The organism is Adlercreutzia sp. CNCM I-6216 (genome assembly GCF_977113345.1).
Map to the genome: position 1 here is coordinate 1 of NZ_CDSBIE010000012.1, position 57,671 is coordinate 57,671.

Genomic DNA, 57,671 nt, shown 5'->3' on the forward strand with positions numbered 1-57,671 from the left:
AAAGGGATGGTTGGGGAATGGGACGATCGAGGCAACAGGCAGTAGCTGGATGACGCTGCTTCCCTTCGAGTCCCGCTCGACCTGCGAGGTGAAGAGCTCGTCCACTGACGGAAGGCTTATGTTCACTTTCTTCTTAGCCATTGCAGATCACCTCATCGGCAAGGCCGGTGAAGACTGATGCGACTTTGCCGCGTTTGTCGTATGCGAAGATGCTTACGCCGACGGCAGGCGTCTCTGCGGCCGATACGGCTCGGGGGATGATGGACTCGAATACGCGATAAGTATTGCCGTATTGGCTGCGAATGGTCGCCTCCACCTCGCGGGCAAGATTCCCAGCGTCGGCGCACAGTCTATGAGGACATAATCGTAGTTATCCTTGATGCCGGAAAGCCAGGTGTTGAGAATCTGCTCCCGCGACATCGCCATGAAGATGCCCATCTCCATGCTCGCAAGGTCGATGTTCGCAGGCATGAGGTCGACGCCTTCTTTATGGCTGAGGATTCCCTCATCTGCCTGCAGGTCTATACCCTCGATCACCGCCTGGATATGGTTCGCGACGGTGACCTCTAAAGAGTCGGGATTTGCCCAGCCGAGCGATTTGGTCAGATCGCCTTGGGGATCCGTGTCCACCAACAATACGCGCTTATTGAGCTTTGCCAAGGCGATGCCGAGACTGAGCGTTGTGGCGGTCTTCCCTGTTCCTCCTTTTTGGTTTGCCACCGCTATCGTTTTACACGTCATGGTGCACCTCCATTCCTGTGGCCAAGCCACGTCGTGGAGGTCAGACAGCCCATTCGAGAAGAAACACACATTTCGGCTCGTTTCGGCACACGGAAGGCCGCAGTGCGGGGCTTCTCGCTGATGAGGCATAACGGCTGCTGCAGTTGTGTCAGTTTGATAATTATTTGATATAACTATTTGCACCCATGGTAAGGTGTCTTCCAAACAACCAAGGAGGCATCTATGAGCAATTTCTTCCAGAATCTGCCGTACAAGCTGGCGAACTTCATGGTGGGACGCAACGGGCCCGACGCCTTGGCGCGCGCATCGCTGTGGGCGGGCGTGCTGTTCACGTTCTTGGAAATCTTTACAGGCCTGGGCATCTGCTCGCTTCTCGGCATGGCGCTCTTGCTGTACTTCATGTTCCGCTGCTTCTCGCGCAACATCGCCGCTCGCGCCCGGGAGAACGCCCGCTACATCGCCCTTACGGCCAAGCCGCGCGCTGCCTGGGCCCGCTTCAACACGCGATGGGACCAGCGCAAAACGACCAAGTTCCTGAAGTGCCCGCAGTGCGGCCAGTCGCTTTCCGTACCGAAGGGCAAGGGCACGCTGAAAATCACCTGCCCGAAGTGCCGCAACCAGTTCACGACGAAGTCCTAAGGAGCGCGCCATGGGAGAGAAGAACGTGGAGGCGAGGCGCGAGGCGGCCAGCGAAACGGTGAATACCTCTGCACCGACGAACCGCGAAGACACCGCCCCCGAAGAGAGCGGCTCCGTGACTCTGGAGGCCACCCCGCTCGCGCCCCCCTTCGAAGAGCTCATCGAGCTGTCCCGCGATTTGCAGGCTATTGGCAACGCCACGCTCGATCCCGTCGGACGCAAATACGGGTTGAACCGGCTCGCCCTGTTCACGCTGCTGAACCTCGATCGGCTGCCCGATCAGACGCCCTCGCACCTCAGCACCGTGCTGCACGCCAAACGCACGAACATCGCGAGTGCCCTGCGCAATTTGGAGTGCAAGGGGCTCGTCACCATCGGCGCCAGCGAGGCTGACAAGCGGCATCGGCTCGTGAACCTCACCGAGAAGGGGCGCGAAGTGGCTCTTGCCGCCGACGCCGATCTGAGCGAGGCGCGCGCCAGCCTGCTCGACCATGTGCCCACCGAGAGCGTCGAGCAACTCATGGAAGCCTGGCACACCTTCCGCGCCTGCGCCCGCGACGTCGCTACCTTTGCAGAGGGGCAAATCGTGCGCTAGCGCTCCGGCTGCAGCGAGCCGTAATAGTTAGCCGTGGTGTCGCCTCTTTCACGGCGGATTCCGCCACGCTGCAGGGCAACAAGTTTTCGTCGCATGTTGCCTTGCGGGCTGTGAACAGGTTCTGGATTGGCAGACGCGACGCCGATGCGGACGGATATGTTTCCTAAAATGCCAGCGAACTCAAATCTTGGCGAACGCTTGAGAAAGGAACCTCATGGACGGAAAAGCCATTCATCGCTGCCTGCATGTGCTGGATCTAGAGAAATCGATCGCCTTCTACGAGAAGGCCCTGGGAATGTCGGTGATTCGCCGCGTGGGGCCCGAGGACGGCTCGTGGACCAACGTGTTCATGGGCGACGACGCCTCGGGCTTCCAGCTGGAGCTCACGTGGAACCGCGGGCGTACCGAGCCCTACGACAACGGCGGTCGCGACTCGCATCTGGCCTTCACTGTAGACGATTACGAGGCCGCCCGTGCGGTACACGAGGAGATGGGCTGCATCTGCCACGTGAATGAGGCCATGGGCTTGTACTTCATCGAAGACCCCGACGGCTGCTGGCTGGAAATTCTGCCGAACAAGACCGAGTTCGCGCCTCAAAGCGGCGTGGACGTGCTGGACGCCCTGGCGCGCCGTCGCAGTCTGCGTCGCTATTCCGGCGAATCGGTTCCGCAGGCGCTGCTCGATCGCATTTTGGAAGCGGGGCTGCGCTCGGCGTCGGGTCGCGGACGCCGCCCGTGGGAGCTCATCGTCGTGCGCGACCGCGCTACGCTGGATGCGCTGGCCGAGTGCCGCGAGCAGGGAGCGGCCATGCTCACCGGGGCCGACGCCGCCATCGTCGTGGTGGCCGATCCGACGCTGGCCGATACCTGGGTGGAAGACTGCTCCATCGTCATGGCGAACATGCAGCTGGAGGCGTCGGCCTCCGGGGTGGGCAACTGCTGGATTCAGGGGCGGATGCGCCAGGCAGCCGACGGGCGCTCGACTCACGAGTTCGTCGCCGATCTTTTGAAGGTACCGGCTCCTTACCAGCTCGAGGCCATCCTCTCCCTCGGCATGCCCGAAGCCGAAGCCCCGCGCCGCCCCTTCGACAAAACGCTGCTGGAGAAGGTGCACGAGGGGCAGTTTTAGGCCCTCGCGCACCTGCGGACGCCCGGGAAGCCGGCGGCATTCGTGATGCCCGCCAAGGTCGATTTCCCCGAGCCGCTCTCGCCCACGATGCCCGAAAACGATCCGGCCGGCGCCTCGAAGTTGACATCTTGCAGCACGGCACGCTTGCCATCGTAGGTGTAGCCCACCCCGCGGCAGACCAAGGCCACCTCGTCGGCTTGGAAGATTTTCAGAGTAGTGAGACCCTGCAGGTTCTCCAGAAACGTCGCGCCCAGATCGGTGTAGGCGCCCCAATACTCGCCCATGACGCGCTTGACGATCTTTTGCACTGCCGCGATGGATGCCGGAATGAGCGGCACGCACAAAAGCAGTGCCACAGCCGCCGGCAGGCACAGCGGCGCCAAACAGGCGAACAGGGTGAGCGGAGCCAACACGGCGTAGAACAACTGGGGCACGTAGGCGCCGAAATAGCCCTCCAGCTGCTCGGTGCCCTCCACGCACACCTGAACGGCCTCGGCCGTGGATGCCGATTCCGTATAGGCCGTCCCCAGGCGCACCAGCTTGTCGTACACCTGGGTGCGCACTTCGCGCTAGCTGGCCGACCTTCATCGCCAGCCGCGTAGCCCGCGAAATAGCGGCCGGCGCCCTCCATTGCGAGCCTCGCCTCCTGCTGGATCCCGTGCCCTTGCGCTACGAGTACGCCGTGGTGAAGCTGCCCTAAGCGGAGCACTTCTACACGTAAGCCGAAATAATGGTTGCACGCGGACCGGTTCGTGGAAAAATGGAAGAGCAGATTAGTCAACGAACGCAACGCCATCGACGAAGCGCTTTCAACCGAGCGGAGGCAACAACCATGACCAACGAGACCATCGCGACCGAAACCACCGAGACCGTCGGGGAATTCCCCATCGACGAGCTTCTGTCTGACGGCATCACCAACACGCCGCCGTCGTTCGTGCGCGCCATTCTGGCCGCCGCGTCCGATCCTGCGGTGACCTCCTTCGCCGGCGGCCTGCCGAACCCCATTTCCTTCCCACAGGAAAAGCTGCTGGAATCGATGCAGCGCGTGGTGGCCGAGCGCGGCCCGGAGGCCTTCCAGTACTCCGTCACCGCCGGCGTGCCCGAGCTGCGCGCCTGGATCGCCGAGCGCTACAACCACCGCTTCGGCACCGACTACACCGAAGAGGACGTGCTCGTGACCACCGGCTCGCAGCAGGTGCTCGACCTGCTCGGCAAGGTGCTGCTGGACAAGGGCGACGGTGTCATCGTGGAAAAGCCCACGTACCTGGCTGCCATTCAGGCGTTCGCGCTGCAGCAGCCCGTCTTCCGCGAGGTGGAACTGACCGAAGAGGGCCTGAACATCGACGAGCTGAACGCGGCACTCGATGCCGGCGCGAAGATGATCTACCTCATCCCGAACTTCCAGAATCCCACGGGCCTCACCTACACCGCCGAGAATCGCGAGCAGGTGCGCGAGGTGCTGGCCGGCCGCAACATCGTGGTAGTGGAAGACGACCCCTACGGCGAGCTGCGCTTCGAGGGCGACTCGCTGCCCTACATCGGCGGCACCGCGCTGCCCCACGGCGTGATCATGGGTTCGTTCTCGAAGACAGTCACCCCCGGCTTCCGCATGGGGTACCTCCTCACGAAGGATCACGACCTGCTGAAGGCGCTCAACACCGCCAAGGAAGCCGCCGACCTGCACACCAACGTGTTCGCTCAGTTCGTGGTGCTCGATTACCTGCGCCACAACGACCTGGACGAGCACCTGGTGAAGATCCGCGAACTGTACCGCACCCAGGCCCGCGCGATGACCGACGCCATGGCCGAGTTCTTCCCCGCCGAGGTGAGCTTCACCAAGCCCGAGGGCGGCATGTTCCTCTGGGCGACGCTGCCCGAGGGCGTTTCCACCATGGAGCTGTTCCCGAAGGCTCTCGAGCGCAACGTGGCCTTCGTGCCGGGCGACCCGTTCTACCCCGAGCCGGGTGCGCGCTCTACCATGCGCTTGAACTTCACCAACGCCGACGAGGAGACCATCCGCGACGGCATCCAGCGCCTGGGCGAAGTCATCGCCGCCGCGCTGTAAACCGTTTCGAAGGGGCACTCGCAGCTCATTCGTTTTCCGTATCTTCCGTAGGGGGCGACCTTGGTCGCCCCTTTTTTTGTCCTGCGAGCAAAACGCGCTCGGAAGGGCTGACCGAGGCCAGCCCCTACGGTGGGGACTGGGAGGGCAGGCCGAGGTCAGCCCCTACAGTGGGATGCGCGATAGGGGGGACGCAGCGGGGAACGCGAGCTCTATCGGCTCGGTTGATCCTTCACGAAGGAGCCGACCGCGATGGCAGCCACAGCGCACAGCAGGCCGCCGATGGCCCACGCGAGCCAGAAGTACGGCGTCTCGTACTCGGGCACGAACAGCATGACCAAGCCGGCAATGGTCGCGACGATCATGATGCAGGCGCACAAGCCGCTGGTAAGCTGATCCTTGCGGCGCTTGCGTTCGATACGGGCGCGGGCACGCTCGATCTCCTCATCGGACGCCTCGGGCACGCCGAGCAGCGCGCAGATCTGCTCGTCGGTGTACATCGCACGCAGGGCCGCCGCGTCGGAGTTCACAATGACTTTACCCTCGTCGCTTTCAGCAATCGCCTGCTCGCGCGCATCGTTGTAGTTGGCGATGTTCAGCCGGCTGAGCATCATGGAACCGTATACGATGCACCACACGCCGACCGCAATGAGCCCCATCATGAGCGCGGCCGCCTCGGTCTGAACAAATTCGCTCAAGGAGTCGGTCAAAGCTGTAAGCACGATGCCCGTAAAAACGAGCGCAATGCCCGCTACAAGCAGCCACGCGAAAAGACGCTGGGTGCGCTGACGATCTTCCACCGTGTAGAAATCCTGGATGAAGGGGTGGCTACGCTGAAACTCCGTATGTTGAAAAGCAGCTGTTACGATAAGGCCGAGACCGACGGCGATGCCCGCGAACAGGGGGATGAGGCTCGCGCCCGCAAGAGAGGGCGCTGTCGCCTCGGCCCAACCGGCCACGGCCATGAGAAGCGCCACACCGACGAGAATAGCGAACACGCCCCAGGCGATCTTCCATGCGAAGGCGCGCATGTGCTCATCGTAGCCGCACACATCTTGGGGCGGCCCACCGGCGGCCTCGCGCAGAACGGCGGCGCGCGCTTGCACAGCGGCCGTGGGCGTGCTGGTCGTCAGGTCGCCTTGCACGAGGTCGTCTAAGGTGACGTCGAATATCTGGCACAGCTTCAGCAGCTTGTCCATTTCGGGATAGGACTTCTCGGCCTCCCACTTCGTGACGGACTGACGGCTGACGCCGAGCATGAGGGCAAGCTGTTCCTGGGTCATCGCATGGGTAGCCCGAAGATGTTGAAGGTTGTCGCGGAAGCTCATGGTGGGCCTACTTTCTCTGAACGAGGGAAGACCGCTGCCCTGTGTTTTCGGGCGCCGCGAAGGAGCCCGTGCCATCAGTCGTCGCCTTCCCCAAAGGACAAGTTCGGTTGATCAACAACGATCACTTTACCTGTCACGCAAGGTGCATTCTACCAACTTACGGCATCAATTTCCGCAACGTACAAGCGCCTTCTGGTTGCAAACCCCAGGTCAAGCCTTTAGAGCAGCACCGCCAGAAAAGCAGCAAGCGCACCCGTGGCAGAGCCGATGAAGGCGCCGGCAACAACGTCACGCGGAAAGTGCACGCCGCCGAGGACGCGGCAAACCGCGAGCGCACCGGCCGCGACCAGCAGCACGACGGCAACGGGCACGCTGGCCACGAACCAACTTGCCGCAATGGCGAAGGCCGAGAAGGTATGCCGGCTCGGAAACGACTTACCCACGCCGTCGCGAGCAATGAGCGGCGCGATGGCACAGCACTCGTAGGGCCGCGGCGCATTGAACCGCCCCCGGAAGAAACTCACTGCGGCGAACCCCACGGCGGTGACGCCGACGAGAGGAACCAGCCCCCACGGATCGCTCACGCAGGCCCACCCGAGCAACAGCGCATAGGCCGCATAGAACACTATCACGATGCCGCGGTTGACGATGTTGAGCGCCCGAACAACGCCAGGGCGGCCCCGCAGGGGAGCCGCCCATTGTTCGTAGCGTTGCTCGTAATGTTGTTCGCAGCGTGCCTGATTCGTTCCCACCGTTGTCGCTTCCTCTTACTGAAGATTGCCTCCCAGAGTGTACAACGAAGAAACGCGCGCTAACGGCGAATCTTGCGAAACGCCATGGCGGCCCCAACGGCGGCAACGCCACTCACAAGAAGGATCACGGCGAACACCAGGCCCTTCTCGTCGCCCGTCTGAGGAAGCGTCAGCACACCGTCTTTGGAAGCAGCCTCCGCTTCGGCGTGATTGGCATTCTCCGCCGCAGCCTCATCGATCACTTGGGTGCCTTGGCTGCCGCCGTTGGAAGTCGCTCCCGCGTTCGGCTTGCTCGCGTCCGAACCGCTGCCCGAGGAGCCGCCCGGCGTCCCCGGCGCGCTGCCCCCATCGCCCGTGCCGCCGTCGGAGGGCCCGTCGGGCGTTGCATCCGGAGCCTCCGGCGCGACAGGATCACCAGGCGTCTCGCCCGCGTCCGGATCGTCGGGCGTCTCGGTCGATTCGGTTCCCACTTCAATCTCATCGGGTCGCACCACAGGACACGTGTAGACGAGGTTGATCTCGTTTTTCGAGGAGTCCATGTTCACGAACACGTCCTCGGGGTAGCTGCCCACATAGGCCAGACCATCAACGGGTTCAGTCGCCTCGGCCAGCTCATCACCCGTTAGAACGTCGGCGAACAGCTCGTTGCTACGTACCTCGCTGCCCATCTTCGTGAACCCCACCGTGTGATCGCCGACCGTCTCGACGATGGTGTGGTTGTACAGCGGCATCGACCCTGAAGCGTCCAGCAAAGACGCCTCGTAGTAGTTCACGGTCACATCGCTGGACTGACGGAAGTAGTTGAGCCGAATGGCGTTCTTCGACGGGTCTTCCGAAACGGTCAGCTCACGCGGCCAGCCGTCGAAGAAGGCGAACCCGGGGTTGGTGCCCACATGATCCCATGCCTTCACCACATCGCCCGGCTTCAAACCTTCCACCGTCGTGGTGCCTAGCAGACGCGTACCGGTCAGCTCAGGAACGCCCCAATCTTCGAGCGTCGGGTCGTCGTAGTGCACGAGCTCGAAATGGTAGATGGTGACCGTTTGCGTCGCCTCCTCATCGGCATTAGCGTCGGCACCGGTCTTCTCGCCGGCCGCCTCATCGCTGGCGGTCGCAGAGACCGTCAAGACCGACTCGTCAGTGCGGTCATCTTCCATGGCCATGGCCGGAAGCGGTGCCACGGCAAGGGCAAGGGCGAGAACGCCGGCCATCACCGGCACGCCGAGGCGACCCTTCAGCGCAGTAAGAGATCGCGAAGCAAAAGTAAGCAGCGTTTTCACGTGAAACTCTTTTCAATCAGCGTCGGCCCGGGGCCGACATCGCTCATCTTATTAATGTCTAGTATATTGCTAGACTTACAGAGGAACTGTACTAAAAACGGGATAGGTATTCAATCACCTATCCCCAGGAAAAGCACGAGAATGCTCCCATTCCATAAGTTAAACATTGATGACTTTTCCGCATTGAATTGGCGATGCTCTCTCCTAAAGTTTCCCGCGCTATAATGCGGACAGCATCCACGAGCGTCGAAAGGGGCATCCATGCGCAGGAAGGACCGCGAGCAAAGCGAGGAATTCGGCTGGGACGTGCTTGAGACGTGCCCCTACGCCATACTTTCGACCACCGACGACGAGGGGCTTCCCTACAGCATCCCCGTGTCTCCGGCGGTGCTCGAGGGCGCCATCTACGTTCATTCCGCCAAGCACGGCACAAAGTCGAAGCTTCTGCGCGAGCACCCCGCAGTGTGCCTGGTAGGCGTGCGCGATGTCGTGCCGCTGCCCGAGGCGTACTCCACCGAGTATGCCAGCGCCGTGGTGCGCGGCACCATCGCCGAGGTGACCGACGACGCCGAGCGCATTGCCGCCCTGCACGCCATCGTCGAGCGCTACGCTGCCGAGAACCTCGCCCATTTCGACACCGCGTTGGCCAGCGAGCTTTCCCGTACCGTCGTGTGGAAAATCACCACGACCGAGATAACCGCGAAGGCCCGCCTGCACGAGTAATCTAAGAAGAGTATGATGGAACCCAGCGCGGCAAGGGGTCGCGCCATCACGCAAGCAGAGGAGGAAACCGTGCAAATCATCGAAGACAGGGTGTACGCGTTCTCGAAGGACAATCCGCCGTGCTACACCGCCCAGCCGGGCGAGGTGCTGCAGTTCAACACGCTCGACTGCTTCTCGGGCCGCCTGACCGACGAAACCGTCACCATGAAGGACATGGACTTCTCCTACAACATCACCAACCCCGCCGCCGGCCCTGTGTACGTGGAAGGCGCTGAAGTGGGCGACGTGCTCGTCGTGGACATCTACGACATCCAGGTGGCCGACGAGGGCACCATCGCCACTGACGACCATTGCGGTCCTCTGTTCGAGGGCACCGATTACCGCACGAAGAAGATCAAGATCGAGGGCGGCATGGCCGACTTCAACGGCGTGCGCTTCCCCATCAACCCCATGATCGGCGTCATCGGCACCGCGCCGGACGAGGGGGCACCGGCCGATGGCTTCGTGGGCAACTACGGCGGCAACATGGACAACAAGCTCATCACCAAGGGCACCCGTCTCTACTTCCCCGTGCGCGTTCCCGGCGCGCTTTTGCAGATGGGCGACGTGCACGCCACCATGGGCGACGCCGAACTGTGCGGCACCGGTATCGAGATCGCCGCGCAGATCACCGTCCGCGTGAACGTGTTGAAGAACTTCGAGCTGCATTGGCCGGTGCTGGAAACCTTCGGCCCGGCGGGCAAGTGGTACGTGAACGCCAGCGCCCAGGAGTACAACGAGGCGCTCGTGTGCGCGTCGAAGGAGATGCAGCGCTTGCTCATGCGCATCACCGGATGGGACGCCGTGGAAACCTACATGTACATGTCGGTGCAATCCGACGTGGAGATCAGCCAGGGCTGCAAGCCCTGCGAGGTGCAGCTGTCCCTGCGCATCGGCACCCCGAAGCTGACCGAGTTCCCCCCGCTTGTAGGGTAGACGCCAGCACCCGCAACAGCACCCTCTCCGAGAGGCCGGCTCGCACGCCGGCCTCTTTCTGCTTTGCTGCTTTTTTATTCGTTTGACGTTCTCGCCTCGCCCCTCTTCCCCGCACTTCCCCCAATATCATGCCTATACAGGCGAGTTTTCCCTTGTTCTTGTCCTTTTACCTTGAGTCAAATGGTAAGCTATGGCCGCGCACAATGCGCAGGAAAGGGGAATCGCCCGACCCGTGTTGGGAGGGATCACGGGCCGCACGATTCACGAGGAGAAGACTTGGAAGGGATAGAGAGGAGACGTCTATGTCACAACCCATCCAAGAGCCGACTATCGGCCTCGGCGAGGACATCGAGGCGTTCGGCTACAAGCAGGAGCTGAGGCGCGGCCTTCAGCTTCACGACGTCGTTCTGTACGGCGTTTTGTTCATGGTGCTCATCGCACCGCAGTCCATCTGGGGCTCGCTGCAGGTTGATTCCGGTGGTCTGACCCCGCTCGTGTACATCATCGGATTCGTTGCCATCAGCTTCACAGCCCTGAGCTACGCCGCGATGTCCAGCAAGTTCCCCATCGCGGGCTCGGTGTACTCCTACGTGCAGCGCGCCATCAACCCGCATGTGGGCTTCATGTCCGGTTGGCTCATCCTGCTGGACTACATCCTGGTGCCCTCTCTTCTGCTGGTCATGGTCGCCAACTGGGGAACCACCCTCGTGCCTGGCTCGCCTTGGTGGCTTTGGGTGGTCGTGTTCATCGCTTTCAACACGTTTGTGAACGTGCGCGGCATCACCATGTCGAAGGGCGTTGACTGGATCATCTTCGCCGTGGAGATCCTGGCGCTCATCGTGTTCATCGCTGTGGGCTGCATGTATGTCTCCGGCGGCGGCGGCTACGGCGAGTTCTCCACCGAGCCGTTCTACAAGCCCGGCGAGGTCGACCTCCACTTTGTGGCCACGGCCGTATCCCTGGCCTGCCTGTCGTTCCTCGGTTTCGACGGCATGTCCACCCTGGCCGAGGAAACCTACAAGCCCGAGAAGAACATCGGCAAGGGCATCCTCATCGCGCTGTGCATCATGATCGTCGTGTTCGTGGCTCAGACTTATGTGGCCGCTCTCATTCTTCCCGACTGGGCGAATACCGATCCCGACATGGGCTTCTTCGATGCCTGCTACGCTGCCGGCGGTCTGCTGCTGCAGAACTTCATGCTGGTTATCAACATCGTCGCCATCGGCATCGCCAACATCATGAATGCCCAGATCGCCTCTTCGCGCCTGCTGTTCTCCATGGGCCGCGACGGCGTGCTGCCCCGCGTGCTCGGCAAGGTGCATCCCAAGTACCAGACCCCCTGGGTGGCCGCTATCTTCCTGGGCGCGTTCTCGCTGGTCCTCACTCTGACCGCCGGTCAATTCGGCGGCATGACGGTGCTCGCCCCCATGGTGAACTTCGGCGCGCTGGCGTCGTTCATCGTCCTGAACTTCGGCGTGTTTTGGTACTTCTGGTGCAAGGAGAAGCAGCGCGGCGCCAAGGCCGTCTTGCGCTACCTCATCTGCCCCTGGATCGGTATCCTTATTCTGATCTACGTGTTCACCGGCTTCGATGCGCTCACCTATGGCGTGGGCATCAGCTGGTTCATCGTGGGCCTCATCATTGCCGCTGTCATTTCCAAGGGCTTCAAAGAAGTGCCCGACGCCTTCAAGAACCTGGAAGTGTAGCCGCTGTTCCTGCGGGCCTAACGGTTCCGAAAGGCATCCACCGATCCAGCAGCTTTGCCCGCCGTAGCGCACGGCATCTTTCGAGCCCCCGGCCATGTCGGGGGCTCTTCTTGTATACTAGGTTCGCCCCTCGAAACTCCCATCTATCTCCAATGCGCTGACCAGGAACTTCTTTGCGTTTTCCCAGATCAGTCTAGTAACCGCAGAATAGAAATAGATGGAAGTTTCGGGAGGCGAACCAGAAATAGATGGGAGTTTCGAGAGAACTCAACACCTCTGGACGCGCGAAAATGATGGAATCAGTTTGCGGGTCCTTGCAGAAAGGAAAGGGGAGGATTCCCATGAAGATCGGTTTCATTGGGCTGGGGAATATGGCCACAGCCATCATCGGTGGCCTGCTGCGCGAGGGCACAACGCTCAGCAGCGAAGACGACAACGCGACGGTGATCACCGCTGCCAACATCATCGGCTCGGCCAAGACCGAGGCCACGCGACAGAAGCGCGCCGAGCAATTCGGCATCGCCGTCACTGCCAGCAACCGCGAAGTTGCCGAAGCGGCCGATGTGCTGGTGCTCGCCGTGAAACCCCAGTTCTTCCCTGAAGTGATCGCCGAGATCCGCGACGCAGTGAGCGAAAACACCCTGGTTATCTCCATCGCCGCCGGCCTCACACTCGAGCGCATCGCGGGCCTTTTCGACCGCGATGTTACCGCCATGCGGCTCATCCGCTGCATGCCGAACACCCCGGCCCTCGTAAACGCCGGGTGCACCGCCGTCGTGCCTGGGCCGGGGGCAACTGCCGCTGATGAGACGCTCTGCCTGCAACTCATGGGCAGCTTCGGGCGCGCCATCGTTATTCCTGAGCGTCTGATGGACGCCGCCAGCGCCGCAGCTGGCTCCTCCCCCGCGTTTGTCTTCATGTTCATCGAAGCTTTGGCCGACGGGGCCGTGGCCGCTGGGATGCCGCGCGCCCAAGCTTATGAGTTCGCCGCCGCCGCCGTGGCCGGTTCGGCCCAGCTCGTTCTGGAAACAGGACGGCACCCGGGCGACCTGAAGGATATGGTCTGCTCGCCGGGCGGCACCACGATCGAAGGCGTGAAAGCCCTGGAAGAGGGTGCCTTCCGTGCGTCGGTCATGAACGCCATCGTCGCCTGCGTAGAAAAGGCGAAGGCCCTTTAGGCGCCGTAAAATCCACACGCAGGCACGTTCCGCTGGAAAACCGTGCAGAATGAGTGAAATTGCGTAGCAAGCCAGGAACGTTTCGCAATCGCTCAAATCCTCCTCGCTTTTCTGTGCATTATCATGGGAAAGTCAACCGCATTAAGGAGGCGACGTTCTGGAACAGCGCAAGGCATTCCTTCAAAACGCCCCTCTGCTCCTCGTTGAAAGGTCTCGCCATGAGGAAACATATTCGCACCTCCCTTACCCTGCTTATAGTGGCTCTCGCCGCCGCAAGCTTTATGCTCGTTCTGCCAGGCTGCGCCGGCGGCACCAACGACTCGCCCGGCAAACCCGACGCCGTGGGTAATCGATCTGCCGACAATACGGGCGACGCGACCCAGGGCGACGTCGTCAGCACCGCTATGGTTGCCTATGCCAACGGCGACCAGGTGCTCTTCGTCGACCAAGAAACGCAGACCCCCTACATCCCGACGGAGATCGACGACGCAACCATCATCGTCGACGGCCAGCAGACCGACGAAGATGCCCTGGTAGCGGGCAACATTGTGCAGGTCACGGGCAACGGCATCATGCTGGAAAGCTACCCGGGGCAGTACCCCGGCATCACAAAGGTCGAGGTCGTTGAAACCGGCAGCCCCGCCGACGCCGAGCAGTACGCCGACATCGTGGACACCGTATTCGCTGCCCCCGATCAGAGCCAAGTACCCGTCGGCAACCTCAGCTACAAAACGGATCAGGCCGACACCTCGGTCGTCTTGAATCCCTACGAGTTTGACTGGCAGTGGCAAACGGAAGACGGCCAAACCAGCACGTCCCAGGTTGATGGGTTTGCCGCCGACGGAAATGGCTTGGTTGCCGAAACGACCATCGACGTGCGCATCCCCCAAGCCGTTGACGCTTTCGCAGCCTTCTCCGTGAACCCGACGTCTGTGGAAATCGAGCGCCAGCCCTTGGTGAAAGGCGATACGGCGAAAGTTGACCCGCAGGCCGATGGCGAGGACGTGCCCTACACCCTGGGCGACGACGGCACGACGGCTCTGCGCATCGAGCCGAACTACCTCTATGAAGTGAAGGCCACCTTCCCCCAGGGCGAGGCCGAGTACGCCTTCTACACGGTGAGCTAGCCTTTCGCGAACATCACAAAACGGCCAGCGCCCGGCTCCTTCGAAGGAAGACGGACGCCGGCCGTTTATCGGAGCGAGGATTAGTCGAGTTAGTCGAGGTACCGCAGCGCCGCCTGGCTTTTGCCGGCACGCTTGGCCACATAGAGCGCCTCGTCAGCCACCTGGTACAGGTCGTCGAAGGTGACGGGCGTGCGGGTGCAGGCCACCGCGCCGATGGTAATGGAAGGGTGTAAGCCCTCGGGCATATCGGCGGGGCGCGGCGTTGTGGCGTAAATGCCGCCGGACAGCTGGGACAGCACGCGGTCTAAAGCCGGCCCAGGCACGAGACCGGCGGCAAACACGGCGAACTCGTCGCCACCGAGGCGGGCCACCACGTCATCCTTACGCATGTTCCGGCTGAGAAACGCGGCAATCTCCTGCAGCACCCGATCGCCTTCCGGGTGGCCGAAACCGTCGTTCACCTGCTTGAAGTTGTCCACGTCCACGAGAAAGAGACTGCAACCTTGGGCGCAATCCTCACTCGTCAGCGCCTTTTCGATGCGCGTCATGGCGGCCTCGCGATTGAAGATGCCCGTAAGGCCATCCAGCTCGGCCTTCTTCCGCAGGGTGGCCTCGCGCATGACCATCTCGTGGGTGTCCAGAAGACGACCCACATGGCGAACGGGACAACCAACGCCGTTGAATAGCACGAAAGACTGGTAGCGGCACCAGATGGGGTCGCCTTCCGCATTGGGTAGCGAGGTTTCCATATCGATGAAGTCGCCTTGCGCAACGATGTCGCGAATGCGCTCGATGTCGTGCACTTCCAGATCGATAGAGCATTCTTTGTCGCAACGCTTCTGCAAAATGAGGTCGTCCGACTGCGGCTCACGGTTGAAGCGCGCCTCGAAATCGCCGAAGATCTCGCCGGTCTGCGCCTGGCAGTCGATATCGAAGATAACGTCGCGCGAGAGCACTGTGAGCATTTCCACCCGCTCTTCGGCCCGTTCCAGCTTGCGCTGGTAGCTCATCTTCTCGGTGATGTCGATGATGGTGACATAGAACCACGCCTGTCCCTCGTCGTCCACCACATAGCGGCCGCGGTCGTCCACCCATACTTCGGCGCCGTCGGGACGATTCAGCCGATAGGTAACCGCGTCGGTGTTGCCGCACTTGATCTGGGAGGTTATCTCGTCGGTGACGCGCCGGCGGTCATCCGGGTGGACCATGCCGATAAAGCTGCTGTCCGTAATGGCGCAGAATTCCTCGTAGGTAGCGCAGCCGAACAGCTCCAGCACGTCGCGGCTCACATAATCGATCGTGCCGCCTTCATCGTCGGCGCGATAGCGAAACAGACCTCCGGGAATGCGATCAAGAAATTCCTGGGACACCTCATCTTCGATCGCGCACCCATCATGAGAGCCGAGCTTGCCCTCGGTCACCCGATGAAATATCGTCATAACCAGCCCCTTTGCGCTTCATCCAAACGAAAAGCCGCCAGCTGCGGTTCCTCGCGCCTCGTTCTCTCCCCCACGATCATACCACCGCTGACGCATTCGGAAGCCGTTGCTGCAACAACTCCTTCCTCGCATGTAATTATTTGTTGCGACACGGAGGTCAACGGCACGATCTATTGCCAATCTATGACGAATGCCGATGTTTCGAAGAGCGCTGCTATACTGGCGAGGCACTATCGATGGGGCGCTATGGGAGCGTACCCGTTTTGAAGGAGAGCCCTATGCGCTATCTCATTGCTTCCGATATTCACGGCGCGCTGCCAGCCGCTGAAATGCTGGTGGCGCGCTTTCGCGAAGAGGGCGCCGACCGACTGCTGCTGCTTGGCGACCTGCTGTATCACGGGCCGCGTAACCCCCTGCCCGAGGGCTACGCGCCGGCCCAGGTGGCGAAGCTGCTGAACGGGCTGGCCGATCGCATCACGGCAGTGCGGGGCAACTGCGACTCCGAGGTGGATCAGATGGTGCTGAACTTCCCCTGCCTAGGCGATTATGCGCTGGTAGTGGACGAGAGGACAACGCTGCTGCTCACCCATGGGCATCTGGATTTGGCGGCCGCCGTTGCGGGGCTTCCTGCAGGATCATTCGTACTCTCGGGCCACACCCACGTGAAAGGCATCGGGCCGGAAGCGGCGCCCGCGTTCGCAAAAGGCATCGCGGCCGCGCGGGACACGAGCGGGGAAGGAGGAGCCGGGACTTTCGCTGCGCCAGCGGTCACCTTCGTCAACCCCGGCAGCGTCGGCCACCCCAAAGACGGCTCCGCCAGCTACGCCATCTACGAGCACGGCACCGTAGAACTGCATCAGCTCTAGGCCGTGCCTTTTAAGATACAGCCTGCGATCTCGGAAGAATCTCTGAATTCTGATATTAATCTCTGAATTCAGAGATTCTTTCTGAGATTCCCCTGAGTCCTGTGGTTTGGAGCAACCGCGAATGATCGCCGTTGCTTTCGTGGGCCCACCAGGGGATTTGTCCAGATACAAAAAGACCCCCATGACTGGGGGTCTTTTCAAATTCATGGTGGTCGGAGGGGGACTTGAACCCTCGGCACGCGGATTTTCAGTCCGCTGCTCTACCAACTGAGCTACCCGACCATAGGCGCGAAACCACTGGTTCCTTGCGCGTCCGTATATTTTAGCGGGATGCCCTCCTCATTGCAAGAACTTTTTTGCCGCATTATGCCGTCAGCGCACGAATGGGTATAACGTAGATGCCCTCCTCAACGACGCGCGCGTACTTCCCTATGCCCACGATAACGGCCATGAACGCTGGGGGCCTCGTCTGAGCTCGGGGGTTCTCGCAGAGTTTCTTGCGAAGCCGTTTGAGATTCGAAACCGCCTGATCGACCTTACTTTCACTCGTCTTGATCTCGAAGGCGGCCCAACGGCCGTCCGCCAGCTCCACGATGGCGTCCACCTCGAGCCCGGAGTCATCGCGGTAGTAGCGAACGGGAATAGGGCGGGCGAGCTCATGCGCACGGGTATATGCAACGAGGTCGCGAAGACATAGGTTCTCGAAAACCAGTCCAAACGTCTGCCAATCCTCGAGCAGGGCAGCCGGCGACATGCCGAGCGCCGCGACGGCAAGCGAAGGGTCTGCCAAATACCGCTTCGGCTTGACCTGCAGGCGTTTCTTCGAGCGTGACGGGGGCTCCCAGCCGGGAACCTCCGAGACAAGATAGATACGATTGAAGAAGCTGAGATACTCGCCAATTTGGCGATCGGCGAGGTCGTCTCCCGTTGACCCCAGGGCGTCTTCCCTAATGGTGCCATAGGTGGCAGCCTGTCCCAAATTGCGAGCCAACGAGGCAACAATGCGCTCGGCAACGAAAGGATCAAGACCTTGGTCGGGAGCGCTCTCATAACAGATCGCAGAGAGGTACTCGCGGACAATCGCCTGGGCATCCAAGGGAGAAAGGTCGACTGCTTCAGGCCAGCCACCCCGGCAGGTCACATCGACGAGCTGCTCCGTATTGCCCCCGACGATAACCGGAACAGGGGGTTCCTCGAAAAGTCGGGCGAGAGAGACGCTTTTCTCGGATTCCCCCGATTCGGAGAGCGTCATAGGGGACATCTTGATGCGGCCGATTCGCCCCGCGCCGCTGTGCCTTTTATCCCCCTCCCCTGCCGCGCTGCGGTGATTGGGCGGCGTCGAAGAGCCCGTGAGGATCCAGGCGCCCCGTAGGCCCCTCGTCTCGTCAACACCATGGCGCACGAGGTTCCAGATGGCGGGTACGTGCTGCCACTCGTCAATGACATGCGGGCGCTCCCCCATGAGCATGAGCGAGGGGTCGTCCTGCGCCAGGGACAGCTCTTCGTCCACGTAGCTGATGGAGGCGCCATGTTGCCGCGCCGTCCATGTCTTTCCGCACCACTTCGTGCCCTCTATCTCCACGGCGCCGAATATCCTCAGACAACGTTCCACCTGCTCATCAACGAGGCGAGGAAGGTATCCTTGGGGCTTGACGGATGCTTGACCCACAGTGACTCCTCTCGGATTGTTTACTAAAATCCGAGTTTCATTTTACCAAAATCCGAATTAAAATTTACTAAAATCCGAATTTATGGGTTGTAGTCCAATGGCGCTTCGCAGAAGGCCTCTCAAGGAGCCCTGCGACAAAACACCCCTAAATCAGCGGCAGCTGAGAGCTGATGTCCTACTGCTGAGCAGCGACACCGGGGCCGCAGCACTGCGGGCGAATTACCCGTCACTTTGACAAATAGGAAAGAAAGGAAAACAAAGGAAAGAAAGGAAAACTATGTATGACGAGGTGTTCTCCCCCTCCTTCGGCAACCGCCCTTCTTTCCTGGTGGGCCGTGAACAGCTACTCGACCAGTTGGAGCAGGGCCTTCAATCGCGGCCGGGCAGCCGCGAGCGAGCTGTTGTGATACTGGGCCAGCGAGGAAGCGGGAAGACGGTGCTTCTTTGGGAGCTGGCTGACCGCATGCGAAAGCAGGGGTTCGCCGTGGCCAACCCCACCATTGTCTCAGATGGCATGCTTGAGCGCATTCTCGAAAAGCTCGAGGACGACTGTCAGCTATCTGCAGACGGAAAGCTGCATCTCACCGGCGGCAGCGTAGGAGCGCTCGGTTTCTCAGCGGGCATCCAACTAGAGAGGGACGCGGCAACAACCAAAAGCCCCCAACAGCGACTCGTGCAACTGTGCCGCCAACTCACTGCAAAAGATCGGGGGGCGCTTATCCTGATAGATGAACTGCAGGCCTCGTCGCCGGAGGTTCGTCACCTCATCGGCACCTACCAGGAAATGGTGGGCGAGAGGCTGAATGTGTCCCTTGTTATGGCCGGTCTGCCGGGAGCTGTTTCCACAACGCTCAACGACAGAGTGCTCACGTTCCTCAACCGAGCGCGGAAGATTACTCTTCCTCCGCTGGAGTAGGGGGAAGTGGATGCCTCCTTCAAGCGATCGTTCGACTCTCTTGGCATCGCTATAGCAAGCGATCTGCGCCGTGACGCGGCGGCGTACACCGCTGGCAGTCCCTATCTTCTTCAGCTTGTGGGGCATTACACCTGTCTCTATGCTGAAAACGGCAAGGTGTCTGAAGAAAGCCTCGCCGAAGCGCTCCGAACCTCGGGCGATGATTTCCAAAGTGACGTCTGCGCCACCACGCTCGCCGCTCTTTCTGAACGCGACGTAAACTTTCTTGAAGCTATGGCCGTACTGGGAGATCCTGCGCCTATAGCCGCCATCGCTGAGGCCATGGGTGCAACGGTCGACTATGCGCAGAAATACCGTCGACGGCTCATTGAGGGCGGCGTCATCAAAAGCGCCGGCCGGGGAAAGGTCGCTTTCGACGTCCCCTTCCTCGCCGAGCACCTTCGCAAACGGAATGAGTGATGAGTCGGGGGGAATGCCCCTCGACTCATGTTTGGTGCTCAGTTTACGCCACGAAGGCGACGAGGGTGCCGAGGGCGATGAAAGGGGCAAAGGGCATCGTGCCGGCGAGGAGGGAATCGCGATCCTGCTCGGTGGTAACTTCCCGAATGGCGCCGCTCAAGAAGGGCTCACTAACAGAAGCCGGATCGGAAGATCCGCGGCCTCGGCCAAGCAACGCGTCGGACGCTCCCGCGCCTTTCCGACAGCTGCGCCGCCCTCGTCCCATCACTCGGCGGCCAATCTCGCGGCCAAACACATAGGCGACACTGAGCACGCACGCCGTCAGCAGGCAAACAACCCCGCGCTCTAACCCGAGAAACAACCCAAGCACGGCCATGAGTTTGATATCACCGCCGCCGAAAGCCTCCTTGCGCCGAACAAGCTCGTAAACCGTCGTCAGCACGAGCAAGCCTCCGCCGAGCACCACAGCGCCTAAGATGCCGCTCGCAAAGGAGATGCCGCCGATTTCCAACCCGGGAGGCACCAGCACATCAGGCGCGGGCCCGAGGAACTCAGCTCGGAAACCCAAGCCCATGTGCGCTCCCGCGAACCCGAGCACCACACGCCAAGCCACCCACAGAAGACCCAGTGCGCCGGCCAGCACATTGGGCACGCGCCGCGACCGCACATCGATAACGGATACGACGGCTAGCAACCCCAGCACGAGGGCGTACGTGACCAGCGTTATGATGGAAACATAAGTCATCGGCGCCGTTTATTCCCCCGAAGCCACGGCTTGAGTGCCATCAAGAATCGCCGAGGCCTCCTCTTCCCGAGCAATTTCCGCCGCGACAGCGTCGGCCGATGCCGGCTTGGCCACCACGGTCCCGCAATCTTTCCCGTCGCCGAAGATAAGCTCGCGCTCCTCTCCCGTGAGCGCCGCGCGAGCCTGGTCGCGCAGGTTGTTCACACCGATGAAGAACTGGCGCATCATGACCACCACCAGATAGCGGCCCTTGGGGGTCAGCGTCAGCTCCTCGGCGTTGTCGGTGGCAAAAGCCCCGCACGCGCGCATGAAGCCCATCTCCACGGGCAGACCGCGCTCGACGGACATGCCGAAATCGCGTTCGAACTGCCGCTTGTCAAGGCGAAGCCCGAACAACTGCATCATGAAGCGGTAGCGCATGCGGTCGCGCAGCGAGAACGTGGTCTTGCCCATCATGGACATGTGCCCCGCTTCGATGGCCTCGTTGTACTCGCGCACCGAGAACGTGTTCACGTACAAATTCTCGCCCAGATAGGTGATGCCGCCGGATCCGATGGCCGGGTACTCCTCGTAATCGACCACGTACTCGTCAATCATGGTGTCCTCGCCGGCAGCACCGGTGCCGCGACGGTTGAACGTCCAGGCGCTTCCCAGCTCGAACAAGCCCGGCTGCCCGCCAGGCAAATCCCCCAGCAGCAAATCGCAGATGATCTCGTAGAAGCGGCGCTCGCGGTTGTAGTCCACCTTGCCCACCGTGGCGGCCAGTGACCGCTGCACCGACGGCGAGGCCATCAGCGGGTAGAACGTCGTCTGGCTTGCGCCGGAGGCCACCACCATCTCAATGTCGCGGATGAGCGTGTCCTCGTTCTGCGCGGGAAAATTAAAGATCATGTCGGCATTCATGGAAACGAAGTGCGGCGACGCCTCCTGAATGCGCTCGAGAATCTCCTGGCCGCTGCCGTACTTCTCGTAGCGATCCATCTGGCGCAGCAAGTCGTCGTCGAAGGACTGCACACCCACGGACAGGCGCTGCACACGGCCCTTCAACTTTTCCAAGTACTCATGGGTGAGATGGTTCGGATTCGTCTCGCTGGAGACCTCTTTGACAGAGAACAGATCGCGGGCCATATCGATAGTCTCACACAGCTCGTCGATCATAATGGTGGGCGTGCCGCCGCCGATGTACACGGAATCGAAGTCGTAGCCAAGATCCTTCAGCATGCGCATCTCGCGGCGCATGTTCTGGAAATAGGGCTTCGCGCGATCCTCGCGGAAGGGGAAGCGGTTGAAGGAGCAGTAGGGGCACAAACGCTCGCAGAACGGCACATGCATGTACAGCATATAAGGCTGCCCCGGGTTGGGCGAGGGCATGAACGCCTCGTCGCAGGGCTTAAGCTGCAGGTAGTTGGCCGTGCACGCCTCCACTACCTTGGAAAGCATTCGTTCTGAAAGCATATCGCGCGTTCCTTCTTTCTTGACTGGTTGCCTTGGTTGAGAAGGGCGGACCTTTGGTCCGCCCCTACGGAATCCATCCCAAGCGCTGAACCTCTAGGCAGCGGCTACTGATCCCAGGCGCTGCGGCCCTGCAAAGCTTTCTTGCCGATGTCGTGGCGGTACATCTTGCCTTCGAAGTTGATGAGGTTGCAGGCCTCGTAGGCGCGCTCGCGAGCCTCTTCGAAGCTGTCGCCTTTGGCCACCACGTTCAGGACGCGACCGCCGTTGGTGAGCAGCTCGCCATCGTAGTTGCGGCGAGTACCCGCATGGAAAACCGTCACGCCGGGCAGCTCCTCGGCCTCTTCAATGCCCAAGATGACCTTGCCCTTTTCGTAAGCGCCCGGGTAGCCCTCGCTGGCGAGCACCACGGAAACGGCCCAATCGTCGGACCATTCCAGCTGCACGTCCTCGGGACGACCCTCGGCCACCGCGAGCATGACCTCCACCAGATCGCTTTCCAAGCGGGGCAGCACGACCTGCGTCTCAGGGTCGCCGAAGCGCACGTTGAACTCCACGATCTTCGGGCCTTCGGGGGTCAGCATGAAGCCGCCATACAGGGTGCCGCGATAGTCGCTGGCGAAGGGCTCGCGCGCCGTAGCGGCGGCCGCCTTCTCCATGATAGCCACCATGGCGGCCATCTCCTCGTCGGTGACGATGGGCACCGGCGAGTACACGCCCATGCCGCCGGTGTTGGGGCCCAAATCGCCATCATAGGCGCGCTTGTGATCCTGGGCCGGAGCCATGGGGAACGACTGCCCGGCGGTGACGAAGCACAGAAGCGAGCATTCGGGGCCCGTCATGCACTCCTCGATGACCACGGTGGAGCCGGCATCGCCGAAGGCACCGTCGAAGCAGGCGCGCACGGCAGCCTCGGCATCTTCCACGGTTTCGGCCACCACAACGCCCTTGCCCGCCGCCAGGCCGTCAGCCTTGATGACAATGGGCGCGCCCTGCTCGCGCACGTAGGCAAGCGCAGCGGCCTCGTCGTCGAAGCGCCCGTAAGCGGCCGTGGGAATATCGTTGGCTTCCATGAATGCCTTGGAATAGGCCTTGGAGCCTTCCAGCTGAGCGCCGTCGGCGTTGGGCCCGAATACCGGGACGCCGTCGGCGCGCAGCAGATCGGCCACGCCATCGACCAGCGGTGCCTCAGGGCCGATGACCACCAGCCCGATGTTGCGCTCGTGCACGAAACTCAGCAGCGCCTCGCCGTCGGCGATATCCAGATCGACGTTCTCGGCGATTTCCGCCGTGCCGCCGTTGCCCGGCGCCACGTACAGCACGTCGGTGTTCGGAGACTTCTGCAGCGCCCACGCGATGGCATGTTCGCGCCCACCCGAACCGATCAGCAGAATGTTCACGTTCGTTCCTTTCCTCGCTTTGCAGCAAGTTGTTTCTTAGCGTAGGGCGCGTCCCCCCGGGAGGGGTGCCGCGCGCAGTTATGCGAAGTGCGCCCCACGATTCCGCGAGCCGGAATCGGATGAGCGCATTTCGCATCTGTCTGAGCACGGCACCCCTCTCGGGGGGACGCGCCCGGACAGCAGGTAAAAGCTACTCGTCCCTCAACCAGGACATGCGGATAATCGTCTGGTCGCGATCGGGGCCAACCGAGATGATGCTCATGGGCACACCGCACACCTCTTCCAAATACTCGATGTACTTGCGCGTGTTCTCCGGCAGCTCCTCGTAGGTGCGGCAACCGGTGATGTCCTCGTCTTTCCAGCCGGGCAGCTCCACGTAAATGGGCTTCGCGTGGTGCAGCACCGATTGCTGCATGGGGAAGTAGTCGTAGCGCACGCCGTCGCATTCGTAGGCCACGCACACCTTGATGGTGTCGAAGGCCGAAAGCACGTCCAGCTTCGTGAGGGCCACGTCCGTAAGCCCGTTCACCTCGGCGGCGTAGCGCCCGATGACGGCATCGAACCAGCCGCAGCGGCGCTTGCGACCCGTGGTGACGCCGAACTCATGACCGGCGGCGCACAGAAGCTCGCCGTCCTCCGCATCCTGACCGGTGCCGCCGTTCTCGGGGAACTTCAGCTCCGTGGGGAAGGGGCCCTCCCCCACGCGGGTGATGTAGGCCTTCTGAATGCCCAGCACGCGGTCGATGGCCTTGGGGCCGACGCCCGTGCCCGTGGAGGCGCCGCCGGCGCAGCAGCTGGACGAGGTCACGAACGGGTAGGTGCCATGGTCGATGTCGAGCAGCGTGCCCTGGGCGCCTTCGAAGAGGATGGACTTCCCATCGCCCAGCGCCTCGTTCAGCATATGGGCCGACTCGCACACATAGGGAGCCAGAATGCGCGCGTAAGGCAGGTACTCGTCGCAGATCTCCTCCACCGTGTAGGTGTGCAGACCGTAAATCTTCTCCAAGATGGGGTTCTTCTGGGCCAGCACCGCCTCAAGCTTCAGGCGGAAGATCTTCTCGTCCAGCAAGTCCTGCATGCGGATGCCCTTGCGACCCATCTTGTCCTGGTAGCAGGGGCCGATGCCGCGTTTGGTGGTGCCGATCTTCTTGTCGCCGAGGCTCTTCTCGTCGGCGCCATCGAGATCCTTGTGGTACGGCATGATAAGGTGCGCGTCGTTGGAAATCTTCAGGTTCTTGCAGGAGATGCCCTCGGCCTCAAGCATGGCCATTTCCTTCACGAGCACGCCCGGGTCTACCACGACGCCGTTGCCGATGACCGGCACGGCGTTCTCGTACATGACCCCGGAGGGCATCAGGTGCAGCGCCAGCTTCTTGTCGCCGTGAATGACGGTGTGGCCGGCGTTATTGCCTCCCTGGAAGCGCACCACGTAATCGTAGTCGCTGGCGATGAGGTCGGTGATCTTACCCTTGCCTTCGTCGCCCCACTGGGCGCCGACGAGCACTGTGCTGGGCATCTTCAAGTCCTTTCGACGTTGGGCGGGGAATGCCCTGAAAACGACATTCCGCAAGGGCTCAGTATACCAGCCGCACAGGCTAATGCTTCGGAATGGAGGGCTTCGTGCTAAGATTTACGGAGTTAAGACGCTTCCGCTTGCGAAGGACCCTCCATGACCGACAACCAGCCACCGCGCCGCACGCCCGCTGCGGCAGATCCTCCCCTGGGCACACCCGAGGGCGATCGGGCCTTCGTAAGGCGCACGGCGCTGCGACGCCTGCAGCGCAACCGGCGTATCTTCAGCATAGTGGTGGGAATTCTGCTCGTGCTGTCCTTCGTCGTCTTTCTGGTGACCGAGTTCTTGCAGCCACACCCGTTTAACCTATAAGTTGATCACCGTCGCCGGGCGTCCTGACTGCTTTGCAGCCTTCTTCAAGGCTCGGGCCACGCCTTCGTGGCAGGTGAAGAGAATGACCTGGCGCTGCTCCGATAGTTCCACCAAAGCGCGGGCGGCGCCCAGCCGGCGCTGTTCGTCGAAGTTCACGAGAATGTCGTCGGCGAGAATGGGAATGGCCCGCCCCACGTTGTCGGCGCAGGTAAGAAGCGCAATGCGCAGGGCCAGATACAGCTGCTGGCACGTGCCGAGGGACAAGTGCACCGGCTGGCGCGTGCGCCCGAGGGCGTCAGCTACCTCCAGAGTGCCCTCGCGCGTAAGGCTCACGCGAGTCCAACGCCCTTCGGTCATGAGGGACAGCAACCGGCTCGCCCGCAGATACACCTCCGGCTGGCGCTTCGATTCCCAGGTGGCAATGGCCGCCTCCAGCATGTGCTTGGCCAGAAGCAATCGCGCGAAATCGGTGCGCGCCTCTTCCAGACGCGTGGTCACTTCCTGCACCTCAATCTTGACGCGATCGAAGTCGCGCTCCGTTTCGGCTTGGGCGAGGACGGCGGCCAATTCCCCTGCTCGCTGGTTCATGGACTCCAACGCCTCAATGAGCCCCGTGCGCTGGCGAACGCGCCGCTCGAGCTCCTCCTCGACATCGCCTACCCCGCTTTCAGGCGACAATCCGGCGCGCTGAAGCGCCGCCGCTCGTTCAGAGGCGATTTCCTGAAGGCGATGCTCGGCATCCGCTCGCCGAGCCGCTGCCGCTTGCTGGCGCTGGCGACACAGCGCCATGGCCTGTCGCGCCTCGCGGGCCTCGTCAAGAAGTGCCCGGGCCTGGCGCATCGACCCTTGGGCCTCGCCCAGCCCTTCCTCATCCAGCGCCTCGCGTACCTGCGCAGACACCGATTCCTCCTCAGCCTGGCACGCTTCAAGTTTCTTCTTATCCTGGATCATCACCCAATGGGCGTCGTCGAAACGGGCCTTGCGGGCGCCTTCCTCCTTGTTAGGCCGGAACAACAGGGCGAAGCCGCCGGTGGCCATAAGCGCCGCGAAGACGGAGAGGAGAAACCCGATAGCCATATAGCTGAGGGCACCGCGGGCGCGGCCCTCGATGAAAAGAGGGACGCCCAGAAGAAACAGCACCGCGGGAATGACCACGCAGAATGCCACCTGAATGCGCCTCTTCGATCGCTCGCTGCGGCGATCGGCCTCATCGTCGGCCGTTTCCTGCAGCGCCTCGTACACCGCCACGGAAGACGTGTAGTTCGCGCGAGCCACCTCCACGGCATGGGCCTGCCGCGATTGGCGGGTCGCGAGGTTTTCCAGACGGTCGCGCAAGGCCCGCTCGTCGGAGGCCGTCAGACGGGCGAGGCGGCGCCCGCAGGAGCGCTCGTGAAGTTCGTAGTTGTTGGCTGCCTCTTCCTCGCTCTTGGCCAGCCGGGCGATATCCCCCTTAAGCTTGTCGCGTTCGGCATCCAGAGCCGCCAGAGAACTTTTGGCCATGGTGAGCGCCTCAATCATGCGGTTGGCCTCTTCCACCCGCTCTCCCATGGCGGCGCGCTCGGGCTCCAGCTCGTGCAGCTCGCGATCTTGGGCGCGATAGGCATCGGCGACATCAGCCGCGCTTTGCTGCTCGGCGCGCAGGGCGTTGCGCCGGGCCAGAAGCTGGGGGATCGACTGCTCGGCCGAGGCGGCGCGGGAGGTGAATGCCGCCAAGCGCTCGTTCACATGAGCGAGGGCGTGGGCCGGCGACGAGCCTGTGCCCGAACCAGCCGTCAGCAACTTCGCCGTCGTGTCCGTCGTGTTGCGCAGCGAGCGCAATTCATCGCTGTTCAGGGAAAACATCGTACGATAGGTGTCCTTGTCGATGTCTTCCACCAGGAAGGTGTCTCCCTGCAGGCCGTCGGCGTTGCGGGCGCGGGAAAGCACGAATGTCTCCTCGTCTTCCCTCGCGCTCGCGCTCGCGTCCGCCCCCGCCGACCGCGCGAAAAGCAGCGAGCCCGCTCGCTCGGCCCCCTCGGGCTTGTAGGTGTTCCGGTTTCCTCGAGCCTCTTCCCAACCGAACAGCACGCCGCCCACAAAGGAGGCCACCGTCGTCTTGCCCGCCTCGTTGGCGCCCAGGACAATGTTCATACGATCGCCGAAGGGCCCGACCACGGTATCGTGAAAGCGGCCGAAGCGCTCCAAGTGAATAGAGCGAAGGTAGATGCGCGGCTCGGTCATCGGTCGTCGCCCCCCTGCAGCAGCAAGTCGAGCACAAGCCGGGCAGCCTCGTCCGTGAGCTGACGCGCCTTCTTCTCGGAAAGCGCCGCCGTAAGGGGAACGTTGCGCGCGAGGTATTCTTCCTGTAAATAGTCGATCTGCCCTTCGACATCCTCGGAGAGCCGATCAACGGTGCGAAGAAACACCGCTGGGAACAGCCCCTCGGCGCGCAACGCCTCTTCATCGATGGGAGCCGTTGTCTCGTCGATGAGACTATCGCAGTAGAATTCCGAGTACGCATCGTTCAAAGAGGCGCGCACCTCTTCCAGCACCCCGGGGCGGCCGAGCACCTCGTGAAGGGAGGTCGCTCCGGTGAGAATGATGCGCGACACCATCATCTCGCAGGAGGCGTCGCCGTTGACCGCGAACAGCTCCCGCATGGTTTTGGACACCAGAGCCGGAATGTTCGTGCAATCGGAGACGTCGATGCGAACCTTTTCCCACACCACCGAGGCCGTGGGAATGAAGCTCACCTTCGGCGGCGCGTCAACCGCCAGCGTGACGAGGTTAACACCGCGCGGACCCGTTTCGCGCACATCGCGCCCTTGAATGCAGCCGGAAAACGCAATGCGCGGCGCGCGCTCGTCGTTGACCCACCGCTTGTGAATATGCCCGAGTGCCCAGTAGTCGAACCCGGCGCGCAGCAATGCCACGGGGTCGGTGGGAGCCTTCACAGGATCGAACGTAAGCCCGGTGTGCAGCACGCCCACCGCAAAAGACGCCTCGGCGGTGCGCGGGCCCAGCGCCCGAATGGCGGCGGCGCGGGTGATACCCTCGGCGATGTTCTCGTTGGGCGACCACACCTTGTTCGGGTAGCCGCGGCCTCCGATGACCGCAAGGGGACGCCCGTCGCGCTCGTACAGGGCGAAATCGGGACGATCGGCGGCGAGCATCGTGGCGGACGGGGGCAAGGCGAAGAAATCCTGCTGCCAAAGACTCAGCGGGTCGTGGTTGCCAGTGCACAAATACGAGGGAATGCCCTCCGCGTCCAGGCGGTTCAATCCGTCGAAGAAACGCAGGTAGTCACGATAGGAAGCGCGAACTGAATCGAAGATGTCGCCGGAGACGACCACGAAATCAACCTTGCGCGACACAGCTGCTTCCACCACGCGATCCCAAGCGCCGGGGATGGCGTCAACCAAACGGCGCGCCCATTCGTCGGACAGCGCCCGCAAACCGCGAAACGGCGCACCGATGTGCAGGTCGGCAGCGTGGATGAATGTCAGCGTTTCCGGCACGAACAGACCCTAGAAGCTGCCCACACGGGAGTCGTCGATGAAGTCCATAAACTTCGTGAACTCAGGGTTGAAGGCCAAGTCGATGTCGCGGGTGGCACCGTTGCGGTGCTTCGCGACGATGAGCTTGGCCATGCCCAAATCGGGGCGCGATTCGCTTTCCGCCTCGATTTCGTTCATAGAGCGGTCGATAAACATGACGATATCGGCGTCCTGCTCGATGGCGCCGGAGTCGCGCAGGTCGGAAAGCATGGGGCGCTTGTCCTTGCCGCGTTGTTCGATGGCGCGGGACAGCTGCGACAGAGCGAGCACCGGCATGTTCATTTCCTTGGCGAGGATCTTGAGTCCGCGGGAAATTTCGCTCACCTGGTCGTTGGTGGATTTGTTGGCCGTCATGGGGCCCGGCTGCATGAGCTGCAGGTAGTCCACGATGATAAGGCCTTTTTGGCCCTCTTTCAGGCCATGCAGCTCGCGGCGCCCCTTGGCGCGGGCCTCCAGCACCGAAAGGCCCGGGGTGTCGTCGATGAACATGTCCAGCTGGGAGAGCTTGCCCGAGGCTTCGGCCAAAGCGCCCCAGTCGCCCTCGGCAATAAATCCGCTGCGTAGCTTCGAGAGATTCACGCGGGCCTCGGAGCACAGGATACGCTGAACCAGCTGCTCGGCGCCCATCTCCAAGGAGAAGAACGCCACAGCGGCGCCGGCTTTCGCCGCATTGGTGGCCAGGTTCAAAGCGAAGGAGGTTTTGCCAACACCGGGACGCGCCGCCAGAATAACCAGGTCACCGCCGCGAAATCCATGAAACAGCTCATCGACGTCCTTGAAGCCCGTGGGAACGCCGGCCATCTTGTCCTTCTGATTGGCGAGACGGGAAATCTCCTCGTAGGCGTCGCTTACCAACTCATCCATCTTGCGGAACGACGAGCTGACGCGTTTCTCGGTTACGTTGAAGAGCGTCTTCTCCGCCTCTTCCACCACCTGATCCAAATCATCGGGCGCGTCATAGGCCAGAGCATTAATCTGCGTGGCGGCGAACACGAGCTCACGCAAAATGGACTGCCGTTTGACGATATCGACATGGCGCTCCCAGCTGGTGAGCGAGAAGGTGTTGTCGGCCAGCTCGGCCAGATAGGCGCGGCCGCCCACAGCCTCCAGCTGCCCCGTGGACTTCAAGGTGTCGGCGAGAGCGATGGGATCAACGGGAATGTGGCGGTTCGTGAGGCTGATGATAGCCTCGAAGATGATGCGATGGGCCGGACGGAAGAAGTTTTCCGGACGCAGCCGCATGACCGCCTCTTCGGTCACCTCCCCGTTGAGCAGGCAGGCGGCGAGCACCGATTGCTCGGCCTCGATGTTCTGAGGCAACTGCGCGCGGGGCGCAAGTCCGGGCGTATTGTTGGCATCCATGGGAGGCTGAGGCTGGTAGGGCATGAAACATCCTTCGCGTCGTCGGTGCGCCTATTGTATCGCGTTTCTTCCCGCGAACGCCGGAACTCGGCTTACCGCCACTGTTTCACGGGAAACAGGCTCATTATAGAAAATGGCCCCTCCGAAGAGGGGCCATCAAAGGGTCTCGCAAGACGAGGACTACTCCTCGGTCTCGGTCACCTCAACCTCGACGGTGCCGTCGGCGGCAACTTCGCCGTCAACTTCAACCATCTCGTCGGCCGGAGTCTCGGCGATATCGATAGCCTCTTTGATAGCGTCGATGGCCTCTTCGGCCTCGGACTCGCCAGCAACGATCACGGTCACCGTACCCTTGATGTCGCGGTACAGAGACACGGGCACCTGGTAGGTACCGGTCATCTTGATGGGCTTGCCCAGTTCCACACGACGACGATCGATCTCGATGTCGAGCTGCTCGGCGATGGCGTCGGCCACCAGAGGAGCAGTGACGGAACCGAAGAGCACGCCCTCTTCGCCCACCTGGGCGATAACGCGCACCGTAGCGTCGTTCAGCTTCTCGGCCAGAGCGTTGGCATCGGCAATGCGAGTCTCCTCGCGCTTGGCGATGTTCTTCTTGCGCTCCTCAAGCTGCTTCAGGTTGCCCGGAGTAGCCTTCACGGCATAGCCCTGGGTCAGCAGGAAGTTGTTGGCAAAGCCGCGGTTGACGTCGATGACGTCACCCTCGCCGCCTTTGCCCTGGAGTTCCTTCAGAAGAATAACTTTCATGGTTCTCCTCCCTTCGCCTAGCGGTTGCGGCGATCGCCACGGCCGCTGACAGCGGGAACGGCATAGGGCATGAGAGCCATGACGCGGGCGCGCTTAACAGCTTCCGCGATGTCGCGCTGGTGCTGGGTGCAGGCACCGGTCACGCGACGGGGCTTGATCTTGCCACGATCGGTAACGTACTTGCGCAGCATTTGAGTATCTTTGTAATCGATATACTCCACGTCGTCCTTGCAGAACTGGCAATACTTACGACGAGGCTGCTTAGCGTAATCGGCCATATTAACCTCTTTCGTTTCGCTTAAAACGGAATGTCATCATCGTACACGGAAGAGGAAGCGTCGATAACCGGAGCAGCGGGCATGGGCGCGGGCGTCGGGGCCGGTGCGGGCATGGGAGCCGGAGCACTATAGGCCGGAGTCGCCGGAGCATAGCCCTGGTTGCCGCCGAAATCGCCGCCGTAGGACTGAGCGCCGCCGCCGCTGCGGCTCGACATGAACTCGAGCTCGTCAACGATGACTTCGAGCTTGCTGCGCTTCTGACCATCGCGCTCCCACTGGCTCCAGCGAAGCTTGCCCTCGATGGCCACCTTGGTGCCCTTGGACAAGTACTGGTGCAGGCTGCGAGCCCGGTTGCCGAACATGGTGCAGTCAACGAAGTTCGGATAATCCTCCCATTCGTTGGTCTGAGGATTACGACGACGGTCGTTCACGGCCACGCCGAAGCTCATGACGTCCATGCCGGACTGGGTGCTGCGCAGCTCGGGGTCGCGGGTCAGATTGCCGCTGATGATCACTCGATTAATGCTCATTTCTACCTCTTCTCATGGTGAGCGCTCCCCTTTGCGGGACCGCTCAGTTTCCAACTAGTCGCGATCGGTGCGGGCGACGATCATGTGACGCACAACGGCATCGTTGATGCGCAGCACGCGATCGAGCTCGGCAATGCTCTGCGGGTCAGTATGGAAATCGATGAGAGTGTAGTCGCCATCAGACAGACCGTTGATCTCATAAGCGAGTTTACGCTTGCCCCAATTGTCGACGTTGTCCACCACGCCCTGGGCGTCGGTGATCGTCGTCTCGATGCGCTTCATAACGCCAGCGCGCGTCTCGTCGTCAATCGTCGGAGCAACAATAAACAGCAGTTCATACGCCTTCATCAGCTCACCTCCTTTGGACTTTACGGCTCCGGGCTGGTGAAGGCACACACCGGAGCAGGAATAGCCTTGCTATCTTAGCAGAGCTTTCCCCGCTGCGGTTGAACCTGCGTTTCTCCATCACGGTAAGCACACATTGCCTCGTTCGCTGGGGCCATGGTAAACCAAGCGAACCGTAAAAATGACGCGGGAATGTCCCGTTTCGTTCCTCGCGCCAACCGTATCAGCGTCGTATCTCCGTCCCCCCAGGGCACGACTTTGGTTGCCCCCACGGAACTAATTTCGATAGCAATAAAAAGGCGGAGCCGAAGCTCCGCCGCTCACATCATGGCGCCCCCGAGAGGACTCGAACCTCCGACGCACGGTTTAGGAAACCGACGCTCTATCCGCTGAGCTACGGGGGCGGATATCTGGATTTCGCCGCTAGATATGCTTGAGCACTTCCATGACAAAATCGCTGTTCAAGGCTAACATGTCGTTGTCGATGTTTTCAATGACATCGTCCTCTTCGGCGAAGAATGCCGGTTTTCTGCCATCCATGCCCGCCAAATGCAGGGCCTGCTGGCCGTGCTTCAAGGCGTAGGCCGATGCGCTGTTGCGCCATTCCATCGTAGCCTCGGGCACTTTCAGCCCGGTGGCCTGACCGGCCTTGCGAACCAAGCGCTTCATGCGGCTCGAGGCCTTCTTGGGAACATAGGTGCCCTCTTTGTCAATCAGCGTCAGCTCACCGGCACCCAACGCCTCCAGCTCCACGATAAGCGCGCCCTTGAGCTCGGCCTCATGAGCAGCCATAAACGCTTTCATGCCGCCATTGCCGGCAAGTTCGGAACCGAGCGCCACAAACCACACTTCCATATCGATGCGGTCGCTGTGGAATTGCTCGATCTGCTCGATTTCCGGCGTCGGCTCGAAGACGAAATCGGCGGGCAGTCCTTCACCGAACACACTGGACGGATCGGCGGCACTGGTCTGGTTTTCTTCGCCTTCAGACTCATCGTCAAATTGATCGCGGGAGAACGCCCCACCCTCGAAATGACGGCCGCGACGATGCGAAGAGCGCGGTGCATCAAAGCCGTCCTCGGCAAAATCGTCATCAAACTCGGGAGAAAACGCTGTCGTTGCGTCGGCGTCCAAATACTCCTCGTCGTAAGCCTGGATATCGCCTTCTTCGCGGAAACTCTCCCAACCGCCGCGCGCTGCTCCTACTTCACGGGCATCGAAGCTCTCCTCAACATCGAGCCATTCCTGCGGGCTGGATGCTTCCTCACGCTTCTTGCGGCGGAATTTGCCGAAGATACCGCCGAAACGGCTCTTGGGCATCTCCACATAACCGGGACCAGCCATCGCTCCCGTCTCGGTGATCTGCTCCACATAAGCAGAGTCATCGACGTCTTCGATATATATATCGTTCTCGGAGGCATTCTCCAAAAGCTCATCGCCGATAGGCGCGGCCGCTCCCGTCGCCCCCATAGAAGAAAACGTGCCCGCAAGACTAATGCTGCCGGAAAGCGCTGGATCAGTCGTCGTTGTCGTTCTTCCCAAAGACGGCAGCGCGTCGAGCAGCGCCGCTTCCCGCGTACCTGAAACGGCCGACGGCGGCTCGGGCGTCGTCACCGAGGGGATGACGGCGCTCAAGTCATGCACGCGACCATCATGCTCGGGGCGATCTTCTGAAAGAGGAGCGGCTTGCTGGCAATCATCCATAGAGATGCGCGGGAGCTCTTGGGAGATGCCGATATTGGGCAGCGTAATAGCGCGCCGGCGGCGGGGGGCAGCGGCTGGAGCCGAAGCCGGAGTCTCAGCCACTTCTCCCACCGAGGGCACCACCACGCGCTGCCCGCCCGCAGGCGCAGCAGGAGCATCAGACGTCGAAAGATCAATGGGAGGAACCGCCACGGTGGCGCCCGTCAACGGACGCTGGCCGTCTCGCACCGTCACATCGGGGTCATCCGTCGGCTGGGGCACAACAGGCGCAGCCGGTACAGCAGGCACGACAGGCTTCGAGGCAGGCGTCCCCGTTTCCGAAGAGGCCGGCTCGGATGCGATGGCGGGAATGTCGGCCAGCATCGCGGAGACCGTGTTGTTAGAAGAAGACGGCAATTGATCGGCCTCAACCGCCGGCACTTCAATGGCTGGCAATACGGGGGCCAACGAGGGCGATGCCTCTTCATTAACGGCCGATGCGGAAGGCGGAGCAGAAATTTCCTCGGAGCTCTCGTCCGCAACCACGCTGCCCATAATCTCGGTGGGTGTTGCGCCAGCTGCTGCCGAAGCTGCCTGCACCGAAGCGCGCATAACACGCATACGCTCGGAAAGCTCGTCGAGGTTGCGGCGCTCATGCTCCTCGCGCGCGTTAATTTCTTCCTCGGCCCGTTCCAAAGCCGTGGCGTACCGCGACCGCTGCACGGGCTTTTCCTTAGCAGGCTTCTTGGCTTGCTCCTGGCCCTTTTTGAACCATTCAGGTACTTGATGCTCAACAGGCGCCGCGTAGGCGGGAGCAGCAACAGGGACGACGACCGCGGCAGAGGATGGAGTTAGGCTCTCTTCCGGAGAAACCTCCACGGCGCCGTTTTCCTCTCCCTTCGCCGGAGATTCATCCTCTGTTGCCACCTCAGCAGGCGTTGCAGACACCGGTTTCCCTGACAACGCCGCTACGGCAGCTTTGGCGGCCGCCAGGCGCTCGGCAGCTGACTCCATGGAGGCTCCCAAATCCTCGGAAGTGTTTCCCGTATGGTAGACAATCTCCGCCCCCTCGGGAACAAGTCCCGCCGACACGGCGGCCGCCTCGCCATGAACCGTTGGCTCGGGGGCATCGGGGAGATCCCGAGCGGCGGCCACGCGAGAGGCGACTTCCAAAAGCACCGCCACTCCTGCAGCGTTGCAGTTTGCGCCCTCGTTGTAGTTCGCGAACTTCTCAAGCAGAAACGACGCAACCGGCAAAACCGCTACCACCATGGCAACAGCCAGAAGGGCGTTGAACACCACGAGCACGCTACCGTCGGGTGCGAGCACCATGCGAATCGCCAAAAGCAGCGGCATGACCACCAGCATCGCCAGCTCAACCCAATAAAGGATGGGGAGCACCGCCGGCATCGCACCGTTCAAATCGCGTCGCACCTTACCGCTGTCGTAGTTCGCCACCACGATCACCTTGCGTCTCCGGCTCGCTCGCGTCGGCGATTTCGCAGGCAGGTAGCGCGCGACGACGTTCTGGCTCACCCCGCGGTTCAAAAGCCGCGAAAGCGCCGGCTTATCGAACACCTCGGCGGCTGCCAACGCAGCGCAGATGAGGGACACCACGATGGCAGGAACAGCCAGCGCCCCCACAATCGTCGCCACCAGCGTCACCAACACAGCTACACCACTGCACAGCGTTCGAGGAAGCGAGCTGTCGGGATTGCACTGGAAATCTTCCATAGCAGTCGTCAGACCGGCCTCGGCGGAAAACTGCTCGCTTATGTAAAGAGCCGCACGCTGTTCTTCCTCAGTACCCGCCGGCCGGGGGCCGATCTCCTGAGACAGATATGCGACATGTTCGTTCAATTCGGCCATGTACGTTGCCTTTCCTCGGTGAAGAGGGTTCTATGGACATAATTATTGTAAGTATACGCCATTACGAGGCCGTTCCGAGATATTCACGAAGAAAGGCATCAGCATTTCCTGCTTTTAGGCGCTCGGCCTCATAGGCGCCTTGGTCGGCCTCAATCTCTTTGTAGAATCGAAGAGCAACGATTTGCTCCGGGTCATCTTCCCCGAGTTCTTGGGCCAAGGCGGCCGATTCCTCCTCCAATGCGTTATAGCGGCTGTTCTGAGCCTCGAGCTCTTCCTTGTTGCGGGAAAGATAGGCATCGTCGGCAGCAAGGGCTGCCTGCTGCGATTCCATTCTTTTAACCACGTAGGCTTCGAAGGCCGCCAAATCGAGACCGGGATAGGCCGCTTCGGCTTGGGAGAAATCCTGCTGAGCCTCTTCCAAAAACGCCAAGGCCTCGTTGCCCTTAGCCTGCGAGGCAAGAATGTTTTCCTTGCTCATTTCTTCAGCCAGCGCCGTGGCCTCACGAATAGCCGCATCGGCGTTTATCACGGCATTCCACCCCGAGCGGGCTTTAAGGAACGCCTCCGTCGCCATCAACGACTCCTCGATGATATTGACCCCCGCATCCAGCATATTAAGGCGCGAGCGAGCGGCCGTCACCACCTGAGAGGCCGCTTCCTTATCGTCATTGTCGCTCAGTGACGACTGCAGCGTTTCCATGGATGCGATAGAGTCCTCTAACTGGGCTCTCATCGGGGCAATCTCCGCGACAACGGCACGATACCCCTCGTTCAGCGTTTCCGCGGAAGGCGCGGCGTCTCCCGTCGCCGAGGGGGAAAGGCGCTTGGCATCGCACTGTTCAATAACCAGTTCGTCGAAGGGGAGAAGGGATTCGTCGCAGCTCTTGATGATGTCGACCTGATCATTCAGGGTATCAAGCAGGGACTTCTGCTGCTCCCTCATCGACATAAGAGCTTGACCGCCCACCAGCGTGATGACCAAAAGGGCGCACACCACCACGAACACGGGCACGATGCCCCTCATTTTTCGATCAACAGCGGAAGAAGAGGCTGACGGGGATGCGGGAGCTTCGCCAGACAAGACGATGGACTGCCCTTTGACCGGTGTTGGCCGAGGCTTCTTCCCTTTTCCCAACGTAAAAAGAGAAGGACCGCTCGAGCCCCCCTCGTGCCGATCGCGCTCCTCGGCATCGCGAGCCTCACGGGCGGCATCGAGCACGCTGAAGGAAATCTCGTTGGAAGATCCCCGCGTGCGCCGCTTTATGTGCATCGGATGATGCGCCCTCTTCGCTGCCATGACCAGAACACTCCCCTAGCGGCGCGCTGCTATCTCGTCGACGATCTGAGCCGCCGATAGGAACCGGATATTCTGACTGGGAAGTGACCTTAGGAACGTCTTGCCATAGCCCTTCGTAATAAGACGCTTGTCCGCAAGGATGAGAATGCCCCGGTCATCAGCTTTGCGAATAAGACGGCCTGCTGCCTGCTTCGTTTCCAATACCGCCGCTGGCAGGACATAGCGCCGCCAGGCGGCATCGTCACGAGCGGCCCGTTCGCAAGAAAGAGGATCAGTTGGCTTCGAGAAGGGCAATTTCGGTATCACGACGCCCTTCAGCGTGGCGCCCGGCGCATCGAATCCTTCCCAGAAGCTCTTCAGAGCGAAGAGAGACAAATGCTCGTCGGCGAGGAAGTCGTCACGCAGCCCCTTCACCGACACGCCCCACTTCTGGCACACGACGCGCAAATCGTCTCCCTTCAGAGCCGGCTGCACCTCTTCGAAGCATTTCTCCATTTCGCGGCGATTCGTGAACAGGGTAAGCATCGACCCGTTCTGGGCACGGTGAGCGTCGATGAGCAGGCGCTGCAGGGCGCCGAGATAACTCGGATCATTGGGTTCGGGCATATCGTTGACGACATAGACAACCATCTGATTGTCGAAGTCGTAGCTTGAGGCAAGCAGCAGCTCGTCGGCAACGGAAAACTCGCTCTCGTTCAGCCCTATGGCCTGGGAGAAGCTGTTGAAGCTGCCATCAACAGTCAGCGTGGCCGACGCATAAACCACCGAATGGGTCCACGCGTACAAGGTCTCGTTCAGCGTCTCCCCCACCGATACGAGCAAGGCCTCCAGCTTGTTCTGCGGACGATCGGTCTTACGACTTAAGCTCGCCGCATACACATAGCGCTCGGGGCATTGCGTGCAGATGACCTCGACGTTCTGAATGATCTTCTTCATCTCCATCGCAATGGAGGCAATTTCGCGCTGAATGACGGCGGCACCTTCGATATCTTCCAAATAACCCACGAGTTCCTGGCAAACCGTCACCATCTTCTCGGCGCGCTCGGCCATGGCGCGGCCAAGACGGGCAATGTTCTGGAAGAGGGAGCCGTGGCGAATCTCGTCATTCAGCCAAAGATCCACCGTCTCGTAGCCCTTCGAGCGCTTATTGGTGTCATAGAAGAACAAGTCGGGCAGTGCCTTGCAGAACGCCTGGGCCGCTTCGCCGAATTCGGCTCCCGCGCGGCGCGCCTTTCCCGTGAGCCCGTAGAACAGCGTCGTCGAGGATTCATTGCCCGGCATGACAACGGTGCGCTCCGCCCGCACGAAGACGTTGCGCCGAGATTCCTCGGAAGCTACGCGGCGCGCGAGGGAGAGAATGTCCTCCTCTGCCAGTTCAAGGGAAAATGCCCGGCGGGCCTCGCTTTCGGCGCTGTGGGCCTCATCCACCACCCAATATCGGATGGGCGGGAGCAAGCCTCCGTCAGCGGCAAGATCGCAGAATAGGAGACTGTGATTGGTAACGACGATATTGGCGGCCTCGGCCTTGCGGCGCGAACCGTGAACGAAGCAGGACGTGCCGAAGAATGGGCATTTACGGCGCAGGCAATCGTGGCTCGTGGTGGTGATCATCCAGCGCGGCAGCGTGCGGTAGTCGATCTTCAGGCCGTCGATGTCGTCGTAAGCCGTCTGCTCAATGAAGGAAAGCAAGGCGGCAAGAGCCGGAGCCTGAGGTTTTTGCTCCTTGCCCACGGTGCGCATACCGGGGCCTTCCACAACGAGGCGCTCCACCTTGTGCAGACAGGGATAATGGGAGAACCCCTTGAGAGCAGCATAGGTGAGGTCGGCACCGAGCTCCTCCGAAAGAGCGGGAAGCTCATGATAGACCAGTTGGTCGAGGAGAGCGTTCGTCTTAGTAGCTACTCCAACATTAATACCGTTATCTCGGGCAATGATGGCCGCCGGCAAAAGATAGGCCATGGATTTACCCACGCCTGTTCCTGCCTCCACCATAAGATTGCGCGATCGGGCAAACGCGTTGCGCACCGCCTCGGCCATAGCAACTTGCTCGCCGCGCTGCTCGTACTCTTCGTACAGGGAGCCTACTACGCCCTCGGCTGTGAACGCTTGGGCCACAGCATCGGCCGTGGGGAGCAAGAAGGATCGCCCTGGATCGGCGGCGATTTCATCGGCATCCACGAGCGGTCTTAGATCGGCTTTCCCTACACGTTCTCGGCGCAGGGTGCGCAGTGAGAACGGAAGCGGTTTCTCCTCGCTCGTCTCACCCGCGCGCTCGGCAAAATATTTGAACACCACAACCGTCGGCCAATCGTTCGGTTCCGCCATAGAGGCGATTTCCCGCAGCAACATAGTCGGCATGGCTTCCACAGCAGCAAGCAGAATACGCAGGAGGGCACAGGTCGCCGCCACATCTTCATCGGCCCGATGCGTTGACCGAGGAGCACCGAAGGCCTTCACGAGATCGATGAGTCGATGGGATTTCATGCGGGGCAGCGCGATGCGGGACAAATCGAGGGAATCGACCCAAGTGTTCTCGAGCAGCGGATAGCCCGTCGGATGCTTCGTCGTGAAATTGCGGTCGAACTCGGCATTATGGGCCACGACGACGGCGTCTCCTACGAAAGCGGCCAGATCGGCTAGAGCTTCGGACGCCGAGGGAGCGTCAGCCACATCCTCATCGTGGATATCGGTGAGATGGGCAACGTCCTCAGGAATGGGCTTTCCCGGGTTCACGAAGGTAACGAACCAGTCGACGATCTCGCCGTTTTCCACCCGCGCCGCTGCAATCTGCGTCAACTCATCATGGGCGAGAGAGAATCCCGTTGTTTCCGTATCCAAAACAACGACATTATTATCGAACCGGCCGAAATCGCTCTTTTGGGCCCGTTCGGGCAGCGACTCGTAGCGCGCGATAATCTCCGGCGGCGTTCCGTCGCTGATAAAGTTCTTCAGCTGTCTTTCGAGGGGGGTGGTGTCACGTGACATAGCGCAGCCTATCTTTCGCGGCGCCCTTGGTGGTGAAAAAAAGGAACCTCGGCCTAGCGAGTGTTCCCTGATTCATCGGGCTCGGTTATGGTGTTCTCGACAACTCACGGTATTGTATCAGCCAGGGCGGAGAGAATATTCATGGAACGGTATTTCGGTACATATCAAACATTTCGAACGGTCTCAAAGAAAGATGCGGCAGTGCTCATGGGTTCCAACACCCTCGTGGGAGACCGATACCGCATCAATCTCACTATGGACGAGGGCGTCCATCGCGCATGGCTTATCAACAAGTTCAACGAAACTATCGGTTACTTCGACGACAGCTTCTCACGCGAACTGAGCCTTTTTGCAGCGGAAGGTCTGGAACTCGTGGGAATTCTCTCCTTTGTCGCCTTCACGGAAACACCTGAGCCAGGTGAATATTGGGGACAGGCCGCAGTTATCGGGTACAGCCCCCATTACTCAGAAGAATTCAACCAGTTCATCGATGGCATCTGCGGGCTTATCGGCAAGGGCATTCGCCCGAAGCTGGCGTTGAAGGGGTCGGCCGTCGACGAGATCATCGACTCGAACGGCACGTGGCTTCCGAGCGAGCGCGAACCTCTCCCCGAGAAACAACGCGGCATGGCGCTACTTAAAACGCGCCGAGGGTTCATCGACGGCCTCGTGGAGGCTGGACGCACGGGCAATAAAGGCTGTTACATTCTCAGCTGGGCCTTTCTTCTTGCCCTCGTTGCCGCCATCATCATCGGCCTGAAGTCTTGCGGAGTGTTCTAAAACGAGAACACTTGTTTTAGTTATCTAACCGGTAACCGTAAGGGGCGACCTTGGTCGCCCCTCGGCCGCAAGCGCTTACTCTCCCTCTTCGAAGGCATACTCAATGAGCCTCGTGCACAACTCAGGGAAGCTGATGCCTGCCGCGCGGGCCGCATCGGGAAGAAGCGAGGTCGCCGTCATGCCAGGGATGGTATTGGTCTCCAGAATCCACGGGATGCCATTCTCGTCGAGAATGAAATCGGAACGCGACACGCCACTGCACTGCAATGCCTTATGGGCGCCGACAGCGGCGTCCATTACTTGCTTGGTTTTCTCCTCATCGAGAGGTGCCGGGCAGATATGCTGCGAACCACCGGGTGCATATTTCGATTCGAAATCATAAAAATCAGCTTTAGGAACAATCTCGATGACAGGTAAAGCGAAAGGATCCCTATTGCCCAACACGGCAACCGTGAGCTCGGTACCTTGAATATACTTCTCAACGACAACAAGCTCGTCGATTTCGAACACACGCTCGATGGCATCTGCGATAGCTTCTTCGCCTTCCACGATGTAAATGCCCAAAGCGCTGCCTTCGGTAGCCGGTTTCACGACACAGGTTCCGCCCATAGCCAACGCAAGTTCTTGAACGGAATATCCCTCTCCCTTCTTGATGTATTGATAGGGAGCAGTAGGAATGCCTTCGCGCTGGTAAAAGAGCTTGGATTGGGCCTTGTTCATCGCCGTCGCGCTTGACCACACACCAGGTCCCGTATAGGGAAGGCCGATCGTTTCCAGAAAACCCTGGAGCACGCCATCCTCGCCACCTTTTCCATGAAGACAGAGAAAGGCAACGTCGAAGGGCTCCTCAATGAGCGTTTTCAGATGGTCCTTCTTCGCCGGATCCAACTCCTGAACAATAAACCCCGCTTCACGAAGCGCCTCCCCGGCGCCTTTGCCCGATGCAAGGGAAATTTCGCGTTCCCCACTGGTTCCTCCAGCTAAGAGGGCGACGCGACATTTTGCGGGTTCAACTACTGCTGCCATGGAGCATTCCTTCCAGACGGTAAATCTCTGGAGGCAGTATATCAGAGCAACGCCACCGTCTATAATGAACCTATGAATAACGAACTGATAAAGCTTACAGAAGCCGAACTCGAGGATCTTGTCACCTCGTGGGGATATCCTCGCTTTCGCGCAAAACAGATTCACGAGTGGGTTCACCGCCATCATGCGGCTTCTTTCGATACCATGTCCAATCTTCCGAAAGACCTCAGGACGAAACTTTCTGAGTTCTTTCCGTTGGAGACGGTAAAAATTTTCGACCGACAAATTTCCTTAGATGGGACACGCAAATATGTTGTGACTCTGGCCGACGGCTCATTAGTTGAGACGGTGGGCATGCCCGTCTACCATCGAGACGGCTCTCTCGATCGGCTATCAGTATGCGTTTCCTCACAAGTAGGATGTCCTATGGCCTGCCAGTTCTGTGCAACTGGCCGCGAAGGCCTTACACGGAATCTCACGGCTGCAGAAATCATCGCTCAAGTGGCTCTCGTCCAAGAGGATTTCCAAGAACGGGTAAGCAATGTCGTTGTTATGGGTCAAGGGGAACCTTTCCTTAACTACGATGAAGTTCTTGCCGCTTTGCGCATTCTAAACAGCCGGGACGATTTCAATATAGGAGCGAGACATATCACGCTCTCTACCTGCGGCATTATAGATGGGATCGATCGTCTCTCCCAAGAGCCAGAGCAATTCACGCTCGCCGTGTCTCTTCATTCGGCTTTACAGAAGAAGCGTGATCGGCTTATGCCGAAAGTGGCAAAGCAACCTCTTTCGGATCTAAAAAAGGCTGTGGAGAGATACACCCAGTCGACCAACCGTCGTGTCTCCTTCGAGTATCTTCTCATCAAGGATATCAACGATTCAGAAGAAGATCTTCGAGCACTTCTCGACTTCTGTGATGGGCTACTCTGCCATGTCAACCTTCTTCCGGTGAACACCGTAGAAGGATCCCCTCTGCAAGCTGCCTCGCCAGCAACTGCAAAACATTGGGTCGAGACGCTGATCCATTATGGTGTGGAAACAAGTTTCAGAAAATCCCGCGGAGCTGATATCGATGGAGCATGTGGTCAGTTAAAAAACAAGTTAGCGCAAGGTTCTCTTCGTTAATTCGTCTTTCTCTTCTCTTGTTTCACGTGAAACAAAGATAACTAATGGCATGTTATGTAAAGCATTTCTCTTACCTCATACTAGGGTCTACAACGACTTCTTTTAACAAAAGAAAAGAGTCTGTTTCACGTGAAACAGACTCTTTTCTTAGTCATTAAATGCTATCGAAAGTTACTCACCAACAAGCTCACTGAAGAGTCGCCGCAAATCTTCCTCATCTTTGAATTCAATCTCGATTTTGTTCTTCCCTTTAGACGATTTCACACGCACGTTAGTCTTCAGTGTCTCGCGTAAGGTCTTCGCCACAGACTTGTAAACCGCAGGCATCGGCTCACGAGGAGTCGAGGCAGAGCCGTCCTTTTTACCTGATATAAGGCGAGCAAGATTCTCTGCTTCGCGTACGTTCAAACCGTTATCAATAATCTTCTGAGTCAAGGAAAGACGACCTTCAGCTGTGGGCACTGAAAGAATGGCACGTGCATGGCCCGCCGTGATCTTCTCCTCAAACAGAAGCTGCTGAGCCTCTTCAGGAAGATCGAGAAGTCGAAGTGCATTGGCGACAGTCGAACGACCTTTGGAAACTGCTTGTGCCACTTCCGCCTGAGTCATCGAGCGTCGCTCCATCAACCGACGGTATCCGTACGCCTCTTCTATCGGGTTCAAATCAGAGCGCTGGATATTTTCAATTAACGCAAGCTCAAGGGCTTGGTCGTCATCAACCTCTTTTACACGAACGGGAACCTTCTTAAGACCAGCAGCCTTAGAGGCTTGCCAACGGCGCTCACCGGCAATGATCTGATAGGTACCATCGGCCATTTGCCTTACAAGAATAGGTTGGAGCAGACCATCCTTTTCAATAGAAGCAGCGAGTTCTTCTATTTCCTCTTTTTTAAATTGGGTTCTCGGCTGATCAGGATTAGGGGCGATTCTATCAATCTCCACCTCATCAGTTCCCCGTGCAGGAACCTCCTCAGTCCTCGATTCCTCAATGATGGCTTCTCGCACAATGGGTTCAGAGACCTTAACTGGTTCTTCCTCTATCTCAACCATCGTCCGTACGGGCCATGTGGAAACAGGGGCCTCTCGCGCCGCCTCTTCATCTACTTCAATTGTCACTCTCTGGCGCTCGGGCGCAGGGGAAACAGGGGCAGGTGATTCATAGGAACCGGGGAGGAGGGAACCCAGACCTCGACCGAGTCCTCCACGACGTTCGGGCTTAGCCACGTGCAATCACTTCCTTCGCTAATTCAATATAGGAAAGAGCGCCTCTTCCCTTGGGATCGTATTGGGTAATCGGCTGCCCAAAACTCGGAGCTTCCGACAATTTAACCGTGCGAGGAATAGGCGTGGCGAACACCAGGCGCCCAAAATACTCACGCACTTCATCGACAACCTGCTTCGAGAGCGTCGTACGGCTATCGTACATAGTAAGAAGAATGCCGTAGATATCCAGAGTAGGATTAAGGCGAGATTTGACACGCTTCATTGATTCGAGAAGTTTTGTCACACCCTCCAAGGCATAGAACTCGCATTGGATAGGAATAAGCAATTTATCGGCCGCCACCAGAGCATTAACTGTTAAAAGACCCAAAGAAGGCGGGCAGTCGATGAGAATGAAATCATATTTGCCCCGCATACCGCCCACAGCATCCTTGAGGCGATTCTCTCGCGCCATTTCCGAGACCAGCTCGACTTCCGCCCCCGCAAGATTAATCGTAGCCGGAGCAATGTCTAATCCCTCGGCGATATCAGGAATAATTACCTCTTCAAGAGGAACATCGTTAAGGAGAACATCGTAGATGCACTGCTGTATAAGACTCTTCTCAACGCCTAGGCCACTGGAGCAATTTCCCTGAGGATCAAGATCGACAAGAAGCACCTGTTTGCCCATCTCTCCCAGTGCAGCCCCAAGGTTGATCGCCGTTGTCGACTTCCCTACGCCACCTTTTTGGTTAATGATGGCAATGATCTTCGTCTGTCCGACAACATGACGCACCGGTGCTTTGTCTTTATAGCTCTTCAAAGGTTCTCGAGGAATCACAGGAGCTGCGTAATCCTCAACCTCCCTGACAACCACTTCAATATTTTCAGGATCGTCAACGAGTTCCTCTTCAGCGGCTACCACTTCTTGTTCCTGAGTCTGAGGTTGATCAACCTCTTCGACAGTCCGGGCTTGTTTTGTGTCTCGTTTAAGACCATCAAAGAATCCCACAGGAACCTCCTTCCTTGATTGGAGCACAGTATATCATCGCCTCAAGCTGGTTCAGGCGATGTTTGACAGAAGGATTCAAATTGATCGTGTTTCACGTGAAACACGATCACATACTACATTCAGCTACGGGGACGCAGTGGCTGTTTCTGAGCCAAGCCAATTCTTCGAGGAAGCTTGATGCGTGACTTGCCGACTTTCTCAAACACTACAATGGTTCTCATGGTCTCTCCATCGCTCAAGCAAATCTCACGCTGGGAGATCATTCTCATACCCACAAGGTCTTGCACAGCAAGAGCTTCATCAAGTTCTTCCGATGATAGCTGGGCTTTATAACAGACTAACCGACCGCCCTTTTTCAAAAGGGGCGAAGCAAGCTCTATAAGAGAAACTAGCTTAGACAGAGCTCGAGCTGTGAGGACGGCGAATTTCTCCTTGTACTCCAGAGGAAGATCCTCGATGCGTTCGCTCGATGTGAAAATTTGCTCACTCAACGAAAGATCATCAAGGACAGATTGGACGATGGCCATTTTCTTCTTCACCGAATCAACGAGAAGGGTCGTTCTTCCTGTCGCAAGCGCAAGAGGGACGCCGGGGAACCCCCCTCCTGAGCCAAGGTCTCCATAGAGACCGTCAGGAGCTTCATTGACCTCCGGCAAACCTACCAGCGAATCCTCTATATGAAGGAGACGCGCCTGTTCCCCACCAGTAATGCGAGTAAGATTCGTAACTTTGTTTGCTTCAAGGATTGAAGCAAGATAGCACTGCATCAAGCTCATCGTCTGATCATCTGCCATCTCAACTCCTTTCCATAGGCGAACGTGTCCATAATAAAGGAAATGGGACGTGCTTTGCGCGTCCCATCAGCACATTGAAAGTATTAGAACAGTTTTTACAGAGGAACCACGACCACATGGCGGGAAGGACCCTCCCCCTCAGAAACGGTCTCGACGCGATCATCGTCTCTCAAAGCAATGTGGATAATCCGACGCTCGTAGGGGGTCATCGGGCGCAATCCAACTTTACGGTGCTGAGAAGCAGCTCGATTAGCGGAGCTGTGCGCAATCGACTCGAGCTTTTGGCGCTGGCGGTTCTTGTAGCCCTCAACATCGACAATAACTGGATAACGGAAACCGATAGTGCGTACCGTTATCATCGACACAATGAATTGCAGCGCATCAAGAGTTTTTCCATGACGACCAATAAGGACAGCCATATCTTTGCCGCTGATATCAAGAATCAGTTCGCCCTCGTCACCCTCGTATTCGTCAATAGTCACTTCGCCGACATTGAAATACTGGAGAATATCTTGGAGTGCCGCGATAGCAGTGTCGGCAATAGTATCGAGCATCTCGTCCGTCACGATAAGCTCGTCCTCTTCAACAACCTCTTCGGTATTAATGGGATCCGCAGAAGACTGAGATTCTTCCACCACCTCGTCTTCTACCTCTTCAATCATGTCCTCGAACTCTTCAGTCATTACAGGCTCCTAACCTTAAACACCGCGGTTGAAATGATGCCGCGGAACGTACAAAGGGAGTGTTTCATGTGAAACACTCCCTAAAATCAGTAAGGTCTAGCGCTTTTTCTTAGGACGCTTCTTCTTCTCTTTGCGCGTGACGTTAACCTCGATCGGCTTGACGACGAGAGCTTCTTCCTCCTCTTTACGCCGATCGGCAGCGCGGCAGCGCGCAAGCGTCAACTGGTTCTGCCCGATACCGATAAGGGAGGATGCGCCCCAGAACAGCAACACACCCGCCGGCGAACCCCAGGAAATCCAAAGCATCATAAGAGACATGATCGCGCCCATCATGAGCGTCTGATTTTTCTGCTGGGTGTTTTCAGTTTTCAACTGCTGAAGGACCATCGGAAGGAAGGTAGCACCAGCAAAGATAATCATGAGAATGAGATAGGGAACAAATGTTCCGAATCCCTCGCCGAAAGCCTGGGAGGGCGTCGTGACGAGATTCGGAACCAAGTTGTAGAACGAATACGTGCCCTCGCCAATACGATCGCCCATCTCGCGAAGCACCTGGAACAGAGCAATAAAGATCGGCATCTGGAGCAGCATCGGAAGACAACCAGCGAGCGGGTTGAACTTCATCTCCGCGTAGATCTTCTGCATCTCCTGGGATTGACGCGTGGGATCATCGGGGAAACGATCTTTCAGGGCCTGAATCTTCGGCTGCACCTTCTGCATAGCATAATTGGACTTCGCTTGCTTATGCATGAGGGGCGCGACAATGATACGAAAGATAATCGTGACGATGATGATCGCCAGTCCCCAGTCGTGGCAGAAGTTATAGAAGAACTGGATGATGTCGAAGATCCAGTCTTTAAAGATATCCCACATAGCTTACCTTTCCAAATGCACCAGCGACTCAGGGAACGGGATCGTACCCACACGGACCGCCAGGGCGGCATCGCAGTATCCTCTTTGCAGTGAGCACGAACCCTTTGCAAAACCCATATCGCTTGAACGCGGTGAGTCCGTACTCGGAACATGTGGGAATGAAGCGGCAAGAAGGGGGAAGAAGGGGTGAAAGAGCCATTCGGTAAAACATAATAAGACCGATAGCGACCAGAGTCGGAATCCTCTTAATGCGTACGAGTAGCTTCTTCAACGGTGTTCTTCCCTTCGCCTTGGGCAAGGCGCTCAGCGACATTTCCGCATGCTTTCAGCACTTTACTATAAGAAGCCCGGGTGAGGCCTGATTTTGCCAGAAATATCACGTCAAAGCCGGCCCACGGCCCACCCATTTCCATGCAGAGTGCTCGCAAGCGGCGCTTGGCGCGGTTTCTCCAAACGGCATTCCCCAACTTCTTCCCTGCAATAAAAGCGACACGACCGGAATGGCCGTGTCGCTCATGATTGCTCTGCTTGTCGTCCTGGACGCCTACAATAACCGTAAAGTATGGCGTATGAAGACGATGCCCCGTAGAGAAGAGCTGGGAGATTTCAGTGCTGGATTTAATAGTCTGCACCTAAAGATCTCCTAGACGGTGAGACGCTTGCGCCCCTTAGCACGACGGGAAGCGAGAACAGCGCGACCACCCTTGGTAGCCATACGGGCACGGAAGCCATGGCACTTGGCGCGCTTGCGTTTGTTCGGTTGATAGGTGCGTTTCATTGTTTCTTTCCCTTTCATGGTTTAAAGAGTAGCTTTTGAATTATACAACGCAAAAAAGTACTGTCAACGGGGCGAACAGAAGAATAAGGAAGATGGCTGCGAAGGGAGTTGCGATAGGGAGGTGGAACCATGAAGTACAGGTAACGGCTGTGCAGAACTAAAAAGTAGTTCCCATTGAAGAGGGATTCTAAAAATAGAATTCAAATAGTAGTCTCAATAAGACGAGTGGATTAGTCGATAACTGGCATAGCCGCAGGTGGGGAGCTTGCTAGCGTACTTACTGCTTGGTGAGTTATCGAGCGCGCTTGTGAACCATGCGCTAGCGGCCATCCTCTGCTGTCTCCCGTTGTCGTTGAAAAGTCGTCCTGTTATGCGCAGGTTTTCCCTTCTTATCAAGAGTTTGTGAACAAACTAGTCCAGCTCGCAGATGATCTTCTGCAGCACCTCGATCTCTTCCTGGGTATCGCGATCGGTCTTCAAACGCTCTTCGATGCTTGTTGCCGAGTGGATGGCGGTCGAATGGTCGCGATTGAATTTCTTGCCGATATCGCCGTAGGGGAGGTCGAGCAGTTGTCGGCACAGGTAGATGGCGATCTGTCGCGGTCTCACAATGGATTGGGATCGCTTGGGGCCTACCATGTCGCTATGGCTCACCTTGAAGAAGTTCTCCACTTCCCGCTGGATGTCCTCCACGGTCAAGCTTCGTGACATGCCGCCGGTGAAATGATTGGCTAGAAGCTCGCGTACTTCATCGATGGAGATATCGCTGCGATCGCAGTAGATCATGCGATAGATGACGGTATTCACGGCGCCCTTGAGCTCGCGGATGTTGGATCCGGAGTTCTCGGCGATGTACATTTGAATGTCGTCGGAGAGGGTGAAGTTCCCCAGGCCCTCGCTGCGGCTGAATTCGTCGGTGAAGGATTTGACGATGCCGAGTTTGGTTTCCACTTCCGGCGGCTGGATATCGATGGTGCCGCCGCTGTAGAAGCGAGATTTCAGACGCTCGTCGAATTGGATGTTCTTGGGAGCGCGGTCGGCGGAAAGCACCACCTGCTTGCCCTGGCTGGTCAGCGTGTTGAACAGCTGGAAAAGCATGTTCATGGATTCCTTCTTGCCTTGAAGGTGCTGGACATCATCGAGGAGGAGGATGTCCGCCTGCTCGTAGTAGGCGCGGAAGTTGCGGAAGCTGACCTTCTCCTGATCCTTGATGGCGCCGGCCTCTGAGTACTTCGAGACAAAGTCCTGAGCATCCACATAGACCGTTCGCATCGAGGGACGCGTTTCCTCGATGTAGTTCTGAATGGCCCTCATGAGGTGGGTTTTCCCCAGGCCGCTCTTCCCGTAAATGAACAGGGGATTAAGGGGAAGCCGTCCGGGGGACTCTGCAACTTCGACGGCCATGGAATAGGCCATGCGGTTCGATTCCCCGATAACGAAGTTCTCGAACGTGAGGGAAGACGAGGGATTCGAAGACCGCTCGGCGACCGGCTCCTGGGAGAGCGGTGCGGGCGCGGGAGGCGCGTAGTGATCGACCATGACGTCCTCTACGAAGGGATGAGCGACCATGCCGGATGGTTCGAAGGGGGTCGCCTGAGACAGGGGAGCACCGTAGGCCGGTGAGGGGGGCGCAGCTGCCGCGATGGGCTGAGAAGGGAGAGACTCCATCGTCGATGCTGCTGGCTGCGCGGGTGCTGGCGTCGGCATCGGTTGGGCGGGCGCCGAAAGGGGCGACGCTGGGGATGGTTGGCCCGCAGCGGCGCTTTTACGCTGCTCTTGGGTGGGGTCGACGGCGATGGCCACCGCGAATACGACGCCGGTGAGATCGCGCAGCGCGCGTACGATAACCTCGATGTAATGCTGCTCGACCCATGTCTTTATAAAGTCGTTGTCGGCGGTGAGCATGAGAAATGAATCGCTCATGGCCTGGGGGACGAGCCGCGAGAAAAAGGCGGAAACCTGGGAGGGGTCGATATCCTGGTAGCTTTTGACCTGGGCGCAAATGCGCGCCCATTGTTCGTTGAGCGTCTCGCTATCCATACATCATCCTTCCGCCGGCGTTTTTGCCGTGGTTCTCCGCTTTCAGGGCAATTCTAGCAAATTGGCAAGGCTTGGGTCTTAGAGACCCTGTGCGATCTGTCGGCCGTAAGGGGTGAGGGCCCGCTGTTTCCCGACCATTTCCACCAAACCTGCCTCTCGCAGCCGATTGAGGGTGGTGTTGGTGGTGGAGGCCGGCGTCTCGGTCAGGTCGCTGAAATCCTTGTTCCGGAGGGTTCCTTCCTTAAGGAGAAGCTTCAGGAATATTCGCTCGCGTTCGGAGAGGGCGGGCGCCGGCATGACGGCACTCGGGTAACCCGGATACGCCGCCGGTGCTGGCGCTGCTCCGTAGGCCGGATAGGCAGTTGGGGCGGCTCCATAGGCCCCGTAGCTCGGATATCCCTGGTAAGGGGTTCCGTAAGAGGGAGCCGGTACGGGAGCTGGAGCCGCGGGTACTGCGCTGTAGCCTTGCGGCGCGTAGGCGGGTGGGTAGGGAGTCTCCCCTGGTGCGCTGGATGAGCCCATGGAGGGATAGATTCCGGCTGGATTGGAGGGGTAGGGTTCGGCGCCAGCTGTGAGGGGCGCTCCGTAGGGCTGATGGACCACGGCGGTTTCCGAAGCGTAGGACGAGCTTGGGATATACTCTCCCTTGCTGCTCAGCACGTCGGTTTCGTCCCAGTCGTCCAGAGGATCGTCTTCTTCACGCACCAAGCTGACGGTGACGACGGCGCCGGTTCCCAAATTGTCCTCGATGGTAATGGTGCCATGGGACGATTCGAGGTACTCCCGCACAATGGGAAGGCCCGACCCGACGCCCCGAATATAGTTTTTCATAGGCTCGACGGCAGAAGAAAACCCTGGCATTTGGGCTTTTTCTTTCGAGGGGATGCCGGGGCCATGATCGGCGAAGCGGATGGTGTTCCCTTTGTCGAGAATGGAGACCACTACCTCTTTGAAGCGCGCATGGATGAAATTTTCGGAAACCTCCCGAATAACGGTGTAAGGGATGGTTCCCCCTGCGCCATGGGACTGTTCGTACACCGTGGAGGCGAGCGCCTCGATATAAGCCGCCGTGTCGGCGGGCTTTATCTCCACAACCCGTGGTGCGCTGCGCAGGTCGTCGTAGAGAGCGATGCGCCCCACGGTGTCGACGAAGGAATAGTCGAAGGAAGCCCCCTGGGGAGTTTCGTCGTGAAGAGAAGTATGTTGTTCCATGGTTTCCAAGATCATTCCGTTTTGTTCGCCGTTCAATTCGTCGTTTCAAGAATTTTTCAGGATATTGTAACGTGTTTCATCATTTTACAAGGTATCTACCTGCGCATTTCATAACCAGTGATGAGTAATTCACTATTTGTTCAGTAAAAGTGGAAAACCGAAACTGAACTACCTGCGATTTTCTGAAGAATTCCGACTTATCAACCAAATATTCAGTAAAAGTGGAAAACTCGGAATTCGAGAATTCCTAACGGCTGTCATTCAAAGAGGAAAAAGTGAAAAACTTTGCCCAAAAACCTTGACAGAGGCTCTCGATAACCCTTCTCAGCTGCTTCCCATGCCTTTGAGAAGAAAATTCCCATCAAGCACGATCTTGTTCGAACATAGGTGCGTTTAAAGAGAATTACCCTGACATAATTTACAAAACCCCAGCTCACCGCGTCGTTTTTGAAAAGAAAAATCGACAGTGAATTGTTAGCTAAAACTGTCAACCATCTTTACCTTCGATATCCACTCAGTGAAAAGGACGGTTATCCACTGCTTGCGCTGGGGAAAGAGGAAGTTATCCACTTTTTCCACTAGCGGAGCGAGAAAAGGGTGTAAAACTAATCAACCATTAGTCAGACAACTCTGCGCGGCCTCTCCGTTTCCCTGTTTTCCGGCGTTATAATACCCGCACGATATCTTCTGTTTCAGCTCAGGCCATTACGAAGAGAGGCATCCCTTGAAATTCAGTATCAATCGCACCGAGCTTGCCAACGCCCTGTCCATTGTCCTCAAAGGGGTTTCCACTCGATCGACGCTCCCTGTCTTGTCCGGTATCCTCATCGAGGCCGCCGGCGACAAAATCATCCTCCAAGCCACCGACTTGGAGCTCTCCATTCAATACTCCGTGGCCGCGCTCGTTGAGGAGGAAGGCCGCACGGTGGTGCCCGGTAAGCTGTTCTCGGAGATTGTGAAGAACCTTCCCGATGCTGCGGTCCATGTCGAGGCTACCGATGAGCAGGCTTTCGTCACCTGCGACACGTCTTCGTTCTCTATCCGCGCCTTGAACGCTGAAGATTTCCCCGGTTTTCCCCGTGTAGACGTTCACCAGAAGATAGAAATTCCCTTCCATCAGTTTTCCACTATGGTCAAGCGTGTTTCTCGCGTCGTATCCAAGGATGAGTCCCGCGCTATTCTCACAGGCGTCCTCATTACCCTGGAGGCCGGCGTGCTGCGCATGGTGGCCACCGACTCCTATCGTCTCGCCATCACGGATGCGCCCCTGCCGAACTCCTCAGCCGATGAGTTCCATGCGGTCATCTCGGGTAGCTTCCTATCGGAAATCGCGTCGCTGCCGAAAACGGAGTCGCCGGTGTCTCTGGCCTTGGCCGACAATCAGATCGTCGTGACCTGCGAGGACACGGTGTTTATCAACCGCCGCATTGAAGGCAACTTCCCCAATTACAAGCAGCTGCTTCCCGACGGCTACGCTACTCGCGCTACCATCGAGGTGGATAAGCTCGTGGCCAGCGTCCGTCGTGCCTCGTTGCTCGGCTCCACCTCCTCGCCGGTGCGTTTCGATTTGAACAATGCCTCCCAAACGGTGCAGATTTCCGCAGCATCCCAGGATGTGGGTAGCGCCCAGGAGATCATCTCCTGCGCTATCGAGGGCGAAGATGTGGAAATCGCTTTCAACTACGCCTATGTGTTGGATGGCCTCGGATCCATCGCCACCGACGAGGTGTATCTTGAAGTGCAATCGGCGTTGAAGCCGGGCATCTTCCGCGCGCTTGAGCCGGAAAACTTCCTCTACCTCGTCATGCCTGTGCGCATCTCCTAAATGACCCTGCGTATTGAAAGCCTCTCTTTGCGGAATTTTCGCAACTATGAGGATGCGGCTCTAAACGAGCTTGGGGACATCACCGTACTTGTGGGGGAGAACGCTGTTGGCAAAACGAACCTCATCGAGGCCATCCAGCTGCTTACGGCGCTCACGTCGTTCCGACATGGTACGGCTGATCAGTTGATTCGCCACGGCGAGGAGCGTAGTCGCGTATCCATGCAGGCAACTGACGGCAATCGGCGTCTTGATATCGACCTCACGCTTGATGGTCGTACGCGCAAGTATCGGCTCAATGGAAAGGCGAAACGGCCGATCGATTTGAAAGGAGTCATTCCCTCGGTCGTTTTTACGCCTGATGATCTCGATTTGGTAAAAGGGCCGAACAGCGGGCGGCGGTCATCGTTGGACACGTTGGGCGCTCAGGTAAATAAAAGCTACTACACGGTACGGCGTGATTATGAGAAGGTGATTCGCCATAAGAATCGCCTTCTCAAAGAGGAGGCCGATGTTGCCCTTGTGGAGGCCATCAATGAGATGATCGTCACGGTGGGAGCTCAGCTCACGATCTATCGCATCGCGTTATTTGAGCGGCTGCTCCCTCATCTGACTGCAAAGTACCAGGAGATTTCTCAAGGACGCGATTGTTTGAACGCCGTCTATGTTCCCTCGTGGGGAAAAGGAGCGCCAGAGGAAACGGTTGAGCCCCTTACCCGCGACGAAGCCCGCGAGGCGTTGGCCCGCGCGCTTCATGAGCGCGCGGAGGAAGAGCGGCGGCGCGGCCGGGCAGTGGTGGGACCTCATAGCGATGAAATCGTATTCACTCTCGATGGGGAAAACGCTTCAATCTACGGAAGTCAGGGACAGCAGCGCTCCATTGTACTCTCGTATAAACTGGCTGAAGCGGCCGTCATCGAGGAGATCATCGAGCAGAAGCCGGTGCTCCTTCTTGACGATGTGATGAGCGAGCTGGACGGCCGACGACGCGATGCGCTGGTGACCGCTATGGAAGGTGGTAGCCAGACCTTTATCACCACAGCGAACATCGATTACTTTAATGAGGCCATGTTGAACAAGAGCAATGTTATCCACTTGCCGTTGGTGTGACCCGCCAAAACCGTAGGATCGTCCCATTCGAGTCCCTAAAGTATTAACTCTGTGCATTTCTCGCGTGATTTAAGCCCCATTTTCCACACTTCCTGGCAAAGTCTTCACCGAACCGCAACATAGGCCCTCAAACAGCCTCATAACAGCCCCGTTCCGCGACTTTCGGTCGAAATACGATTTCACCATGCTATAATTGACACTCATTCGGCGCCCGCATCTGGGCGCGTTCTTTTGTTCCGAGAGCGAAGGAGTGTCAGTGGCAAACAAACCAGATCACTACGACGGTTCTGACATTCAAGTTCTAGAAGGACTTGAAGCTGTTCGCAAACGCCCGGGCATGTACATCGGCTCCACCGGCCCCCGCGGTCTGCACCACCTGGTTTACGAGGTGGTCGACAACTCCGTGGACGAGGCCCTGGCCGGGTACTGCGATACCATCAAGGTGACCATCCATCCCGACAATTCCATCTCCTGCGAGGACAACGGCCGCGGTATTCCCGTGGACAAGCATCCCAAGGAGAAGATCCCCACCGTCGAGGTCGTGCTTACCATTCTGCACGCTGGCGGCAAATTCGGCGGTGAAGGCTACAAGGTTTCCGGCGGTTTGCATGGCGTCGGCGTTTCCGTTGTGAACGCCCTTTCCACTAAGGTGGAAGTGCAGGTGCGCCGCGATGGCAAGGAATACGAGATCGATTTCGATCACGGCAAGACCAAAACCAAGCTGCACGAGATCGGTAAGGCAAAGCACACGGGCACCACGGTCACGTTCTGGCCCGACCCCGACATCTTCACCGAGACCACGGTGTACGACTACGACACCCTGGCCGCCCGTTTCCGCGAGATGGCCTTCCTGAACCGCGGCTTGAAGATCATCCTCACCGACGAGCGCATCACTGACGCCGACGGCAACCCCCGTACTGAGGTTTTCCAGGCCATGGGCGGCATCGTCGACTTCGTGAAGTTCTTGAACGACGGCAAGGAAACCCTGAACAAGCCCATCTACTTCGAGGCCGAGAACGCCGACGGCACCGTGGAAGTGGCCCTGCAGTGGTCCAGCTCCTATTCCACCAACTCCGTCATGGCCTTCGCCAACAATATCAACACCCATGAGGGCGGCACGCATATGGACGGCTTCAAGCAGGCCATTACGCGTACCATCAACGATTACGCCCGCTCGAAGGGCCTTCTGAAGGAGAAGGATCCGAACCTCTCCGGCGAGGACGCCCGCGAGGGTCTGGCGGCCATCATCTCCGTGAAGCTGCACGATCCGCAATTCGAGGGCCAGACGAAGACGAAGCTCGGCAACACCGAGATCCGCCCGCTGGTGCAGAATGCCGTCGCCCAGGGCCTCGGCGAGTACCTGGAGGAAAACCCCACGCCGGCCAAGCGCATCATCGGCAAGGCCACCCAGGCGCTGAAGGCCCGCGAGGCTGCGCGCAAGGCCCGCGAGATGACCCGCCGCAAGAACGTGCTCGATTCATTCAGCATGCCCGGCAAGCTCGCCGACTGCGCCAGTAAGGACGCCTCCCAGTCCGAAATCTTCATTGTAGAGGGCGATTCCGCAGGCGGTTCGGCCAAACAGGCCCGCGACCGCAAGTTCCAGGCCATCCTGCCTCTGCGCGGTAAGATTCTGAATGTGGAGCGTGCCGGTCTGCACCGCTCGCTGTCCTCCGATACCATCAGCTCGCTCATTACCGCGATCGGCACCAACATCGGCGAGGACTTCGACGCCGAGAAGGCCCGTTACCATCGCATCATCATCATGACCGATGCCGACGTCGACGGAGCGCACATCCGCTGCCTGTTGCTGACGTTCTTCTACCGTTACATGCCCGAGCTCATCAACCTCGGCTACATCTACATTGCCCAGCCGCCCATCTTCGGCCTGAAGAAGAAGAATTCTCGCAGCCCGAAGGTCGAGCGCTACATCTACGACGAGAAGGCGCTGTCCGCCACCCTGGCCGAGTACGACGACCCCAGCAAGTTCGATGTTCAGCGCTACAAGGGTCTCGGCGAGATGGACCCCGAGCAGCTGTGGGAAACCACCATGGAGCCGGCAACCCGCACGCTTTTGCAGGTGAACATCGACGATGCCGTGGAGGCCGAGCGCGTGGTGAGCGAGCTTATGGGCGAGCAGGTGGAGCCTCGCAAGGAGTTCATCCAGAAACACGCCCGCGACGTCCGCTTCCTGGATATTTAGGAGAGCTAAATGGCTGATAACTTTGACGAATTCGACGACGACCGCGACGAGGTAGAGGCCGCCGAGGAGGACGCCCTGTACCTGGCCGAGGAAGTGAACACCGACGATGAGGGCGACGACGACGCGGAACTCGCCAGTGCCAGCTCTACCCTTGATGAAGAAGAAGACGTGGAAGACGCCGACGAGGACGGCAACGAGCCCGGCTTCATCTCCGAGGAGGAGCGCGCCCGCTCGCTGATGGTCGACATGCCAAACCCCCACGGCTCCATCATCGAGGGCGCCAACGGCGGCGAGGGCACCATCGTGCGCGCGGCATTCCTCGGCAAGGAGATGCAGACCTCCTTCCTCGAGTATTCCATGTCCGTTATCGTCTCCCGCGCCCTGCCCGACGTGCGCGACGGTCTGAAGCCGGTGCACCGCCGCATCCTGTACGCCATGAACGAGTCCGGCTACACGCCGAACAAGCCGCACATGAAGTCGGCCCGTACCGTCGGCGACGTGATCGGCAAGTACCATCCCCATGGCGACTCCGCCGTGTACGACACCATGGTGCGCCTGGCGCAGCCCTTCAGCCTGCGCCTGCCTCTCATCGACGGCCACGGCAACTTCGGCTCCATCGACGGCGACTCCGCCGCTGCCATGCGTTACACCGAGGCGCGCCTCGACAAGCCGGCTATGGAACTTCTGCGTGACCTGGACAAGGAGACGGTCGACTTCCAGCCCAACTACGACGAGTCGCTGCAGGAGCCTACGGTGCTGCCGTCGCGCTTCCCGAACCTGCTGGTCAACGGCTCGAACGGCATCGCCGTCGGCATGGCCACCAACATCCCGCCCCACAACCTGGGCGAGGCCATCGACGCCACCTGCCTCATGATCGACAACCCGGACTGCACCACGGAGGACCTGCTCACCGCCATGCCCGGCCCCGACTTCCCCACGGGCGGCCTCATCATGGGTAAGAAGGGCATTCTGGATGCCTACGAGACCGGCCACGGCAACCTCACCATCCGCGCGAAATGCGAGATCGAGGAAAAGAAGAACGGCCGAGCCTCCATTGTGGTGAAGGAAATTCCCTACCAGGTGAACCGCAAGCGCCTGCTGGAGAAACTCGGCGAGCTAGTGCGCGACAAGAAGCTGCCCGAAATCAGCAACATCCACGACGCCGCCGACCGCAAGGGCATCGACATCATCATCGATCTGAAGTCCAACGCCATCCCGCAGGTGGTGCTGAACAAGCTGTTCAAGCACACCCAGCTGCAGGTGGGCTTCGGCTGCAATATGCTGGCCCTGGTGAACG

General features: G+C 59.2%; 50 protein-coding genes, 2 tRNA genes and 1 pseudogene (1 of these 53 running past the window's edge). 19 read left to right on the plus strand and 34 right to left on the minus strand.

The window, feature by feature from the left end; translation table 11 throughout:
- Nucleotides 1-213: 213 nt before the first annotated feature.
- Nucleotides 214-741, minus strand: coding sequence for a ParA family protein (locus ACYVRU_RS09925; RefSeq protein WP_461186080.1), 528 nt, complete (start codon nt 739-741; stop codon nt 214-216).
- Between the two features lie 222 nt (nt 742-963).
- Here ACYVRU_RS09925 and ACYVRU_RS09930 point away from each other — a divergent pair, with 222 nt between their 5' ends.
- The 3 genes from ACYVRU_RS09930 to ACYVRU_RS09940 all read left to right on the plus strand — a co-directional run bounded on the left by ACYVRU_RS09930 (nt 964) and on the right by ACYVRU_RS09940 (nt 3,104).
- Complete coding sequence (locus ACYVRU_RS09930) at nt 964-1,380, plus strand: hypothetical protein (RefSeq protein ID WP_461186081.1); 417 nt, start codon at nt 964-966, stop codon at nt 1,378-1,380.
- Between the two features lie 10 nt (nt 1,381-1,390).
- Nucleotides 1,391-1,975 carry a MarR family winged helix-turn-helix transcriptional regulator gene (locus ACYVRU_RS09935; protein ID WP_461186082.1) on the plus strand — a complete coding sequence of 195 codons (585 nt, stop codon included), beginning with the start codon at nt 1,391-1,393 and terminating at the stop codon, nt 1,973-1,975.
- Between the two features lie 214 nt (nt 1,976-2,189).
- Complete coding sequence (locus tag ACYVRU_RS09940) at nt 2,190-3,104, plus strand: nitroreductase family protein (protein ID WP_461186083.1); 915 nt, start codon at nt 2,190-2,192, stop codon at nt 3,102-3,104.
- Here ACYVRU_RS09940 and ACYVRU_RS09945 read toward each other — a convergent pair.
- Entirely contained in the window at nt 3,101-3,667 is a 567-nt protein-coding gene (locus ACYVRU_RS09945; RefSeq protein ID WP_461186084.1) for an ABC transporter transmembrane domain-containing protein, read from the minus strand. The two genes, ACYVRU_RS09940 and ACYVRU_RS09945, sit on opposite strands and share 4 nt — an antisense overlap.
- Nucleotides 3,668-3,936: 269 nt before the next feature.
- Between ACYVRU_RS09945 and ACYVRU_RS09950 the strand changes: the two genes are divergently transcribed.
- A complete protein-coding gene (locus ACYVRU_RS09950) occupies nt 3,937-5,169 on the plus strand; it encodes an aminotransferase-like domain-containing protein (protein WP_162845766.1) in 1,233 nt (410 codons plus the stop codon).
- A gap of 209 nt (nt 5,170-5,378) precedes the next feature.
- Here the strand turns inward: ACYVRU_RS09950 and ACYVRU_RS09955 are convergent, their stop codons facing one another.
- The 3 genes from ACYVRU_RS09955 to ACYVRU_RS09965 all read right to left on the minus strand — a co-directional run bounded on the left by ACYVRU_RS09955 (nt 5,379) and on the right by ACYVRU_RS09965 (nt 8,526).
- On the minus strand, nt 5,379-6,494 hold the full coding sequence (locus ACYVRU_RS09955) for a helix-turn-helix transcriptional regulator (RefSeq protein WP_461186085.1): 1,116 nt from the start codon (nt 6,492-6,494) through the stop codon (nt 5,379-5,381).
- Nucleotides 6,495-6,712: 218 nt separating this feature from the next.
- Complete coding sequence (locus tag ACYVRU_RS09960) at nt 6,713-7,246, minus strand: phosphatase PAP2 family protein (protein ID WP_461186086.1); 534 nt, start codon at nt 7,244-7,246, stop codon at nt 6,713-6,715.
- Nucleotides 7,247-7,305: 59 nt separating this feature from the next.
- Nucleotides 7,306-8,526 carry an LPXTG cell wall anchor domain-containing protein gene (locus ACYVRU_RS09965; RefSeq protein WP_461186087.1) on the minus strand — a complete coding sequence of 407 codons (1,221 nt, stop codon included), beginning with the start codon at nt 8,524-8,526 and terminating at the stop codon, nt 7,306-7,308.
- Between the two features lie 261 nt (nt 8,527-8,787).
- Here ACYVRU_RS09965 and ACYVRU_RS09970 point away from each other — a divergent pair, with 261 nt between their 5' ends.
- From ACYVRU_RS09970 to ACYVRU_RS09990, 5 genes are all read left to right on the plus strand, one after another.
- A complete protein-coding gene (locus tag ACYVRU_RS09970) occupies nt 8,788-9,249 on the plus strand; it encodes a pyridoxamine 5'-phosphate oxidase family protein (RefSeq protein WP_461186088.1) in 462 nt (153 codons plus the stop codon).
- A gap of 69 nt (nt 9,250-9,318) precedes the next feature.
- Nucleotides 9,319-10,224: an acetamidase/formamidase family protein gene (locus ACYVRU_RS09975; RefSeq protein ID WP_114540561.1), complete on the plus strand. Its 906-nt coding sequence runs from the start codon at nt 9,319-9,321 to the stop codon at nt 10,222-10,224.
- A gap of 302 nt (nt 10,225-10,526) precedes the next feature.
- A complete protein-coding gene (locus tag ACYVRU_RS09980; protein WP_114540553.1) occupies nt 10,527-11,930 on the plus strand; it encodes an APC family permease in 1,404 nt (467 codons plus the stop codon).
- A gap of 341 nt (nt 11,931-12,271) precedes the next feature.
- Nucleotides 12,272-13,108 (plus strand): pyrroline-5-carboxylate reductase, encoded by an 837-nt coding sequence (gene proC / locus ACYVRU_RS09985; protein ID WP_461186089.1) that lies wholly within the window; start codon nt 12,272-12,274, stop codon nt 13,106-13,108.
- Between the two features lie 218 nt (nt 13,109-13,326).
- Nucleotides 13,327-14,235, plus strand: coding sequence for a hypothetical protein (locus ACYVRU_RS09990; protein ID WP_461186090.1), 909 nt, complete (start codon nt 13,327-13,329; stop codon nt 14,233-14,235).
- An 89-nt stretch (nt 14,236-14,324) separates the two neighbouring features.
- Here the strand turns inward: ACYVRU_RS09990 and ACYVRU_RS09995 are convergent, their stop codons facing one another.
- Nucleotides 14,325-15,674, minus strand: coding sequence for a sensor domain-containing diguanylate cyclase (locus tag ACYVRU_RS09995; protein ID WP_461186091.1), 1,350 nt, complete (start codon nt 15,672-15,674; stop codon nt 14,325-14,327).
- Between the two features lie 278 nt (nt 15,675-15,952).
- Here ACYVRU_RS09995 and yfcE point away from each other — a divergent pair, with 278 nt between their 5' ends.
- Entirely contained in the window at nt 15,953-16,540 is a 588-nt protein-coding gene (gene yfcE / locus ACYVRU_RS10000; protein ID WP_418379491.1) for a phosphodiesterase, read from the plus strand.
- A gap of 206 nt (nt 16,541-16,746) precedes the next feature.
- Here the strand turns inward: yfcE and ACYVRU_RS10005 are convergent.
- Both ACYVRU_RS10005 and ACYVRU_RS10010 read right to left on the minus strand, forming a co-directional pair.
- Nucleotides 16,747-16,822 (minus strand) — tRNA-Phe (locus ACYVRU_RS10005).
- Nucleotides 16,823-16,904: 82 nt separating this feature from the next.
- The gene (locus tag ACYVRU_RS10010) at nt 16,905-18,209 is read right to left on the minus strand and encodes an ATP-binding protein (protein ID WP_302807793.1); all 1,305 of its coding nucleotides are present in this window, start codon (nt 18,207-18,209) and stop codon (nt 16,905-16,907) included.
- Nucleotides 18,210-18,486: 277 nt separating this feature from the next.
- Here ACYVRU_RS10010 and ACYVRU_RS10015 point away from each other — a divergent pair, with 277 nt between their 5' ends.
- Both ACYVRU_RS10015 and ACYVRU_RS10020 read left to right on the plus strand, forming a co-directional pair.
- Nucleotides 18,487-19,125 (plus strand): ATP-binding protein, encoded by a 639-nt coding sequence (locus ACYVRU_RS10015; RefSeq protein ID WP_461186092.1) that lies wholly within the window; start codon nt 18,487-18,489, stop codon nt 19,123-19,125.
- 6 nt (nt 19,126-19,131) lie between these two features.
- On the plus strand, nt 19,132-19,584 hold the full coding sequence (locus tag ACYVRU_RS10020) for a hypothetical protein (RefSeq protein ID WP_461186093.1): 453 nt from the start codon (nt 19,132-19,134) through the stop codon (nt 19,582-19,584).
- A gap of 43 nt (nt 19,585-19,627) precedes the next feature.
- Here the strand turns inward: ACYVRU_RS10020 and ACYVRU_RS10025 are convergent, their stop codons facing one another.
- From ACYVRU_RS10025 to ACYVRU_RS10040, 4 genes and pseudogenes are all read right to left on the minus strand, one after another.
- Nucleotides 19,628-20,329 (minus strand): prepilin peptidase, encoded by a 702-nt coding sequence (locus ACYVRU_RS10025; protein ID WP_173111270.1) that lies wholly within the window; start codon nt 20,327-20,329, stop codon nt 19,628-19,630.
- Nucleotides 20,330-20,338: 9 nt separating this feature from the next.
- A pseudogene (locus ACYVRU_RS10030) lies at nt 20,339-21,787 on the minus strand (coproporphyrinogen III oxidase family protein); the annotation flags it as partial.
- Between the two features lie 101 nt (nt 21,788-21,888).
- On the minus strand, nt 21,889-23,181 hold the full coding sequence (gene purD, locus ACYVRU_RS10035) for a phosphoribosylamine--glycine ligase (RefSeq protein ID WP_461186094.1): 1,293 nt from the start codon (nt 23,179-23,181) through the stop codon (nt 21,889-21,891).
- A 190-nt stretch (nt 23,182-23,371) separates the two neighbouring features.
- Entirely contained in the window at nt 23,372-24,697 is a 1,326-nt protein-coding gene (locus tag ACYVRU_RS10040) for an adenylosuccinate synthase (protein ID WP_173111261.1), read from the minus strand.
- Between the two features lie 153 nt (nt 24,698-24,850).
- On the opposite strand from ACYVRU_RS10040, the gene ACYVRU_RS10045 reads away from it, so the two are divergent.
- Nucleotides 24,851-25,066 (plus strand): hypothetical protein, encoded by a 216-nt coding sequence (locus ACYVRU_RS10045; protein WP_461186095.1) that lies wholly within the window; start codon nt 24,851-24,853, stop codon nt 25,064-25,066.
- Here the strand turns inward: ACYVRU_RS10045 and ACYVRU_RS10050 are convergent.
- The 11 genes from ACYVRU_RS10050 to ACYVRU_RS10100 form a co-directional block, all read right to left on the minus strand.
- Nucleotides 25,061-27,286 carry an ATP-binding protein gene (locus ACYVRU_RS10050; RefSeq protein ID WP_461186096.1) on the minus strand — a complete coding sequence of 742 codons (2,226 nt, stop codon included), beginning with the start codon at nt 27,284-27,286 and terminating at the stop codon, nt 25,061-25,063. The genes ACYVRU_RS10045 and ACYVRU_RS10050 overlap by 6 nt on opposite strands.
- Nucleotides 27,283-28,563: a metallophosphoesterase family protein gene (locus ACYVRU_RS10055; RefSeq protein WP_237973994.1), complete on the minus strand. Its 1,281-nt coding sequence runs from the start codon at nt 28,561-28,563 to the stop codon at nt 27,283-27,285. The genes ACYVRU_RS10050 and ACYVRU_RS10055 overlap by 4 nt, the downstream gene beginning before the upstream one ends.
- A 9-nt stretch (nt 28,564-28,572) precedes the next feature.
- Nucleotides 28,573-29,964, minus strand: a complete 1,392-nt coding sequence (dnaB, locus tag ACYVRU_RS10060) for a replicative DNA helicase (protein WP_041714730.1) — start codon at nt 29,962-29,964, stop codon at nt 28,573-28,575.
- Nucleotides 29,965-30,144: 180 nt separating this feature from the next.
- Complete coding sequence (gene rplI, locus ACYVRU_RS10065; protein ID WP_237973995.1) at nt 30,145-30,729, minus strand: 50S ribosomal protein L9; 585 nt, start codon at nt 30,727-30,729, stop codon at nt 30,145-30,147.
- A 17-nt stretch (nt 30,730-30,746) separates the two neighbouring features.
- Nucleotides 30,747-31,007, minus strand: a complete 261-nt coding sequence (gene rpsR, locus ACYVRU_RS10070) for a 30S ribosomal protein S18 (protein WP_022738039.1) — start codon at nt 31,005-31,007, stop codon at nt 30,747-30,749.
- A gap of 20 nt (nt 31,008-31,027) precedes the next feature.
- The gene (locus tag ACYVRU_RS10075; protein ID WP_114540538.1) at nt 31,028-31,537 is read right to left on the minus strand and encodes a single-stranded DNA-binding protein; all 510 of its coding nucleotides are present in this window, start codon (nt 31,535-31,537) and stop codon (nt 31,028-31,030) included.
- Between the two features lie 54 nt (nt 31,538-31,591).
- The gene (gene rpsF / locus ACYVRU_RS10080; RefSeq protein ID WP_022738031.1) at nt 31,592-31,885 is read right to left on the minus strand and encodes a 30S ribosomal protein S6; all 294 of its coding nucleotides are present in this window, start codon (nt 31,883-31,885) and stop codon (nt 31,592-31,594) included.
- 325 nt (nt 31,886-32,210) lie between these two features.
- Nucleotides 32,211-32,286, minus strand: a tRNA-Arg gene (locus ACYVRU_RS10085).
- A gap of 19 nt (nt 32,287-32,305) precedes the next feature.
- A complete protein-coding gene (locus ACYVRU_RS10090; protein WP_461186097.1) occupies nt 32,306-35,434 on the minus strand; it encodes an aminopeptidase in 3,129 nt (1,042 codons plus the stop codon).
- Between the two features lie 61 nt (nt 35,435-35,495).
- Nucleotides 35,496-36,731, minus strand: a complete 1,236-nt coding sequence (locus ACYVRU_RS10095) for a hypothetical protein (protein ID WP_461186098.1) — start codon at nt 36,729-36,731, stop codon at nt 35,496-35,498.
- A gap of 15 nt (nt 36,732-36,746) precedes the next feature.
- Entirely contained in the window at nt 36,747-39,716 is a 2,970-nt protein-coding gene (locus ACYVRU_RS10100; protein WP_461186099.1) for a helicase C-terminal domain-containing protein, read from the minus strand.
- A 141-nt stretch (nt 39,717-39,857) separates the two neighbouring features.
- Here ACYVRU_RS10100 and ACYVRU_RS10105 point away from each other — a divergent pair, with 141 nt between their 5' ends.
- Nucleotides 39,858-40,496: a hypothetical protein gene (locus ACYVRU_RS10105; RefSeq protein ID WP_147270681.1), complete on the plus strand. Its 639-nt coding sequence runs from the start codon at nt 39,858-39,860 to the stop codon at nt 40,494-40,496.
- Between the two features lie 75 nt (nt 40,497-40,571).
- On the opposite strand, the gene ACYVRU_RS10110 is transcribed toward ACYVRU_RS10105, so the two are convergent.
- Nucleotides 40,572-41,522, minus strand: a complete 951-nt coding sequence (locus ACYVRU_RS10110; protein WP_114538844.1) for a D-alanine--D-alanine ligase family protein — start codon at nt 41,520-41,522, stop codon at nt 40,572-40,574.
- A 72-nt stretch (nt 41,523-41,594) separates the two neighbouring features.
- On the opposite strand from ACYVRU_RS10110, the gene rlmN reads away from it, so the two are divergent.
- Nucleotides 41,595-42,650, plus strand: coding sequence for a dual-specificity RNA methyltransferase RlmN (gene rlmN, locus ACYVRU_RS10115; protein ID WP_114538845.1), 1,056 nt, complete (start codon nt 41,595-41,597; stop codon nt 42,648-42,650).
- Nucleotides 42,651-42,821: 171 nt separating this feature from the next.
- Here the strand turns inward: rlmN and ACYVRU_RS10120 are convergent, their stop codons facing one another.
- The 10 genes from ACYVRU_RS10120 to ACYVRU_RS10165 all read right to left on the minus strand — a co-directional run bounded on the left by ACYVRU_RS10120 (nt 42,822) and on the right by ACYVRU_RS10165 (nt 51,257).
- A complete protein-coding gene (locus ACYVRU_RS10120) occupies nt 42,822-43,874 on the minus strand; it encodes a ParB/RepB/Spo0J family partition protein (protein WP_461186100.1) in 1,053 nt (350 codons plus the stop codon).
- Nucleotides 43,867-44,862: a ParA family protein gene (locus ACYVRU_RS10125; protein WP_315969916.1), complete on the minus strand. Its 996-nt coding sequence runs from the start codon at nt 44,860-44,862 to the stop codon at nt 43,867-43,869. The genes ACYVRU_RS10120 and ACYVRU_RS10125 overlap by 8 nt, the downstream gene beginning before the upstream one ends.
- 119 nt (nt 44,863-44,981) lie before the next feature.
- Entirely contained in the window at nt 44,982-45,656 is a 675-nt protein-coding gene (rsmG, locus tag ACYVRU_RS10130) for a 16S rRNA (guanine(527)-N(7))-methyltransferase RsmG (RefSeq protein ID WP_461186101.1), read from the minus strand.
- Nucleotides 45,657-45,751: 95 nt separating this feature from the next.
- Nucleotides 45,752-46,339: a Jag family protein gene (locus ACYVRU_RS10135; protein WP_114538848.1), complete on the minus strand. Its 588-nt coding sequence runs from the start codon at nt 46,337-46,339 to the stop codon at nt 45,752-45,754.
- A 96-nt stretch (nt 46,340-46,435) separates the two neighbouring features.
- Nucleotides 46,436-47,212, minus strand: coding sequence for a YidC/Oxa1 family membrane protein insertase (locus ACYVRU_RS10140; RefSeq protein WP_022737989.1), 777 nt, complete (start codon nt 47,210-47,212; stop codon nt 46,436-46,438).
- A gap of 28 nt (nt 47,213-47,240) precedes the next feature.
- On the minus strand, nt 47,241-47,525 hold the full coding sequence (yidD, locus tag ACYVRU_RS10145) for a membrane protein insertion efficiency factor YidD (protein WP_114538850.1): 285 nt from the start codon (nt 47,523-47,525) through the stop codon (nt 47,241-47,243).
- Nucleotides 47,458-47,844, minus strand: coding sequence for a ribonuclease P protein component (gene rnpA / locus ACYVRU_RS10150; RefSeq protein WP_461186102.1), 387 nt, complete (start codon nt 47,842-47,844; stop codon nt 47,458-47,460). Before rnpA ends, yidD begins: the two co-directional genes overlap by 68 nt.
- A gap of 11 nt (nt 47,845-47,855) precedes the next feature.
- Entirely contained in the window at nt 47,856-47,990 is a 135-nt protein-coding gene (rpmH, locus tag ACYVRU_RS10155; RefSeq protein ID WP_022737978.1) for a 50S ribosomal protein L34, read from the minus strand.
- A 411-nt stretch (nt 47,991-48,401) separates the two neighbouring features.
- Nucleotides 48,402-50,030 (minus strand): chromosomal replication initiator protein DnaA, encoded by a 1,629-nt coding sequence (dnaA, locus tag ACYVRU_RS10160; protein ID WP_461186103.1) that lies wholly within the window; start codon nt 50,028-50,030, stop codon nt 48,402-48,404.
- A gap of 78 nt (nt 50,031-50,108) precedes the next feature.
- On the minus strand, nt 50,109-51,257 hold the full coding sequence (locus ACYVRU_RS10165) for an ATP-binding protein (RefSeq protein ID WP_461186104.1): 1,149 nt from the start codon (nt 51,255-51,257) through the stop codon (nt 50,109-50,111).
- A gap of 709 nt (nt 51,258-51,966) precedes the next feature.
- Here ACYVRU_RS10165 and dnaN point away from each other — a divergent pair.
- The 4 genes from dnaN to gyrA form a co-directional block, all read left to right on the plus strand.
- Nucleotides 51,967-53,067, plus strand: a complete 1,101-nt coding sequence (dnaN, locus tag ACYVRU_RS10170; protein ID WP_114538853.1) for a DNA polymerase III subunit beta — start codon at nt 51,967-51,969, stop codon at nt 53,065-53,067.
- On the plus strand, nt 53,068-54,174 hold the full coding sequence (recF, locus tag ACYVRU_RS10175) for a DNA replication/repair protein RecF (protein ID WP_288220509.1): 1,107 nt from the start codon (nt 53,068-53,070) through the stop codon (nt 54,172-54,174).
- A 256-nt stretch (nt 54,175-54,430) separates the two neighbouring features.
- The gene (gene gyrB / locus ACYVRU_RS10180) at nt 54,431-56,374 is read left to right on the plus strand and encodes a DNA topoisomerase (ATP-hydrolyzing) subunit B (RefSeq protein WP_114549491.1); all 1,944 of its coding nucleotides are present in this window, start codon (nt 54,431-54,433) and stop codon (nt 56,372-56,374) included.
- 246 nt (nt 56,375-56,620) lie between these two features.
- Nucleotides 56,621-57,671: the beginning of a DNA gyrase subunit A gene (gene gyrA, locus ACYVRU_RS10185; RefSeq protein ID WP_202427902.1), read on the plus strand. It continues 1,553 nt past the right edge of the window; 1,051 of the gene's 2,604 nt are visible here — the first part of the coding sequence; its start codon is at nt 56,621-56,623; its stop codon lies beyond the right edge, outside the window.

Bases quoted from the DNA above. Each gene is read 5' to 3' on its own strand.
- ACYVRU_RS10165 (WP_461186104.1), bottom strand. From the start codon at position 51,257: ATGATCTTGGAAACCATGGAACAACATACTTCTCTTCACGACGAAACT.
- ACYVRU_RS09955 (WP_461186085.1), bottom strand. From the start codon at position 6,494: ATGAGCTTCCGCGACAACCTTCAACATCTTCGGGCTACCCATGCGATG.
- ACYVRU_RS09930 (WP_461186081.1), top strand. From the start codon at position 964: ATGAGCAATTTCTTCCAGAATCTGCCGTACAAGCTGGCGAACTTCATG.
- dnaA (WP_461186103.1), bottom strand. From the start codon at position 50,030: ATGGATAGCGAGACGCTCAACGAACAATGGGCGCGCATTTGCGCCCAG.
- ACYVRU_RS10095 (WP_461186098.1), bottom strand. From the start codon at position 36,731: ATGGCAGCGAAGAGGGCGCATCATCCGATGCACATAAAGCGGCGCACG.
- ACYVRU_RS09935 (WP_461186082.1), top strand. From the start codon at position 1,391: ATGGGAGAGAAGAACGTGGAGGCGAGGCGCGAGGCGGCCAGCGAAACG.
- ACYVRU_RS09980 (WP_114540553.1), top strand. From the start codon at position 10,527: ATGTCACAACCCATCCAAGAGCCGACTATCGGCCTCGGCGAGGACATC.
- ACYVRU_RS10110 (WP_114538844.1), bottom strand. From the start codon at position 41,522: ATGGCAGCAGTAGTTGAACCCGCAAAATGTCGCGTCGCCCTCTTAGCT.
- dnaB (WP_041714730.1), bottom strand. From the start codon at position 29,964: ATGGATGCCAACAATACGCCCGGACTTGCGCCCCGCGCGCAGTTGCCT.
- ACYVRU_RS10045 (WP_461186095.1), top strand. From the start codon at position 24,851: ATGACCGACAACCAGCCACCGCGCCGCACGCCCGCTGCGGCAGATCCT.
- ACYVRU_RS09925 (WP_461186080.1), bottom strand. From the start codon at position 741: ATGACGTGTAAAACGATAGCGGTGGCAAACCAAAAAGGAGGAACAGGG.
- ACYVRU_RS10015 (WP_461186092.1), top strand. From the start codon at position 18,487: ATGTATGACGAGGTGTTCTCCCCCTCCTTCGGCAACCGCCCTTCTTTC.
- ACYVRU_RS09990 (WP_461186090.1), top strand. From the start codon at position 13,327: ATGAGGAAACATATTCGCACCTCCCTTACCCTGCTTATAGTGGCTCTC.
- ACYVRU_RS10040 (WP_173111261.1), bottom strand. From the start codon at position 24,697: ATGCCCAGCACAGTGCTCGTCGGCGCCCAGTGGGGCGACGAAGGCAAG.
- rplI (WP_237973995.1), bottom strand. From the start codon at position 30,729: ATGAAAGTTATTCTTCTGAAGGAACTCCAGGGCAAAGGCGGCGAGGGT.
- ACYVRU_RS10100 (WP_461186099.1), bottom strand. From the start codon at position 39,716: ATGTCACGTGACACCACCCCCCTCGAAAGACAGCTGAAGAACTTTATC.
- ACYVRU_RS10025 (WP_173111270.1), bottom strand. From the start codon at position 20,329: ATGACTTATGTTTCCATCATAACGCTGGTCACGTACGCCCTCGTGCTG.
- rpmH (WP_022737978.1), bottom strand. From the start codon at position 47,990: ATGAAACGCACCTATCAACCGAACAAACGCAAGCGCGCCAAGTGCCAT.
- ACYVRU_RS10140 (WP_022737989.1), bottom strand. From the start codon at position 47,212: ATGTGGGATATCTTTAAAGACTGGATCTTCGACATCATCCAGTTCTTC.
- ACYVRU_RS10075 (WP_114540538.1), bottom strand. From the start codon at position 31,537: ATGAGCATTAATCGAGTGATCATCAGCGGCAATCTGACCCGCGACCCC.
- ACYVRU_RS10135 (WP_114538848.1), bottom strand. From the start codon at position 46,339: ATGACTGAAGAGTTCGAGGACATGATTGAAGAGGTAGAAGACGAGGTG.
- yfcE (WP_418379491.1), top strand. From the start codon at position 15,953: ATGCGCTATCTCATTGCTTCCGATATTCACGGCGCGCTGCCAGCCGCT.
- rpsF (WP_022738031.1), bottom strand. From the start codon at position 31,885: ATGAAGGCGTATGAACTGCTGTTTATTGTTGCTCCGACGATTGACGAC.
- ACYVRU_RS09950 (WP_162845766.1), top strand. From the start codon at position 3,937: ATGACCAACGAGACCATCGCGACCGAAACCACCGAGACCGTCGGGGAA.
- rsmG (WP_461186101.1), bottom strand. From the start codon at position 45,656: ATGGCAGATGATCAGACGATGAGCTTGATGCAGTGCTATCTTGCTTCA.
- rpsR (WP_022738039.1), bottom strand. From the start codon at position 31,007: ATGGCCGATTACGCTAAGCAGCCTCGTCGTAAGTATTGCCAGTTCTGC.
- rlmN (WP_114538845.1), top strand. From the start codon at position 41,595: ATGAATAACGAACTGATAAAGCTTACAGAAGCCGAACTCGAGGATCTT.
- ACYVRU_RS10090 (WP_461186097.1), bottom strand. From the start codon at position 35,434: ATGGCCGAATTGAACGAACATGTCGCATATCTGTCTCAGGAGATCGGC.
- ACYVRU_RS09970 (WP_461186088.1), top strand. From the start codon at position 8,788: ATGCGCAGGAAGGACCGCGAGCAAAGCGAGGAATTCGGCTGGGACGTG.
- ACYVRU_RS09940 (WP_461186083.1), top strand. From the start codon at position 2,190: ATGGACGGAAAAGCCATTCATCGCTGCCTGCATGTGCTGGATCTAGAG.
- proC (WP_461186089.1), top strand. From the start codon at position 12,272: ATGAAGATCGGTTTCATTGGGCTGGGGAATATGGCCACAGCCATCATC.
- recF (WP_288220509.1), top strand. From the start codon at position 53,068: ATGACCCTGCGTATTGAAAGCCTCTCTTTGCGGAATTTTCGCAACTAT.
- ACYVRU_RS09995 (WP_461186091.1), bottom strand. From the start codon at position 15,674: ATGACGATATTTCATCGGGTGACCGAGGGCAAGCTCGGCTCTCATGAT.
- ACYVRU_RS10050 (WP_461186096.1), bottom strand. From the start codon at position 27,286: ATGACCGAGCCGCGCATCTACCTTCGCTCTATTCACTTGGAGCGCTTC.
- ACYVRU_RS10105 (WP_147270681.1), top strand. From the start codon at position 39,858: ATGGAACGGTATTTCGGTACATATCAAACATTTCGAACGGTCTCAAAG.
- yidD (WP_114538850.1), bottom strand. From the start codon at position 47,525: ATGTCGCTGAGCGCCTTGCCCAAGGCGAAGGGAAGAACACCGTTGAAG.